This window comes from Pseudorhodobacter turbinis, from assembly GCF_005234135.1.
Taxonomy (GTDB): domain Bacteria; phylum Pseudomonadota; class Alphaproteobacteria; order Rhodobacterales; family Rhodobacteraceae; genus Pseudorhodobacter; species Pseudorhodobacter turbinis.
In genome coordinates this window covers 802,080-859,544 of the sequence record NZ_CP039964.1, presented here as the reverse complement: position 1 = coordinate 859,544, position 57,465 = coordinate 802,080, and the positions used below count along the sequence as shown (strand labels likewise).

Genomic DNA, 57,465 nt, shown 5'->3' with positions numbered 1-57,465 from the left:
GAATGATGTTAATCTCATCAGGTCCACGCCGCCGCATTTTTGCATCTTTGCCATAGATATCAAACGGATTGCGGGATTCGCCGTCTTTGGCACCCATCATGAAAGAGCCGAGCGGCAGGGTAATCATTTCGGGGCAGAGATCGCATTCGCGAAACTGTTCCAACGGTATCACCGTTTGCCCATTTGTGAGTTTATAGTAAATTGTGTCGTCGGCCGCCTTAGCAACCACGGAAAGGAAAAAAGAAACCGCAAAGAACAAGCAAAGGACGATCACAATCCTACTTTGTTCAAGATATATACTCAATAGTTCTATCTTAGCCTTTGGCATCTGAAATCAAGTCACTATTATAGCAAATCTTAGGCACATTATCTGTAACGCTGGGGATATTGAGATCAAAATATTGAGCCATTCCACAACTTCATTCTCCTATTAGTAATCCGAACGAAGCTAGCAATCTTTTCGAAGTTGCACAACCTAGGTGTTTAGTCCCGGCATCTGGTGGATCGGATTTAAGATGAATCTTTCTGGCTCGGATGTCCAGATTTTGCAGATGTATTCGTAAGGTGTGAGGCCACCGAGGGTCTTGAGTCTGCGCGCGAAGTTGTAGGCTGCCATGAAGTCCGCCAAATGGGTGCGCAGTTGGTCGTGGTCATCGTAGTGGAAACGCTTGACCGTCGCGTCTTTGATCGTGCGGTTCATGCGCTCCACCTGACCGTTGGTCCACGGATGGTTTGGCTTGGTAAGGCGATGTTCGATACCGTTGGCCTCACAGATCATGTCGAAGCGCATTGGCCTTGAATATGCGGTGTTGCGATTGCGCGGTTGCTCAGCGAACTGGATGCCGTTGTCGGTCAAAATGGTGTGGACGTGATAAGGCACGGCTTCGAGCATGAGCTGTAAGAACTCCCAGGCGGTCTTCCTGTCTGCCTTCTCGACGAGTTGGGTCACGGCAAACTTGCTTGTTCGGTCAATGCCCACAAAGAGATAAAGCTTGCCCTCCGCCGTCTGAACCTCGGCGATGTCTATGTGGAAGAAACCGATAGGATAGCGCTTGAACTTCTGACGCTTTGGCTTGTCACCCTCCACATCAGGCAGCCGAGAGATGCCATGACGCTGGAGGCAGCGATGCAGCGCCGAACGCGTCAGATGCGGGATCGTTGGTTGAAGAGTATAAAGACAATCGTCCAGCGGCAACAAGGTGTGCCGTCTGAATGCGACGATGGTGGCCTCCTCAGCTTCGGTCAAGACCGTTGACCGAGGCTCTTTCGGTCCAGTCTTAAGGTCTTCAACAGTCTGGCGTTTGCGCCACTTCGCTACAGTTTTGGGGTTGATGCCCAGCTCCTTGCTCAGCTCCGCGAGCGAAGCTTGCGATCGCTGTATTGCAGCTCTGACGGCGTGCGTGGTCGTGGCGCTCCCGTGACGAACTTGTCCCATAATGCTTCCTTCCATTCCTGAGAAAGGATCGCACCATCAAACCATGGGATCAAACACCTAGGATCCAGACTCATCAATAGTCAGCCCATTGATCAATAACGAGCTTTCCTGAGCGCTGGCTGTTTGAGCCACGGCCTGCGATAGCGAGATAAAACAACATCCCAAAGCCAGTGAAAAGCCTGACCTCAAAAAAAAACGAAACAACTGTTTCGTAGGTCTTATCACAAAAAATCCACCATGTAGTGAGATCAACATTTATGCCATATTTGTAATCAGGCATCATTGGGTGTCAACCATGAAAACACTTGGTAATCTCCTCGTTTTAAAGGGCTTCGACAGATAGAACGACATGTTGTCAAACACATAGGCGGTGCTCCCCGTCAGTTTTGCCATCAAGCCCGCCCGCCCGCCGCCAAGGGAGTGCCGGTTAAGGTGATCGTTGCTTCCGGATTGGCCTGCTGCACTTGGTAATAGAACTCGGCAGCCAGTTCACCTGCGCGGACAAGTACCTTGAGCCGGTCGTCCAGCCGGTGAGCGCATCGCCCATCCGGTAGAACCGGATGACGTTCTTCGCAGGCTGGCGTTTTCGAGATAGGTCTGCATGGCTCAGAGCATGCGTAATTGGGCTACCCTCTGTTCTGAGGGAGCTATTGTCAAATCTGGTGTCCACGGATTTTTCATGCGGCGGCCTGATCCTGGTTTGATGGCTTGATGCCGTTTACGAAATCGACGCCTTGTATGACGTCGGCGAGATAGGCAAAGCCGCGCAGCTTGCGCCAGCTTTTCTCGGCGCTTTGACCGAGCTTGAACATCATATGCAACATGCCGTCTCTGCTGAGGCAGCCCTTGGTACGTTTTGTTCGGTGCCGGATTGTGGCGAAGGCGCTTTCGATCGGGTTCGATGTGCGGATGCTCTGCCAATGTTGGGCGGGGAAGTCATAAAAAGCCAACAGCTCGTCACGATCCCGCATCAGGCATTCGGTGGCCTTTGGGTATTTTGCGTCGAAAGTTTCAATGAATAAATCGAATGATGCATGCGCATCCTCACGGGTTTCCGCCTGCCAAATGTCATGTAGCATCTTTCGGGCCTTGGGCTGGGTCCGCTTGGGCAGGTAGTTCAGCACATTGGCGGACTTGTGAACCCAGCAGCGTTGCTGACGGGTGCATGGGTGGGTCTCCTCCAAGGCGACCCAGAAGCCCATTGCGCCGTCGCCGATGGCGAGTTTCGGGGTGGAAAGCCCACGACTTTTCAGGCCGAGAAGCACTTCGCGCCAGCTCTAGGTGCTTTCCCTTACGCCATCTTCAATGGCGAGGAAATGCTTCTCACCACGGGCGTTGACGCCGATTACAACGAGTACGCAGAGCCGATCATCTGTCCCGCGCAAACCGTTGCGCCGGAGGCGCACCTTTGGTGCGACAGATGCCGTCTGCCCAGATGTAGACCCATTCATCGCGGCTCAGATCGGCTTTACGCCAGTCATTGTATTCCTCTGCCCATTGCCCCTTCAGGCGGGAGATCGTCTTCGCGGAAAAGCCGGTAGCCTCAGGGCCAAGGAGTACTTTGAGCGCGGCGTCCATTTCGCCCGAAGAAATCCCCTTCAAGTACAACCAGGGCAACGCCGCCTCGATGGACCTGGCTTTGCGCACGTAGGGCGGAACAAGTGCAGAGCGGAACGTGACCGGTTTGCCGTCCTTGGCCCGGACCTTTGGCACTTTGACGGTCACGGGACCGATCCCGGTTTGTACGGCCCGTTCCGGATGATACCCACTGCCGACCACGGCGGCGCGTCCGTCCGCTGTGCGTCGTTCGGAAAACTCGGCGAGAAAGGCGTCACGTTCGGCTTCAATAGCAGCCTGCAGCAATTCCCGAGCGCCTTTGCGCAAGAGATCTGTCAGCGGGTCAGTGATCGTATCTCGACCGGTGAAATTGATGATGGTAGTGTCGTCCATGGTGGTGCGTCCTCGAATGGTTGGCTGGATGTGTTGCAACACCAATCCAACCAGATGCACCGCCGTCATTCAAATCACCCGGACACCAGATTCACTCATAGGGTAATCGCCCCCTTTTTAACGGGGTGCATCTGTAGAACTTACGCGGCCATTTTCAGTTTCATAGCGGGTGTGATGCCGCCGATGCCCATGTTCGGGCGGTCGTTGTTATATGTCCAGAGCCATTGTGTGGCCTGATCCTGAGCCTCCTCGATGCTTTCGATGATGTATTGATCCAGCCATTCATGCCGAACCGTCCGGTTGTAGCGCTCGACATAGGCGTTCTGCTGGGGCTGTCCGGGTTGGATGTGCTGGATCGTAACACTATGTTTCTCAGCCCATTTTCTCAGTGTTTCGCTGATATATTCCGGCCCATTGTCGACCCTGATCGTGCCCGGTTTTCCGCGCCATTCGATAATGCGATCAAGGCTGCGGATGACCCGTTCGGCAGGGAGCGAGAAATCAACCTCGATCCCCAGCCCTTCGCGGTTGAAGTCGTCCAACACATTCAAAAGCCGAAAAGCCCTGCCGTCGCCGAGGCGATCCGCCATGAAGTCCATGGACCAGGTCACATTCGGTCTGTTCGGGACCGCCAGAACGTCAGGCTTCTCCCGTTTCAGCCGCTTGCGCGGCTTGATGCGCAGGTTCAGTTCCAGCTCACAGTAGATCCGGTAGACCCGCTTGTGGTTCCACGGATGCCCCTTCACGTTGCGCAAATGCAGGAAACACAGGCCAAATCCCCAAGTCTTGCGCGCATCCGTCAGCCCTGTCAGCAGATCGGCGATCACCTCGTTCTCGTCTTTCAGCTTCGGGCTGTAACGATAGCAGGTCTCGCTGACCTCGAAGGCCCGGCACGCCAGCGCGATGCTGACGCCCCGTCGCTCTACCGCCGTTTCGGCCATCTCGCGGCGCTGAGATGGCCCCGTTACTTTTTTCCGAGGGCTTCCTTCAATAAGTCCGCCTGCATGCTCAGATCTGCATACATCCGCTTCAGCCTGCGGTTCTCTTCCTCCATGGCTTTCATCTGGCTGACCATGGATGCATCCATGCCACCATACTTCGCACGCCATTTGTAAAACGACGCATTGCTCATGCCATGTTCACGGCAAAGCTCGGCCACCGGCACACCACCTTCGGCTTGGCGCAGGATCGCAAGGATCTGGGGTTCGCTATATCTGGTCATTTTCATTCAAAATCTCCTCGTTCATCTTGCCGAGAAAATTCTACTTCCGCAGCCCCTTACTTTCGGGGGGGATTACCGGCAGACTCGCCAAAACCGGCACCTTATCCAGTTCAGCGCGGACTCACCCAGATCATGCGGTCAGCAGCTACGAAGGAAAATAAAATAGACAGCATGCAAGCATGGGCGGGGCAAAGTGCCGGAATGGCTCAAGCAAAATCAGCAACACAAATCACTCAGGACATTTGGCGATCCGCAAAATCTCTTTGAACTGTGATGGCTCAGTTTCAACACTTTAAGCAGTCTTGTTGCATTTGAATGAGTGCCAAAAACCGCCGTTTTTGGCACAGCCCTAAGGTCCGGTGTGCGGGACATTCACTCTAACGCAGCACCCGCGCGAACCGCCATTCTGCTTTCGACGCGCATGGCTTCCGTCTTAAGAAGTTATTGTTTCCATCAAAGTCGAGTGCTGCCTGCAAAGAACGCGGTGGAAAACTGTGTCGTCATCCAAGGCTCGTGCCAATACGATCGCTCCCTGTATGCCGGACACTGCTTCTTCAGCGAGCTGCCTTGCAAGATCAGGGGAAACATTCCCGACTTCGAGGCAATGAGACAGCGCTGAAATCCACCGCGCAAAGTATTTCCTCGTCGTAATGGCAAACGCAGCACCGGAGGCGTTCAGTCCCAGACAACCAACAAGGCATACCCGCCTGCCGGATCGGAAATAGGCTGTTACGTCATCGATCATGGACGAGATCGCCTCTGCGGGATCTTGGACCTGCTCCAATGGCAAGAAGATCTTTTCGGTGAACCAATGGTCGATGTCGGCAAGGACGGCCTCCATCATTTCTTCCTTCCCGCCTGGAAAGAAGTTGTAGAGGCTGCCTTTGCCGAGGCCGGTTGCCTTCGTCAGCGTGGCCAAGCTAGCGCCCTCGAAACCATACTCGCGAAAAGTCTCCGCCAACGCTGGCACCGCGCTGACGCGATCAGTGAGGACGCGTTTGGAACTCACAGGCCCAGATCGCTCAATGAGGCATGGCCATCCGGGCGCCGCCCAATAGGCCAGTGAAACAGACGCTCCGCCTCGGTGATCGGCATTTCGTTAATGCTGGCATGGCGGTTCGACATTAATCCGTTATCAGCAAAAAGCCAGTTTTCGTTTCCGTATGCACGAAACCACTGCCCGCTGTCATCACGATATTCGTAGGCATAGCGAACTGCAATACGGTTGCCGGTGAACGCCCACAGTTCCTTAATGAGACGGTATTCGTGCTCTTTATTCCACTTGCGCTCCAAAAATGCTTGAGCCTCTTGTCGGTTAGTTGCGAACTCGGCTCGGTTACGCCAGTGCGTATCGACAGTGTATGCGAGAGCGACCTTGGCCGCATTGCGCGTGTTCCAGCCATCTTCGGCTAAGCGAACCTTCTCGACCGCCGTTTCATAGCTGAAGGGGGGCATCGGGGGACGGGACATGTCATTTCCTTTTACAGTGTAAGTGATGCTGGCAAAAACCAGGTCGTGAGGACTTGCAAAAAGAGCGGTTAGGAATGTTCGAAGCTGCCAGCAATTTTTTCGCTGAAGGCCTAAATGTTTTACCGTTCAGTACAACTCTTTACCAATCGGTACAACTGGATTCCTTAGCTGTCAACCGGTACTTTCAGGCGTTTTCCGAATGACGATATTGTGGGGATCACCGACGGGCAGCTAAGGGCTCACTGCTGACATTGACCACGTTAGTCCTATCCTTCCAAAAACAAGCGTTTGCTGCGCCGTCCCAAGATACGTTATGCGGACGAAGCCGTCTTTGACGTCGTTCGCCCTTTAGGCTACATGGGAAAAACTTCAAGGAGCATAACATTGACCGAAACAGGCCGTATCTCGCCGCAAGAGGTTTCACCCGAGACCTACAAAGCTATCGCTGCCGTAGACCAGAATCTCTACGGGTCGTCTCTTGGCAAGCCCTTGATCGAATTAGTTAAGGTTCGCGTTTCGCAGATCTGGTCTTGCCACGGTTTAGTTCCGGTCTCTTTCGAGCAATGCTTGCTATGAAGGAGATTAAGAATGGCAACGAGATACACAGACGAGTTTCGGCGTGATGCAGTGCGCATTGCGGTTACAAGCGGCCTAACACGACCCCAAGTTGCATCAGATTTGGGCGTGGGTCTTTCGACTTTGAACAAGTGGGTTCAGAAGCATCAGCATGACGATCTGATGTCGGGTCCTCACGAGGACGTCGAAAAGGAGAATGCACGCCTTCGCAAGGAAGTCCGGCTGCTGCGCGAGGAGAGGGAAGTGTTAAAAAAGGCGGCAATCTTCTTTGCGGGCCAAAGCCGATGAGGTTTGCTTTCGTCGATGCCTGGAAAGAAGTTTGGCCTGTGAAATTTCTCTGCCGTATCATGCAGGTCACATCGCGGGGGTTTCGTGCATGGCGAAGCCGCCCAATGAGCCGCAGGCAGCGCGATGATATGGTGATCCTGGCCCATATCCGTGAACAACACCGTCTCAGCCTGCAAACCTATGGCCGCCCCCGTATGACCGAAGAGCTGCAGGAGTTGGGACTGCAGGTCGGGCACCGACGCGTAGGTCGTTTGATGCGTGAGAACGATATCAAGATCATCAGATCCCAGAAATACAAGGCTACGACTGACAGCAACCACACGTTCAACATTGCGCCCAATCTACTGGATCAGAATTTCTCTGCGGATGGTCCAAACCAAAAATGGGCGGGTGACATATCCTATATTTGGACGAGTGAAGGCTGGCTCTATCTGGCCGTCATCCTTGATCTGTATTCTCGGCGCGTCATTGGTTGGGCTGTCAGCAACCGGATGAAACGCGACTTGGCGATCCGAGCGCTGGATATGGCAGTGGCCCTACGGCAACCACCGAAGGGCTGTATTCATCATACGGATCGCGGATCGCAATACTGTTCACATGACTATCAGAAGCGTCTTTCGGAGCATGGCTTCAAAGTATCGATGAGCGGAAAAGGAAATTGCTACGATAATTCCATGGTGGAAACGTTCTTCAAATCCATCAAGGCAGAGCTGATCTGGCGGAACCGCTGGGAAACCAGACGCCAAGCCGAGGGGGCGATATTCCAATATATCAATGGGTTCTATAATCCACGGCGGCGGCATTCGTCGTTAGGTGGCAAAAGCCCCTTGGCCTTCGAACGAAAGGCTGCCTAAATGAGTTGAGAGGCCGGAACGTAAGCGTGACAAGACCAATCAACGGATGCGCTTTTTGCCTCGATATGCATAGCCAAGCAGCGATCAGGGCGGGTGTATCAGAACGTAAGCTCATCCTGCTCAATGGCTGGGATGAAGCCGCGATCTGGTCGGAGCGAGAGCGGGCGGCACTCGGCTGGGCTGATGCCGTTACAAAGATCGGTGAAAGTCGTGCCGCTGATACGGCCTATGATCCTTTGGTTGATCTCTTCGACCAGAAAGAGATTGCAGATTTGACTATGCTGATTGGCCTGATGAACCTCTGGAACCGCCTCGCGATTGCCATGCGCTATCAGATTCGGCCTGAAGCTAGCTAGGAACGAAACGCTTAAGCGCGCGAAGGCTCGACGCGGTCATTCGTGCGCTTGTTCTACCGCTCCAAAGAGGAGGGTTTTTGGAGCCGGAATTGCGTGAGGGCAGGGATGAGACACTCCCCGCCCTCGGTTTTTCAGCTACCGGGTGTAGCCGCCGATCCCGCAAGGATACCTCCATCAACCGTGAGTTCTGCTCCGGTCATGTAGGCGGCATCATCAGAGGCCAACAGGACAGCAATCGCGGCGACTTCTTCCGGCTCTCCAAAACGCCGCATAGGCGTATCAGCAACCATCGCAGCCTCACGTTCCGCCCGATCAGGACCAGTGCCGAGCATTGGCTCCCACATCGGGGTCATGATCGCCGCTGGGTGGATTGAATTGCAGCGGATATTCAGACTCTGGCCCGCGCAATACAGCGCCACGCTTTTTGTATGATTTCGTATCGCGGCTTTGGATGACGCATAGGCCACGGCCATTGGTATCCCGACAAGCCCCGAGCGCGACGAAATATTGATGATAGAGCCAGCGCCCTTTTCGCGCATGGCGCGAATTGCATAGCGACAACCGAGAAATGTGCCGTCAAGGTTTACGGCGTGGACAGCGTGCCAGTCTGCAAGCTGTGCATTTTCAGGGTCGTGGGCGGGTGGTGGGCCGTCGAACGGACCTTCCAGACCTGTGACGCCCGCGTTATTCACAACCACATCAAGGGTTGGAAATTTTTCCGCGATAGCAGTCCAGTCTGCCTCTGAAGCAACGTCGAGGCGAGCGAAGGTCGCGCCGATTTCATCAGCGGTCGCTTGACCACCTTCAACATTGATATCGGTGACAATGACTTCTGCACCTTCATTCACGAATGCACGGGCAATGGCCGCGCCAATACCGCGTGCGGCACCGGTCACGAGGGCGGTTTTTCCAGTTAGTTTAGGCATAGGGTTTCCTTTGGGGAATTGAAGACGGATTTCGAGCGCCGTTCACCTGAAGCGGTGCGCTCGTCAAAGGCGGTTAGCCGGATTACCGGTGGCGCTTGTCCATCGTCATTCACTCCCAAATTGGTATCTACACTATATTTGTCGCTGATCGAACATTCAAGAAGGGCCGGAAGTTGCCATTCAAAAGAGTTCCAAAAACGACCGTTTGTTGAACGGTTCGCTAAAACCGACATTGGCGCACTTGCGGCGAAGGTCTGCAATCCTGAAGGTTTTTCGATGCGGGCCGCAGCATGACGTTGGCTGCCATGAGGTGGCGGCCCGCGTTGACAAACCTCGGAAGGAGGAAGCCGCGGGGGTCTGGGATCAGCCTATGGGGAAAGACCTCTGACGGTCGGGGCTGTGTCCGCAGCTGGCGTGAGGCTGGAAGGAGCCTGGACCCATTTTGCAACTGGGTCCAGGCGCATGGCCTGCGGATTTATCGACACTTGAAGGTTCGCAGGGCGTATCGGTCTACAGACCGGCGCGCTTTGCAAATGGCTTCCTGGCCGGAACTGCGGGGAGATCCGAGGTTTCATCAATGCGGTGATCGGGCGTTTCGTCATGCTGCCTGCTCCCTCGGTGGCGCGCGGGAACAGGGTTTCTGGCCGCGCCGGAAGATCTCAATGATGCGCATGGGGCCGCCGCAGCATGGGCAGGGTTCGCGCAGGGTGAGTGGCACGGTCTCGGTCTCCTGCTGCACGGCCTCGTGTTCAGGGCGCGGTGCCCCGAGCAGGGTGCGGATCTTCGCAATATTGGCCTTGCGGGTCGCGTTGGCCAGCAACCCATAGTGCCGGATGCGGTGGAAGCCATCGGGCAGGACATGGATCAGGAAGCGGCGTATGAACTCGGGGGTGGTCAACCGCATTACCTTTTGTCTGTCACCAGACTTGATGCGGTAATCGTTCCATCGGAAGGCGACCGTCTCTGCATCGGCGCTGACCAGACGGGTGTTGGAGATCGCCACCCTGTGGGTGTATCGGCTCAAATAGGCCAGCACCGCGTCAGGCCCGCCGAAGGGCGGTTTGGCATAGACGACCCATTCGGATTTGCGGAACGGCGCGAGCCAACGGGCAAAAGCATCGGCACCCGCCAGCCCGGTGAGATCGCCGAAGAAGGCCAACTCACCTGCGTGATGCAGAGCCATCAGTCCCTCCAGAAACAGGCGCCGGAACAGCCGGGAGAGCACCCGCACATGGAGAAAGAACCCCGGCCTGCAGGAGACCCACCGGGTACCGTCCGGCGACAGGCCACCGCCGGGAACGATCATGTGGACATGAGGGTGATGGGTCAGTGCTGAACCCCAAGTATGCAGCACACTGGTCATGCCAACCCGCGCGCCCAAGCGCTTCGGATCTGCGGCGATGGTTATCACCGTTTCGGCCGACGCCCTCAACAGCAAGCCATAGACCGCCTTCTTGTTCCAGTAGGCGATCTGCGCGATCTCGGTTGGCAGAGTGAAGACGACGTGGAAGTATTCGACCGGCAGCAGATCCTCGGCCCGTGCGGCCATCCAGTCCCGCGCCGCCGGACCCTGGCATTTGGGGCAGTGTCGGTTCTTGCAGGAATTGTAGGCGATATGGTGGTGGCCGCATTTGGCGCAGCCAGCCACATGCCCGCCGAGCGCCTCGGTCCGGCAGGCTTCAATCGCCGACATCACCTTGAGCTGGCTGAGGCTGATATGCCCGGCATTGGCCTGTCGCCACGCAGGGCCATGGGCACGGAAGATGTCAGCGATTTCCAGCTTTGGCCGGTTCACCGGCCACGATCACTACTCCAACCCTCGTCGAAGGGTTTCATCCTGCAATAGTTTCATATGCTCAAAGGGGCTCACGGTGCTTTGGATCGTCTTTGTCGCCACATGGGTGTAGCGCGCCGTGGTGGTCAGCTTGGCATGCCCGAGCAACACCTGGATCACCCGCACGTCCGTGTTCGCCTCCAGCAGATGCGTGGCGAAGCTGTGTCGCAATGTGTGCAGGGTCGCCAGTTTATTAATCCCTGCCATGTGTTTGGCTGAGGTGAAGGCCCGATTCAACTGGCGTGGCGAGAGCGGACTGATCTTCGGTTTGCCCGGAAATAGCCACCCCTCAGGGCGGGACTCGCGCCAATACTCCCGCAGCAGGTCCAGCAGGCTGGGCGACAGCATGGCCTTGCGATCGCGCCCGCCCTTGCCGTCATCGACATGGATCAGCATCCGATCGCTATCGATATCCTTGACCTTGAGGTTGCAGACCTCGGCGGCCCGTAATCCTGCACCATAGCTGATCCCAAGCGCTGCGCGATACTTGAGCCCCGGGCCAGGCACAGCGGCCATCAGGTCAGCCACCTCCTCGACGCTCAGGACAATTGGCAGTTTCCGGGGTTTGCGGTGGAACTGCATGAACCGCTTCATCTCTTCGCGACCGCAGGTGAAGCCGAAGAAGAACCGGAGCGAGATGATCCTGACGTTGTAGGTGCTTGCAGATACTCCGTCGTTGGTCATCTGTAACTGATACGCGCGCAGGTCTTTAGGGGTGGCTGTGTCAGGTGGCCGTCCGAGAAAGGCGGCAAAGTGCTTCACGTTCCGGATGTGGGCCTTCTGGGCCTTCTCGCCGAGGCCACGAATTTGCATGTCCTCAATCATGCGCTGACGCAGCGCGGTGGTCTTTTCCTCCTTCATGGGAACCTCCTGTCTGACGGTGGGAAAGACCCAGATCGTCAGCCCAGAAAGGCCAATCACAAAGTAAAATGCTGAAATGATCCTGAACGCCGCGACTGGGCGCCAATGCCGCGGAGCGGCTTAGTCCATCCGCCCCCTTGGCTGCGAGCAGGCCGAAGTTGCTTCGGCGCGAATCTGTGTCCATTTCAGCAAACCTCTCAGTGCGATTACGGCTGCACCACGCCAGAGCGGTGCCGGAGTTGTGGTCAGATCACCAGCGGCAGTTTTTCAACCACCATTCGCAGGATAGTTGGCGGCGTTGGTTTACTATAGTTACGCTCATGCGTGTCTTTGCCTTCGTGACCAATGAGGTCCCTAACCATCTTATCACTTACGCCGGGCAAATGTTCCAGTGCGCCTTGGACGTAGTGGCGCAAGCTATGAAACGACAGGCCCGAACCTTCTTCTCCAACGGTTTTGTCGACGATCTGACGCATCCGCCGACCAAGCTTGCGGCCATGTTTGCCGGTGGCACCTTCGTCGTCCAATATCTGGTTCAGAAGGTCTGTAAGACAAGGCTTTCGTCTTCCCGGATGCGGGTGAACCCGACCGCACGGATGTCGGATATGGCACCGTCCTTGTCCAGCCACTCTCTCACGGATGCAAGCATGCGTTGCAGGGGGTGGACCAGCAAATACTTTTTCCATTTTGGAGGTTCCCTTGCGGATTGTTGACAATACCTCAACCCTTCTCGGGTTTGACTTAAAACGGGAACTTGTAGGCACAACAAAGCTACGCGCAGCTGCTGCCCATTTTTCGATTTATGCGTTTGACGCTGCGTTGTTGCAGAACTCTGACCGATGGGGATTCACATCGTGAATCCTTCGTGGCCGGAGTTTTGCAACAACGCCGTTTTGCAGCAGGATAGCGGTTATTCCGTTTTTTGAAGGAAGGGAGAGTAAGGTTTTTTGAAGGAAGGGAGAGTAAGGTTTTTTGATTTTTTGGGTTTTTGAAAGCAAGAGAAAATGCGGATTTTTCTAATTGTTCAGTTTTGGAATTTTCAAAGGTATTATTTTGCACCGCTTTCAGGTCATAGTTTTTGATACTCTTTTTCAACCCACTGTTTATCCACACAAAAGACGCACTCCGATCCTTTTAGCACCGCCCTAAAGACCCTTTATGCCCTATATTGATGGCCAGACGGCTGGATTAATTCCCGGCCCCAAACACATCAATTTAAACCGTCCGGGCCTGTGCCGGAACGGGCAGGAGACCTCGGCCGATGGCACGGGACCGGACAAGATATGCATACGACAAGGGCGTGCCAGCAGCGCGGCCTGTCGGTATGTTGTCCGGCCTCGCGCCGTCTCGTCCAGATCCACCGACTACGACACAGCTGCGTATCCTGGCCTGCCTTCAAACCGTGGCCATTCTTCTGGAAAGCAATGATGCCTACCTGCCTATATTCTTGCGCCTGGAACGAGAGCTGGAGGCAGAGGCCGCGAAGCAAGAAATCATTGCACGCGCACGGACGTATCTTCCAAATCAAGTTTAAGCCGCTGTTTCGAAGTGCAAACAACAGGCCGGTTTCGACAAGTCATTTCAGATGATCAGGCACAGTAAGCATTACCTCCTGCGCGACCTGCAGGCGATCAGAGAGGCTCATGCCATCACCATAGGTCTCACGGCCGCGACGCCCTTTTAGCGAATGTCCCATCAGCTCGCCGCGGTCATCCGTTTGATAGCCCGCACGCTTCATGCGGCTTTCCCAGCTGTGGCGCGTGCCGCCAATTGTAACCCCTTGTGGCAATAATTCATGCTTGCGCATATATTTGTTAACGGCAGCACTGTAACTGCTCCCGTTTCTGTATCGTGGAAAACCCTCCGGGTGTCGTTTGGCCGCCGCCAGAGCAACCCCGACCAGTGGGATCTCCCGATGTGACGAGAGGTTTTTGACTTCGCGCCGCTCGTCAGGATCTTCCGAGGCTTCATGCGCAATCAAGAGATGCGGGATCGGATCGTCCAGTCGGATCGCCGAGGCGGGCAGGTTATAGATCTCGTTCTGACGGCAGCCCGTTTCGACAGAAATCAACAGAATGTCTCGCGCTTCATCATTCAGGCCATCCAGAGCGCCTGGCGCAAACCACTTGTCTGTGATCCAGGCGACGGGCACTTCGCGTTTCTGCGACGGTTGCGCGTGCCGGTCTTTGATCGAGACACCGGCATAGGGGCGCGGCGGATCCTCATGGTCGAGATCATCATAAAACCTCGACAGCATGCCGGACATATAGTTGAAGTCCTTGTTCGCGGTGTCCGCTGATTGCCCTTCCTTTGCAATACGGGCTTGCCACCATTTCTTATGCTTGCGGGCCTCGGCTGAACCGACGGATGCGACCGCGATGTCTCCGCCAATGGCGGAAATCAAATTATTGACAGCGCGTTGACGAGGTGACCGCCACAAACGCATCTGTTCTTTGTTCTTGTAGCGATTGTCATGTTCGGCAAGCGTTTCAACATGCTCTATCAAACCGGAAAGCAAAAGCCGCGGTTCTTCAACCGTGCCCAGAACAGCAGAGGCGACTACCTCATCCGGTGTCCCATCCGCGCGCTGCGCCGACTCGACACGCTCCAGAATCTCCTCCAAAGGGGCGGTTTCGAGTTTGTCGACCGAAAGAAACTGAAACCCGCGCATCGCTGCCAGTTGCTGCGCGGCACGAAACCTCTCAGCCGCATCCCCGTTGCGCCCGGCAAGGCGGGCTTCCCAGCCCTCGATATAGGCATTCCAGACACCGGCTGACTTTTGCATGGCAACACTATAGGAGTCGGTCTTGAGGCTCTCCCAAATCTCGGAACGAGGCTCAACAACCGCATACCGTTTGGGAACGCGCCGCTTTAAATACCAGGTCTTTCCGCGCAGGATTGGTTTCGACATGCCCAGTCCCCCAAAACATTTCGCCATGTGTAGCAAAATGTGGTGCAGAAAGGGTAGCAAAACAAGAGGCGGTCAATTCCCTTTGCGGGTCTGCAAGGCATAATGTGTTGTTTTTAATGGGAAATAAAAAAATAACGAGTCGAATTTAGTGGCGGAGAGACAGGGATTCGAACCCTGGGAACCCGTGAAGGCTCAACGGTTTTCGAGACCGCCCCGTTCGACCACTCCGGCACCTCTCCGCGGCGGGGATCGTCGGGCGGGATTTAGCTTGCCATGCGATGGGTTGCAAGCCTGTTTCTATGTGTAAACTCGATCGGATGTGATTTTTCTTGGATGGGTGGGCTTGCGATCTAAGTTTTGGGTTTTACTGCGTTCGGGCAAGGCCACTGAAAGATGGCGGCGCATGTGTTCGATTGGGGGAGCACCGAGGTTTTGTAATCCGGAGGCCTGATGACGCCTATTGTTGGTTGCTGTTTGCTGGACGGGTTGGCAATGAATTGCGGAGGCGCTAGGTATAAAGTCTCCTAACTTTGCGGACATAAACCATGCGTAGCGCTTCCCATTTTCTTTGTTGTGTCGCGGTGGCGTGCTGCTTTGGTGTGGCCCCCGTAGGGCAGGGCATGGCAGGCCCCTTACATCCGGTGCAGCAGACTGCCGACTCGATGACCGATCTGATGGATGTGTTGCAGATCGATGCAGTGCTGGATGTGATGCGGCTTGAAGGTTTGCGCTATGGTAGCGAGATGGAGGCAGACCTTTTTCCGGGGAAGGGCGGGGCGGCTTGGCAGCAGGGCGTCGCGCTGATCTATGATTTGCCGACAATGCGGACACGGTTCGAGATTGCCTTTGCGGCGCAGTTCGCGACGGGCGAAGAAGATATTCCGGCCATCATCGCCTTCTTTGGCACCGATCTGGGGCAGCGCATCCTGACGTTGGAGGTGGACGCCAGAACGTCGCTGATGGATGAGGCGGTGGAAGATGCGGCTGCGGCGCAGGTTGACGAGATGATGGCAGAGGCCGCGCCGCGGTTTGGCGTCTTGCAACAGTTCGCGGATGTTAACGAGCTGATCGACATGAATGTATCAGGTGCAATGAACTCCAACCTTGCCTTCTTTATGGGGATGGCCGAGGTGGGCGGCTTTGCGCGGGATATGAGCCAGCAAGAGATGCTGATGGATGTCTGGTCACAAGAACCCGACATCCGGGCCCAGACCGAAAGCTGGATTTACCCTTATCTCGTGCTCGCCTATGGCGCGCTCTCGGAGGCGGATATGGCGAAATACCTTGCCTTTTCGCAAAGCCCTGCGGGGCGGAAGCTCAATCTGGCATTGTTCGGGGCGTTCGATCAGGTTTTCGCGTCTATTTCGCATGATTTGGGGCGGGCGGCAGCCAGTCGGATGATTGGCGAGGATATTTAGGGTTTGGCGCGATAATGCCGCCTGAGGCACCTTGAGAAGGCTTGACTTTGGATGAGGCATTCGGGATAAGCGCACATCGGGGGCAAATGGCGACATTTGGCCCGGTTTATTATTGTCACGCCCGTTCAGGGCGCGCCGTCCGAAGGTAACTATGAACGCCGGATCTAGCCGGGGCCGCAGGACGCGAAGAAATGTAAAGGAAAGACCCATGTTCGCGGTCCTCAAGACAGGCGGCAAGCAATATAAAGTTCAGGCGGGGGATATCCTTCGTGTGGAAAAGCTTGACTGCGTTGCTGGTGATACAATCCAGTTCAATGAAATTCTGATGGTTGGTGGCGAAAAGCTGACTGTTGGCGCACCGCTGGTAGCGGGTGCTGGCGTTCAGGCCGAAGTGATCGAACAGATCAAAGGCCCCAAGGTCATCCACTATGTAAAGCGTCGCCGTAAGCACTCTAGCCAGCGGACCAAAGGCCATCGCCAGCACCTGACTTTGCTGCGCGTGACCGAAGTTCTGGCAACCGGCGCTGACAAGTCGGACGTTAAGGCAGCAACCGGCACAGCCGATGCACGCCGCGCAGCCCATAATGCTGATGCCGCTCCGGCAGCTAAGGCCCCTGCAAAGGCGAAAGCTGCTGCAAAGCCAAAAACAGCGAAACCAAAAGCGGCGAAAGCTGCTTCAAGCGAGGAGTAATCCCCCATGGCACATAAAAAAGCTGGTGGTTCATCCCGTAACGGCCGCGACTCAGCTGGTCGCCGCTTGGGCGTGAAACTGTTTGGTGGCCAAGTGGCTATTCCGGGCAATATCATCATCCGTCAACGTGGAACCAAGATGTTCCCGGGTGAGGGTGTTGGCATGGGCGTGGATCACACGATCTTTGCCAAGGTCGAGGGTCACGTCACCTTCAAGAAAGGCCTCAAGGGCCGCACCTTTGTTTCTGTGCTTCCAGCTGCGGAAGCAGCCGAGTAAGCCAACCGTTACAAAGACATGTAACAAGGGGATCGGCTGCAAGGCCGGTCCCCTTCGCATTTCTGGAGGGGGATGCGAAGCTGTATGGTCCGTGCCTTTCATTTTGGCGCGGGTTCCCTAAACAAGTCGGGGAAACGACCCCGATGTGCTTTCGGAGGAGGGCGCGATGATCTTGCAAACTATTGAAGTCAGGGACGAGATTGCGGCAGCGCGGTTCGTTCTGCGGCCAGCCCGTGTGTCGGATGCGGGGCTTTTGGCCCTTCATGCCGGTGATATGCGGGTTGCGGCGAACACCAGCTCTATTGCGCATCCGTTGCCGCCCGGCGCGACCGAGGCGTTTATCGCCCGCGCCATGACCTCTGACACCACTGAGCGTGTTTGGGTTATGGATGGCACGATCCAGGGCTTGCCCGAGGTATTTGGCGTGATTTCGCTAAAGCAGATGGACCGGGACCAATCCGAAATCGGCTATTGGGTCGCTCCGGCGTTTTGGAACACCGGCTACGCCTCTGAGGCGGTTCAGGCGCTGATGAATACCAACCCGTTGGGCAATAAGGCGGTCTTTGCGCAGGTCTTTCAGGATAACCCCGGGTCGGCGCGGGTGCTGACCAATTGCGGTTTTGATTATCTTGGCGATGCTGAAAGCTTTAGCGTGGCGCGCAATGCGCGGGTACAGACTTGGACTTATCTGCGCAAGATGGGTTGAGGGCATCGCTGTGACTTGAGATATGCGGCGGGTTCCTGTATCGGCTTGGTTTGAACCAATCCAGAAGGCCCGCCCCATGAAATTCCTTGATCTGTGCAAAGTCTACATCCGCTCCGGTGGCGGCGGATCGGGGTGTGTTTCGTTCCGGCGCGAGAAGTTTATCGAATTCGGCGGGCCGGATGGCGGCGACGGCGGCAATGGCGGCTCTGTCTGGGTGGAGGCCGTGGATGGGCTGAACACGCTGATCGACTTCCGCTATCAGCAGCACTTCTTTGCCAAGTCGGGCCAGCCCGGCATGGGCAGCCAACGCACTGGCAAAACCGGTCAGGATATCGTGCTGAAGGTTCCCGTTGGCACCGAGATTCTGGATGAGGATGAGGAAACCGTTCTCGCCGACCTAACCGACGTGGGCCAGCGTGTGCAGCTTGCCAAAGGTGGCAATGGCGGCTGGGGGAATTTGCAGTTCAAATCCTCGACCAACCGCGCACCAAGCAAGGCCAACCCCGGCCAAGAAGGGGTGGAGCGCACGATTTGGCTGCGCTTGAAACTGATCGCGGATTCCGGTCTTGTCGGCTTGCCGAATGCTGGGAAATCCACGTTTCTGTCAAGCGTCTCCAATGCGCGGCCAAAGATTGCTGATTATCCTTTCACCACGCTGGTGCCCAATCTGGGTGTTGTCGGCATCGACGGGCATGAATTTGTGATGGCCGATATTCCGGGCCTGATCGAGGGGGCATCTGAAGGCCGTGGCCTTGGTGTGCAATTCCTGGCGCATGTGGAACGCTGTTCGGTCTTGTTGCATCTGGTCGATGGCACCTCGGAAAATGTGGCCGAAGATTACCAAACCATCGTGACCGAGCTGGAAGCCTATGCCGAGGAGCTGGGCGACAAGCCCCGCATCACCGCCCTGACCAAGATCGACGCCTTGGACGAAGAAACCCAAGCCGAGCGGCTGGCGGAATTGCGGGCTGTTGCAGGCGATGTCTTTGCAATCTCGGGGGTGTCTAATGAGGGCCTTACCGAAGTTTTGCGCAGTATTTACGCCCAGATTGTTGCGGGGCGTGTTGTCGAAACGGATGACGCACCTTGGCAGCCATAATAGCACCCGAAATCGGGCAGGCGAAGCGTCTGGTTATCAAGATCGGGTCTGCGCTGTTGGTGGACCGGGCCAAGGGGCTTCGGCGCGATTGGCTGGCGGGGCTGGCGCTGGATGTCGCGGCGGCCAAGGCGGGGGGGGCGGATGTTATTCTGGTCTCCTCGGGGTCGATTGCCTTGGGGCGTACGGTTCTGGGCCTGCCCTTTGCCGAACTGGCGTTGGAGCAATCACAGGCAGCGGCAGCCGTCGGGCAGATCCGGCTGGCGCGCGCCTATGAAGAGGTTCTGGCCCCGCACGGGATCACCACGGGGCAGGTCTTGGTCACGCTGGAAGATACCGAGGATCGCCGCCGCTATTTGAACAGCCGCGCTACGTTGGAAACCCTTTTGGGCTTGGGCGTGGTGCCGATTGTGAACGAAAACGATACGGTCGCCACCGATGAAATCCGCTTTGGCGATAATGACCGGTTGGCCGCGCAGATTGCGGTGACGGTGGGCGCGGATCAGTTGATCTTGCTGTCGGATGTTGACGGATTTTATTCGGCCAACCCCAAAGAGGACCCTTCCGCCATCCGCTTTGACGTCATCGACCATATTACTCCTGCGATTGAAGCGATGGCGGGCGATCCTATTTCCGGCCTGTCAAAAGGCGGGATGAAAACCAAACTGCTGGCTGCCAAAACGGCGATTGCGGGTGGTTGCGCGATGGCGATCATGGAAGGCTCTGCCATTCGGCCCTTGCAGGCGTTGATGGAAGGGGCGGCGCGGACTTGGTTTGTGCCGCAAGCCAACCCGCAGCAAGCGCGCAAACGCTGGATAAATGCAATGAAACCGCGCGGCGATGTGCATATTGATGCGGGGGCGGTGGCCGCGCTGATGGCGGGAAAATCACTGCTGCCTGCGGGGGTGACAATGGTCACGGGCACCTTCGGGCGCGGGGATCCGGTTGCAATTCTGGCCCCCGACGGTGCTGCCATGGGCAAGGGGTTGATGCGCTACACGGCGGCAGAGTCGCGGGCGATTGCGGGCCATAAATCGGGAGAGATCGAAGCGATCCTAGGCTCCGTTGGCCGGGCCGCTTTGATCCACCGCGATGATATGGTTATCTGAAACGCAAGCCGGGCTAGCGTTTCAGCCCGATGTTCAAACTTGCCAGCACCCATTGTGTCACCTCTGACAGCATTGCCTGATTGGCGGTGTTGAACCCCTCAACAAGGGCGAGCGTCTCGGTTGAGGCGACATTCGCGCTGCTGGTGAAGCTGCGCGATGACAGGACACGGGCGTCATCCTCGCGCACCAGTCGGGCGGTCAGGCGCAGGCGGATCGTGGCGGCCTTGCCATCTGCGGTGGTTTCGGCCTGAAAATCCGTCAGCTCCGACAGCAGCGCGTAATCCCCCGATGCGCCCAGCGGCCGACGCCCGACAAAGCGGAAGGCGTTGCTATCTTCAAGGCTGCGGACCATCAGGGTTTGCAGCATCGTCGGGGTTTCCTCGGTCCATTTGGCCTCGGGCAGATAGGCGGCTTGCAGCGGATGCGGACGGATCAAAATGCGGTCGGTTGCCAAGGCGCCGGGGGCGGTTGGCAGCTCCACCACAACTTGGCGTGCGGATGTGCTGCGGGCTTGGGGCGGGCTGGCGGGGGCGTTCAGGTCATAGGCGTCAAGCGGCGTGGCCGCCCCGCTGAGCACCGAAATGGCAGAGCATCCCGGCAGCAAGGCCACGGTGCAAAGAGCAAGCAGGAGGGGGCGCAGGGTCATGGGCGGGCCTCTTTCAGATTAGCGTTTGTAAACAGGGGTATCGCCCCCAAGGAAGAAGCGCGTAGGGTCACGCTGGATTTGTCTGGTCAGCCGGTCGAGGTTGCTGATCAGTTCGCGGGTTTCGCGTGCCAGCCGCGTGAACTGGGGCAGGGCGGTCGTCGTAAAATCACGGATTGGCGTGTCTGAGGAGGCAACCAGCTTGGAGACCCTCTCAAAGGTTTCGCGCGCGGCATTAGAGGCGGCTGTCAGATCTGATGTGACCTGCGGGATCGCATCCGAGACCCCTGCAATCGCCTTATCAAGCCCGTCGATTGTGCGGCGCAAATCGGCGGTGATCGTGGCGATATCCTCATTGATAATACGGTCGGCACCGTCAAAGGTTTTCTCGGCGGCGACCAAGGTGCGTTCGCCAACCTCCAGCGCCGAATTGATCGCATCCAGCGTGGTATTGGCGCGGGTAAAGCTGTCGGTGACGGCGGTAAGCGAGACACTGGCATCATCCATCAGCCCGTCAACCTTGCCACTGGCCGAGGTGAGCGCGGTGCCGACATCGGTCATCACCTGATTGGCGGTCGCGGTTGCGGTGCGGATATCTGCCACCATTGCGGGCAGATCGGATTGGGCGGCGCGGGCAATCGGGGCAAGGGCGGCGCGGGCCTCGGCCACCAGCTCGGCGCCGTCCTTGGTCACCAGATCATCAAAGCTGATAGAGGCCTGATCCATCAATTCCAGCGTGGTGTTCAATTGCACGATCATCTCGTCGGTGGCTTTGATGGTGGCTTCTGCCTCAATCAGGCGGGTGGTTGCTATTTCGCCGGTACGCTTGAATTCGGCCATCATTGCGCGCGCATCCTCGCCCACGGTTGCAATCTGGGCGCGGGTTTCGGCCAAGCCGTCAGAAAGCTCTTTGGTGATACGGGTCAGATCCTCGGTGATATAGGTCTGCGCTGCGGCCATCGTTTTGGTGGTCTCATTCAACGTGTTTTCTGCTGTTGAAACGGTGGTCTTGGAACCCTCGGCCAGCTCGGCGATAGAGATCAGCGTGGTATCAGCGGTATCGAACAGCTTTTCGGCCTTGGACGTTAGCCCTTCGAGCATGACGTTGAAGTTTGAAATCTCGATCGCGAAGCCGGAAACCGCACTGGCCACGATCGAAAAATCATCCAGGGACTGGGCAAATTCATCCGAGGCCAGTTCAAGATTGGCAAGGATATTATCGACCCGCCCGACGTTCTCTTCGGTGATCAGGCCGCTGATATCGCGGACCAGACCCAAAACCTCAGAGACCAACTCGGGTGCATCTTCGGACAGGCTTTGCAGCAAGGAGCGGCCCGGTTCAATTTGCGGGACGTCCAGATCGGATGTATCGCGCAGCAGCGGCTCTGCAGGCTCCCCTGCGCTGATCCCGACATAGGAAACTCCGGTGACGCCCTGACTTTCGATGGTGGCAACCGAGCCGGTGCGCACGGGCGTATTTTGCGCCACCTCCAGCCGTGCGACAATGGTGCCGTCCCCGTCGGGCGACAGTTTTACATCCACCACCTGACCAACCGGCAGTCCCGCAAACCGCACATCCGACGCCCGCGCCAAGCCCGAGACAGAGGTGAACTTTACATCGTAATAGGCGAATTGGCGGTCAAGCTCTACCCGCGCGAACCAAAGGGCAAAAGCAAGCATGCCCACAAACCCAAGGATCGTGAACAAGCCGATCAAAACGTAATTTGCTCTGGTTTCCATGGTTTAGCGGTCTTTCTTTGCAGGTATGGCATCACTTGCCGCGCGGGCGCGGGGGCCGTGGAAATATTCATGCACCCATGGATGTTCTACATCCAGCATCTCTCGCATGGTGCCGGTCACCAGCACCTTCTTTTCGGCCAATACGGCAATACGGTCGCAGGTGGCGTGCAGTGTATCAAGGTCATGGGTCACAAGAAACACCGTCAACCCCATGGTCTGGGAAAGCTGGCGGATCAGGATATCAAATTCGGACGCGCCGATGGGGTCCAGCCCCGCCGTTGGTTCATCCAGAAACAAGATTTCCGGGTCAAGCGCCAGCGCGCGGGCAAGGCCTGCCCGTTTGCGCATCCCGCCCGACAGTTCGGACGGGAATTTATCGCCTGCATTGAAGGGCAGGCCGGAAAGTGCGATTTTAAGGTCGGCCATCTGGCGGCGCAAATCTGGGTCCAACCCTTTGACGGCGCGCATCGGCACCTCGACATTTTCGCGCACGTTGAGCGAGGAAAACAGCGCGCCATCCTGAAACATCACCCCCCAGCGACGCTCCAACGCTTGGCGGTCATCCTCGGAGGCGGTGCGGACATTGGTGCCCAGCACGTCAATCTCTCCGGCTTTGGGGATTTGCAGGCCCGCGATGGTGCGCAGCAAGACGGATTTGCCGGTCCCCGATCCGCCGACCACGCCCAGCACCTCACCTCGGTAGACATCCAGATCCAGATCGTCATGCACCACATGGCTGCCGAATTGGTTGCGCACCCCACGCACCCGGATCACGGTTTCTTTGGGCGTATCCGTCATACCCCCACCTGTGCGAAAAATACCGAAAACACCGCGTCGATCACGATCACGGCAAAAATAGCGGTCACAACGGAATCGGATGTTTTCTGCCCCAAGCTTTCCGCATTGCTGCCAACCTGCATCCCTGCATGGCAGCCCACAACCCCGATGATCAGTGCGAAGAACGGGGCTTTGATCATGCCCACGGCCAGATGCCAAATGCCGGTATTCTCAATCAGCCGGGTCTGGAACATCCCCGGTGAGATCCCCAGATCAATCCATGACATCAAGGCGCCCCCGATCAAGCCCGAAAGATTGGCAATCAACCCCAAGATCGGCAGCATGAACAGCAAGGCCAATATGCGCGGCACAAAAAGCGCTGTCGCCGGATCAATGCCCAGCGTGCGCATCGCGTCAATTTCCTCGCGCATTTTCATCGAACCGATTGCGGCGGTAAAGGCCGATGCCGTCCGGCCCGCGACGATAATCGCCGTCAACAAAATCCCCAACTCGCGCAACACCGACACCGCGATCAAGTCGACGACAAAGACCTCGGCCCCGAATTGGCGTAATTGGGTAGAGCCTTGGAACGCCAGCACAACCCCGATCAAGAAGGACATCAGCGCCACAATCGGCACAGCCTTAACGCCGACCTCTTGGCAATGATGGACGAGGGCGGTCATGCGAAATTCGCTTGGGTGGCGCAGGGTGCGTGCCAAGCGGTGCAGGAAAATGCCGAAATAGGCCAGCAGCTCGGTCGCGAAGCCGGCAGCCTTTGCAACGGCGCGGCCCACGTCCTCTATCCGGTCGACCAGTGTTTTTGGCTTCAGGCTTTGGCTGTCGGGTTTTGGCATCGCCTTGCGCACGGTGGCCAGAAGCGAGGCGGTATCATCATTGGTGCCGGTCAGGGTGAAAGGATGTGTGCTGGCCGTTTCGGCCGTCACAATCGCCCAAGCCGCACTTGTATCCAGCCGTGTCACGCCCGAAATATCCAGCGCAACCGGCCCCTGCGCCACGGCCTCTGTCAACGCGTGGTTGAGGGAGGTCAGACCCGCCAAGGAGAACGCGCCGCGCAAGGTGATATGCGTGGTGCCGTCCTGCCGGGCCGTCTCAATCTGATGTGTTGGCGAAATTTCGGTCACAAGGGGGCGTTACCTGATGTTTTCACTTTTGCTATCATACCCTTATTTTCGGGGCCATTCCCTTTGTCCCTATGATTGCCAGAGGTGGAAATAAAGTCTATCTCGGTGGCATAAATACATTGGGGGCGGGCATGAATACGCAAAATTCGACGGATATGATGGATGCGATTGGCCGCGCGGCCCGTGCCGCCGCCGCCGAGCTGGCTTTTGCAAGTGCCGAGCGCAAACATGCCGCCCTGATTGGTGCGGCGGATGCGGTTTGGGCGGCGCGGGACGAGATTATCGCGGCCAATGCCAAGGATATGGAGTTCGGGCGCGAAAAGGGTCTGTCGCCTGCGATGCTCGACCGTCTGGCGCTGGATGAAGATCGCATTCGCGGCATCATGGACAGCCTGCGCAGCGTGGCCGAACAGCCCGACCCTGTTGGTCAGGTCATCACCGAATGGGACCGCCCGACGGGGCTGCATATCCAGCGGGTGCGCACACCTTTGGGGGTTGTCGGGGTGATCTACGAATCGCGGCCGAATGTGACGGCGGATGCGGGGGCTTTGTGCCTCAAGGCCGGCAATGCGGTGATTTTGCGCGGCGGGTCTGAAAGCTTTCATTCCTCAACTGCGATCCATGCCTGCATGGTCAAAGGCGCTGTGCAAGCGGGGCTGCCTGCGGCCGCGATCCAGCTGATCCCGACGCGTGATCGTGACATGGTGGCGCAAATGTTGCGCGCGGTGGAGTATATTGATGTGATCGTGCCGCGCGGGGGCAAGGGCCTTGTCGGCTTGGTGCAGCGTGAGGCGCGGGTGCCGGTTTTCGCGCATCTCGAAGGGATCTGCCATATCTATGCCGATGCCGATGCCGATCTGGAAAAGGCGCGGCGCGTGGTGGTGAATGCCAAAACGCGGCGCACAGGGATTTGCGGTGCGGCGGAATGCCTGCTGATCGATCGCGGGTTCTGGGCCAAACACGGCGCGGTTCTGGTGCAAGACCTGCTGGATGCAGGCGTTGAGGTGCGCGGTGAGGGCGAGATCGCCGAGGTGAAAGGCGTGGTAAAAGCCGCGCCAGAGGACTTCGGGCAGGAGTTTCTGGATATGATCATCGCCGCACGTTTGGTCGACGGTGTTGACGGCGCGATTGCCCATATCCGCGAATTCGGCTCCAACCATACCGAGGCGATCCTGACCGAGAATGACGCCACCGCGGCCCGCTTTTTCCAACGGCTCGACAGTGCGATCCTGATGCGCAACGCCTCGACGCAATTCGCGGATGGGGGGGAGTTCGGCATGGGCGGCGAGATCGGCATCGCAACCGGCAAAATGCATGCCCGCGGGCCGGTTGGTGCCGAACAGCTCACCAGCTTTAAATATCTGGTCACCGGCGATGGCACCTGCCGGACCTGAAAAACGGGGGCATGTTTGCGCATGCCCCCATTAGGGGCCTAAAAACCCACTTCGCTGGCGCCCTTCAGGTGAAGGATCTCACGTGCTTCATCAGGGGTTGCGACCTCTAGGCCCAGCCCTTCGATGATCTGGCGCACGGCCTTGACCTGTTGGGCGTTGCTGGTGGCCAGCTTGCCCGGCCCGGCCCAAAGCGAATCCTCCAGCCCCACACGCACATGGCCCCCCATCGACGCAGACATCGCCGCCGCATTCAACTGGTTGCGACCCGCGCCCAGAACCGACCAGCGGTAGCTGTCGCCAAAGAGCCGGTCTGCTGTGCGTTTCATATGCATCATATCATCGGGATGCGCGCCAATTCCGCCCATCAAGCCAAAGACTGTCTGTATAAACAGCGGCCCTTTGACCAATCCCTCATCCACGAAATGCTTGAGGTTATAAAGATGCGCGGTGTCATAGCATTCAAACTCAAACCGCGTGCCATTGGCCCCCAGCGTGGTCAGGATATGCTCGATATCGGCAAAGGTGTTGTGGAACAAAATGCCCTTGTCGCTAAGGTATTTCTGTTCCCATTCGTGTTTCAGATCATTGCCGAACCGCTTGAGCATCGGAAAGAGGCCAAAATTCATCGACCCCATGTTTAGCGAGGCCAACTCCGGCTTCCATGTGGCGGCGGGGGCGACGCGTTCCTGAATGGACATGGTGGGGGCGCCGCCGGTGGTGATATTGACCACACAATCAGAGCGTTGCTTGATGACCTGCAGGAAGGGACGAAAACCCTCGGGGGTTTGGTCGGGGCGGCCATCTTTGGGGTCGCGGGCATGCAGGTGGACTACCGCCGCACCCGCCTCGGCGGCACCGATGGCGGCTTCGGCGATCTCGCTGGCGCTGACGGGCAGATGTGGTGACATCGACGGCGTGTGGATCGCACCTGTGACGGCACAGGTGATGATGACTTTGTTCTTGGTACTCATGGCGGATTCTCTCTCCCTAAATTCCGTTATTCTTTTAGAAACTGCGCCAGCGCGGCCAGTTTCGCATCGCGGGCCCTTGTGCGTTCGGGCACCTCTTCGGGCGGCGGCATTGCGGCGGCAACACGTTCGGCGGCGGTGTCGGTAAAGGCCTCGCCGCGTGCGGCGCTATCGCTTAGCCGCGCCATTGTGGGGCCGTAGCGGTCCAGATAATCGATCACCCCGCCCGGCGCGTTGAGGTTAATCGTGGCCATTGGCCCAAGCAACGTCCAACGGCGGCCAAGCCCGTGGCAGATGGTATCGTCAAGACCTTCCGGCGTGACGATGCCCTGTTCAATCAGCGACAAGGATTCTGCCAGCAGCACCGCCTGCAAACGGTTCAGAACAAAGCCGTCGATCTCACGGCTAAGCCGGACGGGTACCTGTGCGACGGCATGCATCAAGGCCTCGGCGCGGTCCATGGCCTCGGGGGCGGTGTCCTCGCTGGGGCAAAGTTCGACCACCGGCACGACATGGGGCGGGTTGACGGGATGGGCGACCAGAATACGGTGACTGCCCGCCAGCCCCTTGGCAAAGCTGGAGGCGACAAGCGCCGAACTGGACGAGGCAAGAATCGCATCGGGCGGGGCCAGCCGGTCAAGATCGGCATAGATCTGACGTTTGATCTCAAGCTTTTCGGGGCCGTTTTCCTGAACCCATTCGACGCCTTCAACCGCGGATGCCATATCGTCGCAGATGGTGACATTGGCGAGTGCTGCCGGATCATCGCCGCTGAGGGTGCATGTCTGGGCCAATGTGTCTGGCAATTGCGCGCGCACTTCGGGGGACGGATCCCACAGGCGCACTTGGCAACCGGCACGCGCGAAAACCACGGCCCATGCACGGCCAATCAGGCCACTTCCGATTACGGCAACGGTTCTTGTCATGTAACGTCCTTTTCTTCAGTCGTTTTCATTGGGGTTCAATGTGTTCTCGGCATGCCAGCCAAGAACGGTGCGTTTTAGATCATTGGCGGCATCCCTGATATCGCGCACGATAGCATTGCGCAGCGCCTCGGCATTGCCTTCGCGCAGCGCCTCGAGTGCCGCGCGGTGGCTGTCCATCGAGCTGTCAAAATGGTACGGTCTAATGACGGCAAGCCGTATCAAGGGGCCGATCCGAACCCACATCGCCTCAATCAAGGATAGCAGCACGGGGCGACCGGCGGCCCCGTAGATAAGCGAGTGAAACCGCCAGTTGTTTTCAAGATACATATCGACGTCATCTGTTTCGGCGGCGCGCTGCATCAGATCGAATGCATTGTTGATAAGCCGCATCTGCGGCGGGTTGCCCTCACTGATCGCCAGTGCGGCTGCAAAGCCTTCCAGATTGATGCGGATATCGCGAATATCGAGCAGCTCTGCATCTGTGGGGATGGGCACACGCAAAACGCGGTTGCCGCCGAACACCTCCAGCGCGCCATCGCTTTGGAGTTGCCGCAGGGCTTCGCGAACGGGGGTGACACTTGTGCCCAACACAAAGGCGGCTTTGCGAAGGCTGATTTCCTCTCCCGGGCGGAAATAGCCGCTCATCAAGGCTTCGCGAAGGGCGCCGTAGATCAGTGATTGCGCCGTCGCCCCTTCCTTGAGCGCCAGTGGACGCATCCGGGACCAGCCATCGGTTGCAAGGCCTTTCGGTGAATGTGGGGCTTTTCCAGTCAAACTGTGATCTCATTTTTAAGAATAGGTAATTGTGTAGATGGTTTCGGCCTTCTGTCAACGTATATATGGCCAAAAAATTGTATTGACTGAAAGTTGCTTCAAGAACTAACGTAAACCGTGATCACGGTTCGCCCGTGTTCGATCGATCAATGGGGGGCAGTCATCGATTGCTCAGGAGAGGAAAAAATATGCGTAACTTTACTTTTGCTGTCGCAACAACTGCGGCATTCGGGCTGATGGCAAGCGCGGCTTTCGCGCAGGCAACCCGGACATTTGATGTAAGCCTGTCGGTGGGGCCGAAATCGCATTATGCAATAGGCATTCATAAATTCGGCGAAGAGCTGGAGCGTCTGTCCGAAGGCCGTATGACGATCCGCCCGCATTACGACAACGCATTGGGCGCCGAGCGTGAAGTGGTGGAAGGCATTGGTTTTGGCCTTATCGACATGGGGATCACCTCTACGGGTCCGATGGGGGGCTTTGTCGATGACTATATGCTCTTTGATCTGCCTTATATTTTCACCAGCCCTGAACATGCCCATGCCTTTTTGGACAGCGAGCATGGTGATGCATTGGCACAAAAGCTGGAAGAGGCTGCCGGTGTCAAAACCCTTGGCTGGATGGAAAACGGCTTTCGCCACAATACCAACAATGTCCGCCCGCTGCATACGCCGGATGATCTGGAAGGTATCCGCCACCGTACGCAAGAAAGCCGTGTGCAGGTTGATACATGGACTGCTTTGGGGGCAAACGCCTCTCCGATGGCGTGGACTGAGGTGTTCACAGCGCTGCAGCAGGGCGTCATGGACAGTCAGGAAAACCCGATCCCTGCGATTTACGATGTCAAATTCTATGAGGTTCAAAAGTATCTGAACCTGACAGGCCATGTTTATTCGCCGGGGCCTCTCATGATCGGTGCGCAACTTTTCAATTCGCTGTCCGATGCCGATCAGGCAATCATCATGGAAGCGGCCACGATTGCCGTGCCGGTTCAGCGCGCGGCATCGCAGCGCCTGGAATCCGAACTGGTTGTCGAGCTGGAAAAGCTGGGGATGACGGTCACTCGGCCTGATCTGGCCGCCTTCCGTGAACGGGTTGCGCCGGTGATCGCGGAATGGAAACCGGTTGTTGGCGCAGAGCTGGTGGATAGCGCGATCAACTTCAAGCCGTAATCAGGGCGGGTCCGGCAGCGTGTCCGGGCCCGACACACCAAGGAATTAAGGGGGGATGCCGATGCAGATCGTTCTGCGAAATGTGGTCCGCGGCATTGACCGCATAAACTGGCTGTGCGGATGGCTTTTGGCGCTGTTGTTGCTGGTGATGACTGTGCTGATCAGCTGGCAGGTTTTTGCGCGCTATGTGATGGGGAATTCCCTGACATTCTCGGAAGAGGTCGCGCGGTTTTCCATGGTCTGGATGACAATGCTGGGTGCGGGCTATGCTTATCGCTACGGCTCGCTGATCTCGGTAGAGCTGCTGGCCGATATCGGGGGGCGGCGGTTTTCCAAATTCTTGCGCTTGGGCGTCGCGGTGATCTCTTGCATCTTTGCTTGGGTCTTGCTGACCCAAGGCATCAATATCGCAGAGCGGGTTGCCGGTCAGACCGCGCCCAGCACGCGGGTTTCCATGGCCTGGCTTTACGGTGCCATGCCTGCGGGCGCGGCGCTGATTATGCTCAATGCTGTGGCGATCCTTCTCGACGCCTTTATTGCCAAGGAGGATTGACCCATGATTGCATTGCTTTTTGGCCTGCTGCTGTTGCTTTTGCTGATCGGTGTTCCGGTGACGTTCTCGCTTGGGCTCGCCGCCATTGCAACGATCTGGCAGGGAGAGATCATGCCGATGCTGATCGTCCCGCAAGAGATGATCCGCTCCATCAACTCTTTTCCGCTGCTGGCGATCCCCTTCTTTATTCTTGCGGGCAACCTGATGCAGCAGGGGGGTATTTCGCACCGTCTGGTTGATTTCTCGCGCACGCTTGTGGGCGGGATGAATGGCGGCTTGGCGATGGTGGCCATTGTGACTTCGGCGTTTTTCGCGGCGATCTCGGGATCTGGGGCGGCGACCACAGCGGCGGTCGGGGCGATCTTGATCCCTGCGATGATCGCGCAGGGGTATAACGGGGCCTATGCGGCGGCCAATCAGGCAGCCTCGGGGGCGCTGGGGGTGATTATTCCGCCCAGTATTCCGCTGATCCTCTATGCGATTTCGGCGAATCAATCGGTAGGCGATATGTTTGCCGCGGGGTTTATGCCCGGTTTCGTCGTGGTTGGCGCGCTGATGGCCTATGCCTATTTCCACGCGCTGAAACACCCGGCATCGCGGGATGAGCCTGCAAGCCTTGGGGATGTATTTCGCGCGGGCCGCAAGGCGATCCTTGCGCTGCTTATGCCCGGCCTTATCCTTGGCGGGATCTACGGCGGCATCGTCACGCCGACCGAGGCGGCTGTCATCGCGGTGGTCTATTCCTTCGTCATCGGCGTGGTGGTCTACCGTGAATTGCCGCTGCGCGAGATCCCGACCATCTTGCGCGATTCCGCCGTCACATCCGCCGTGGTGGTCAGCATCATCGCAACGGCGGGGCTTTACGGGCGCATCATCTTGTCGTTGCAGATCCCGACGATCATTTCGGATTTCGTTGTGGGGGCCATCGACAGCCCCTGGGTGTTCATCATCCTCGCCAATCTCTTGCTGCTTTTCGTCGGCATGTTCCTTGAGGCTGCCGCCGCGATCCTGATCTTCACGCCGATCTTGCTGCCGATCGCCCTTAGCTTCGGGTTCCATCCAGTGCATTTCGGGATCATCATGGTCGTCAACCTTGCCATGGGGATGTTCACGCCCCCCGTCGGATTGAACCTGTTCATCGCATCGCAAATATCGCGCATCTCAATTGCAAGCCTGTCGCGCGCGGTACTGCCCTTTGTTGGCCTTATCATGGTGGTTTTGATGATCATCAGCTTTGTGCCGTGGCTGTCATTGGCGCTGACGGGCCGTTAAGGCCGTAATTCCTAGAAAGGACTGAATAAATGGATCTTTTTCTTGAAGGCTCCCGGGTTATTGTTACAGCCGGTGCAGGGGGCATCGGGCGCGCCATCGTCGAGGCTTTCCTTGCTGCGGGTGCCAAGGTCGCGACCTGCGATATCGATGAAGCGGGGCTGGCCTCTTTGCCGGATGGTGTTTGGCACCGCCGGGTGGATGTTGGCAAATCGGCGGATCTGGCGCAGTTCATCGATGCCGCCGCCGAGGCGCTTGGCGGGGTGGATTGCTTGGTCAACAATGCAGGCATCGCAGGGCCTACAGCGCGGATCGAGGATCTTGATATCGCTACGATAGAGCAATGCATCTCGCTTTGCCTGACCAGCCAATTCGTGACCATCGGTCGCGCCGTTTCGCATTTGCGCCAAAGCAAAAATCCGTCGATCGTCAATATATCCTCGCTTGCGGGGCGTCTGGGGTTCAAGCTGCGCAGCCCCTATGCAGCGGCGAAATGGGGGGTAGTTGGCCTGACCAAATCCATGGCGATTGAGCTGGGCCCCGACAAGGTGCGCGTCAACGCCATCCTTCCCGGCATAGTCGCGGGAGAACGTCAGTGCAAAGTTCTGGGCGCGCGGGCAGAGGCACGGGGGATCTCGTTCGAGCAGGCCGAGGCCGAGGCTTTCTCTTTCACCTCCATTCAGGATTATGTGACGCCAGAGCAGATCGCCGATCAGGTGGTTTTCCTTGCCAGCCCACGCAGCAAGACAGTTTCGGGGCAGGCGATCTCGGTCTGTGGTGATACAGGGATGCTGGGGTAATTCCAGCAGACCTTCGCGCGGGGTCGCGAGTGTATCGTTAAGATCCGGGGAATAAAGCCACGACGGCCAAAACAGGCGAAACCGGCAGTCTTTTGCCACCTAGAAGCGAAAGATTGCCATTTGAAAAATGATGCCCATTGCACCTTTCCACGATTGGCCCTTATTAGCGCTATCAACTTGGCGCTCGTTGGGGGTTTTTCGTGGAAAAAACAGATAAGTTTCGGGGTCTTGCCTCGCGGGGTGGGGTGATCGGCCGGCGGCATTTTCTGGCAGGTTTATCGACCTCTGTGGCCGCATCCGCACTTTTCACAGCAAATACAGTCTTTGCCCAGGAATCGCAGGCCGTGGAAGGTCCGGAGTTCAGCTTTGACAGCCTGACAGAGCGCATGCGCCTACGCAGCAAAGAACCCTACCGCAAGCCCAAACCGGTCGAGGGATTCGTCGCCGATCTGGATTATGACGGCTATCAGATGATTCGATATCGCCGTGACCAGACCCGTTGGGAAGGCGAGGGTCAGATCTTTGGCCTGCAAGCCTTTCACCTTGGTTGGCTGTTCGAAGAGCCGGTCGCGATCCATGAGGTTGTCGACGGCCGTGAAGTCACGCTGGGCTTTACCACGGCGGATTTTGAATACGGCAAGGGGATCACACAAGATATCCCCGAAAATGCTCCGATGCCCGGTGTTGCGGGCTTCCGGCTTTTGTCGCCCCTCAACCGTGTGGACCGTTTTGACGAATTGATCGCCTTTCTGGGGGCCAGCTATTTCCGCGCCCTCGGTAGCGCCAATGTCTACGGGCTGAGCGCGCGCGGGCTGGCGGTGAACACCGGCCATTCCGATGGTGAGGAATTTCCGCGTTTCTCCGAGTTCTGGCTGGAACGTCCCGCGCCGGGATCGGATGCTGTTGTTATCTATGCCGCGCTAACCAGCCCATCGGTGACTGGCGCCTACCGCTTTGTGGTCCGCCCGGGGGATACCACGGTGGTTGATGTCACCGCGCGGCTGTTCTTGCGCAAGGATATCGCGCAGCTTGGCATTGCGCCGATCACCTCGATGTTTCTGTTTGGCGGCAGTGATCCCGACGAGCAGGATGATTTCCGTGCCGCGGTTCATGACAGCGAGGCGCTGATCCTGAATACCCGCAGCGATGAGACCTTCTACCGCCCGTTGAACAACCCGCCGCGTCTGTCAAACTCATACCTTGGCGCGCAAAACCCAGGCTCGTTCGGGTTGGTGCAGCGCAGCCGTCGCTTTGACGATTACCTCGATGCCGAGGCACATTACGAAAAGCGGCCCTCCTTGATGGTAGAGCCGCTTGGCGATTGGGGAGGCGGCACCGTGCGTCTGGTGGAGATCCCCTCGCAGCTTGAGGGCAACGACAATATCGTGGCCTTCTGGGTGCCCGATGGCGAGATGCGGGCAGGGCGCGAGTTGGAAGTGTCCTACCGTTTGCATTGGGGCATGAATCCGCCCGGCGACGCGCATCCGGACCGCGCCCGCATTCTGCGCACCCGCGTGGGTGAGGGCGGCGTCGCGGGTGTCGAGGAAAAGAACGGTCGGCGGAAATTCGTCGTTGATTTCGCGGGCGGTCTTTTGCGGGAACTATCCGGCGATGCCGACGTTATCCCCCAAGTAAGTGCCATCAACGGAAATGTGACCCAAGTGGTGTTGAGCCAGATCAGCGGTACGCAAACATGGCGTTTGGTTGTGGAAGTCGAATCTGCGGCAGGGGCTGTGGTCGAGCTCAAGGCCAGCTTGTCGGGCTATGGACGCGTTTTGTCCGAGACATGGCTTTATCAGTGGATGAAAAAATGAACGTAGACCTGAAAACCGATTGCGAAGACCCCCTCCCTGAAACCGTTCAGGCATGGGCGCCACCTGTGGCCCCCTTGGCAATGCCGCGGCAGGTGCTTGAGCAGCCCAGAAGAAGGGGCTTGATCGACCAGCTTGCGATGATCCTTTTCCCGCGTGAGCATATCTAAAGGGGCTGATGATTGTCATTTCGACTTTCCCCCGCGCACCGGACAATCGCCCTGAGAATAGGGGCGATGGCCTTTGCCGTATTGGCGGCTTTGACCGCGACGGTCCTGCTGGTTGAGGCCGCCATACAGGACGGGCTGGACCTATGGGATATCGCGCGGGCGACCTTGATTTTGGTGACGACCGCTTGGTTGGCATGGGGGGCCGCCCTTGCCTTGGTCGGGTTGCCGGGCCGCCGACATATCCCCACGGCGGTAGAAATCACAGCGCCGTGCCCCAAGACCGTCGTCTTGATGCCGATTTATAACGAGGACCCAACCGCCACTTTCGCGCGGATCGCCGCGATGCACCGTTCTATCATTGCGGCGGGTTTGACGCTTGATATCGCCATCCTGTCCGACACCCAAGACCCCACAGCCGCCGCGCAAGAGCGCATCGCCTTCGCACGGCTTTTGGCAGAAACCGATGGTCGCATATTTTACCGCCGCCGGACGGATAATCGGGGTCGCAAGGCCGGCAATATCGAGGAATTCATTCGCGGGTCCGGCGGCGCTTATGAGTTCGCGGTGATCCTCGATGCGGATAGCTTGATGGAGGGGGAAACCCTGCGCATCCTGATCGCGCGGATGCAGGCCGATCCGGATCTTGGCCTGCTCCAGACCTTGCCGCAGATCATTGGCGCGCGGTCGTTTTTCGGGCGGTCGATGCAGTTTTCCTCGGGGTTTCACAGCCCGGTTTTCACGCGCGGACTGGCGCGATTGCAAGGCGTTGCCGGCCCGTTTTGGGGCCATAATGCCATCGTGCGGGTGCGTGCCTTTGCAGCCAGTTGCGCCATGCCGGAGCTGACCGGCCCGCCGCCCTTTGGTGGTCATATCCTAAGCCATGACTATGTCGAGGCGGCGCTTTTGGCGCGCGCGGGCTGGAAGGTTCAGGTCGATGAGACCATCGGCGGATCGTTTGAGGGCGGGCCGGAGAATATTATTTCTTATGCCAAGCGAGATCGCCGTTGGTGTCAGGGCAACCTGCAACATATCCGCCTGTTGTTCGCGCCGGGCATGAAGGGCTGGAGCAGGTTTGTCTTTTTGCAGGGCATCTTTGCCTATTTGGTCTCAGTGCTTTGGGCCGCGTTTCTGGTCGCCTCTATCCTTGCGACCATGATGGCACCGGAGCCGGATTATTTCCCGCAACCGCATCAGCTTTTCCCCGTGTTTCCCAGTGATCGTACCAAGCAGATCACGGCGCTTGCGGTCGGTATTGGCGGGCTTTTGATTGTGCCAAAGCTTTCGGTTCTGATCGGGGCAATCTTTTCGGGCCGTGCGGAAGGGTTTGGGGGCGCGCGTCGCGCCGCGCTATCCGTGATGTCCGAAATTTTGCTAAGCTCGCTGCTGGCGCCCTTGATGCTGATGTATCAAACCCGCGCCGTGGCACAGGTTTTTGCCCGCAGGGACGGGGGCTGGCCCGCAAGTTCCCGCGCCGAGGGGGTGCTTCCGCTGGCGTCCTCCTTGCGGGATGGGGCGTGGATTACGGTAACCGGTGGTGTCAGCCTTATCATCGTGGCTGTGCTGGCCCCGAAGCTGAGCCTTTGGCTGTTGCCGGTTTGCGTGCCGATGCTCTTCGCCCCGTTTTTGATCGCCTGGACATCGCGAACTTTGACCCACTCGCTTTTCACGGTCCCGCAAGAGCGCCAATCCCCTGCAATCGTAACCGCCTATGAAGCGCAGCTTGCGCGCTGGACGGCTGATGTGCACAGCCTATCCCAAGAAAACGGGGCCGACCTAAATGTCACAGCCTAACACCGTGGTCCCTCGCCCCCGAGATCCGCGTATTGATGCCTTTCGCGGGCTGGCCTTGATCATGATTTTCATCGATCATGTGCCTGGCAATCCTTTTGAGTATTTCACCATCCGCAATATCGGTTTTTCCGACGCGGCCGAGGCATTCTTTGTCATGTCAGGCGTGGCCGCAGGGCTAGCCTATAGCGGGCGTTTCTTGCCGCAAAATATCGCGCGAAACGGGATTTGGTATGGGGTAGCGCCGATCTGGCACCGGGCCTGGGTGCTCTATCTGGTGCAGATATTTCTGACCGTCTGGGCGATCGCGATCTATTCCGGTGGGGCATTGTTTTTTGACATTCCCGCGTTGATCACCCAGATCAACCTGCGGCAGGTTTACGAGAACACGCAGGCCGCCTTGATCGGCATTCCGGCCCTGACGCATCAGCTTGGCTATGTCAATATCTTGCCGGCCTATATGGTGCTTTTGGCGGTCACGCCCTTTGCGATTATGCTGGGGCTGCGGCAGCCGTGGCTTTTGGCAGCGGCATCTGTGCTTATGTGGTTTAGTGCGGGGTTATGGCGGCTCAACCTGCCCAATTTCCCCAATCCGGGCGGGTGGTTCTTTAACCCGCTTGCGTGGCAGCTGGTCTTTACCTGCGGGCTGCTGATCGGCCTGTCATTGGGTCGCAAGGAAAGGTTTGTGCCCAGATCACGGCTGTTGTTCGGGCTATGCCTCGGGTTCTTGCTGCTGGTTTTTGCATGGCGTCATGTGCCGGGCGTGGGCTCTTTTCTGAACCATCAGATGGCGCGTTTGGGGGCTGCAGGCGTGCCTTTCCACCTTGTGTCACATGACAAGACCTTTCTTGCGTTGCCGCGTTTGTTGCACTGTCTGGCGCTGGTCTATGTGCTGTCTTGTTCCGCTTGGGTGTTTCGGGCGACGGCCAGTGGGGGCGGCGCACCCTTGCGGCTGCTGGGGCGCAACGGGCTGTTGGTCTTTGCATCAGGTACGCTTTTGGCGCTGGTGTTCAATGTGATCCTTGCGGGGGCGGGGGGGGCGATGCCCTATCCGGTTGTGCTTCCGCCTATGGGGATTTTCATGATGCTGGCAGTTGCGTGGATATTCGAAGCAGTTAGTTCCAAAAAACCGCGCACTGCTTATGCCGCAGCCCCTTGAGGCGCTTGTATTGCGAATAGGAACGCCGCGCCCTTATTCGGGGCGCGGCGTTTTTTTTGGCGAAGGCTGCTGGTCAATCCAGCCCGCGGGCCATGGTCTTGGGTGTCACAAACTTCTTTTGCAACGCCCAGACAAAGATGGCCGCAGCAAGCCCGATCCCATCAGTAATCCACCCACCTTCGATCATGCCCATCGCAGCCAGCAAAAGCACAATCCGCAAGGGGGTTGAAAGCGTGCCAAAGTACCAGCCCTGAACCGCGCTGGACAACAAGAAGATGCCAAAGCCTGCGGAAATCACCACATGCGCGATCTCGCCGCCGGTGCCTTGCATCAGCAACGCAGGCGAGGTGAAGAACATAAACGGCACCACAAAGGCCGCCAGCCCCATCTTGAAGCTTTCAACGGATGTCTTCATCGGGTCGGATTGCGCGATGGCGGCCCCTGCATAGGCAGCAAGCGCAACCGGCGGGGTGATGGCCGACATCACGGCAAAGTAGAAGATGAAGAAGTGGGCTGTCAGTGGCTCAATCCCCATTTGGATCAACCCGGGCGCGATCACCGAGGCCGCAACGGCATAGGCCGCCGTGGTGGGCATGCCCATCCCAAGGATGATCGACACGATCATCGCAAAGAACAGCGCGACCACCTGATTTTGATCCGCCAACCCCAGCAGCAGCGAGGAAAACCGCGTGCCGATACCTGTCAGCGCAATGACGCCCACGATGATCCCTGCGGCGGCACAAACGGCGACCAGTTGCAGGCTCATCTTGGTGGCGATCTCAAAGGCATAAAGGATAGACCGCGTGCCCATCTTATAGGGCGTCAACCAGCTGACCACTGCGGCCGAGGCCATGGCGAGCGTGCCTGCGCGAATGACCGAATAGTTCAGGAACAGCGCCGTGATCAGGATGATGATCGGCAAGAACAGATAGACCTGTTTTGCCAGCTTCTTGAACTGCGGCAGCTCTTCACGCGGAAGGCCTTTCATCCCGAACTTCTGGGCGTAGATATCTACATTGAAGAATACACTGGCGAAATACAAAAGCGCAGGGATGATCGCGGCAATTACAATCTCGGAATAGGCAATGCCGGTAATCTCGGACATGATGAAGGCACCGGCCCCCATGATGGGCGGCAAGATCTGCCCGCCTGATGATGCCGCTGCCTCTACCGCCGCCGCCGTTTGGGGTTTGTAGCCGACGCGTTTCATCAAGGGGATCGTCAGCGACCCTGTGGCCACCACATTGCCCGCCGAGGTGCCGTTGATCATGCCCATTAGGCCCGATCCGAACACTGCCACTTTGGCCGGCCCGCCGCGCTGGCCGCCCGCTGCGGCAAAGGCGAAGTTCACGAAATACTCCCCCACGCGCGAGGCTTGCAGGAAGGCTGCAAAGACCACAAAGAGGATGATGTAGGTAGAGGAAATCGCGGTTGTTGGCCCCAAAATCCCTTGATCGGTATAGATGTAGGTAAAGAAGCGCGACATCGAATAGCCACGGTGCTGCAAGATGCCGGGCAACCACGGGCCGATGAAGCTGTACAAAATGAACACAGCGGCAATCAATACCAGCGCAAGCCCGGCAAGGCGGCGCGTGGCCTCAAGGATCAGGATAACACCGGCAAGGGCGGCCAGCATGTCGGCGTCCTTTGCAAGCCCCGTGCCGGCGCGCAGCCGCAGGAAAGGCGCGTGATAGATGATGTAAAGTGCGACCGTGACCGCCGCCAAGGCAAGGAACACATCGGAAAGGTCAATGCGGCTGCGGTCGCGCCCCGGCACGACCCAGCCCATGACCATGAGCCAAATTGTGCCTGCAACCAGCGGATAGCCAAAAGACCAGACACCGTCAGTCTTGCCCGAGGCTTGGCTGATGCCAGCATCGGTTAAATAAAAGGAAACCACCGTCAGGAAGGCCACCGCAATGGCCACGGCACCCGGCGCCAGCAGTAGCATATAACGGCTTTGTGCCATCTGTTGTCGGGGCGTTTCTTCCCCAGTTTTGAAAAGACTGGAGGAAAACAGGGCGAAGGCAAGCGCCAGCCCGCCGCCGACATGGATAAGCCGGTAGACCCATGGCTCCAACGGGTAAAAATTCATCACCGCCACATGGAACATGGTGTAAAGCACGCAGAGGCCTGCAATCACCAAATGTGTGGTCCCAATCGGAATACGCTGATTGCCTGTATAGATCTCGGCGTCAACGCCGTCGGCAATGAGTGCAGGACCGGCGTCATCCTTTTCGGTGGCGGTCATCTTTTCCCTCCCCAGGAAACCATGGTTGAAATAGATATGCGCAGCGGGCCAAAGCGGCGCTGCAAAGGCGGTGGGCCCGAGCTTAGCCCGGACCCTTTGCGCTTACTTCAGATTGTCTGGAACAGTCAGACCTTTTTCCTCAAGGTACTTCACAGCACCGGGGTGGAAGGTCATGAAGGTGTTCTTGTCCCAGTTTTCCAGCAAGGTTTCCCGTGCGGCCGAATGGATTTGTACCATGCGGTCGGGGTTATCCATCGCCAGTTTGGTGATCTCATAGGCGAGGCTGTCTGGCATATCCTTATGCGCAATGGCAAAGTTCCACAGCGCGACGGTGTTCTGGTCATAGTCGTGACCCGCATAGGTATTGGCGGGAATGGTCAGAGGTGCCATCGCGGGATAGGCTTCAAGGATCTTTGGCAATTCTTCATCGTTGAAGCCGAACATGACCACGTCCTGCTGTGCTGCCAGCTCCGCAAAGGCAGAGATTGGCACACCGGCAGCAAAGGCGAAGGCATCGATCAAACCATCGCCCAACTGTCCGCCGGCATCCGAGGCGCCTGCGTTTGAAATGGTCGCCTCTACGCCAAGTGTTTCAAGGAACAGCGGCCAATAGGTGCCCGGTGTGCCGCCTGCAGGCCCTGCAGAGACGCGCTTGCCCGCCAGATCAGAGACGCTGGTGATGCCGCTGGATTTCAGCGCGATCACCTGAAACGGCGTTTGATACATCGGGAACAGCGCGCGGACGGATTTATGCTCCAACCCCGGGGCCAGTTCCGAGCGCCCGTTCCAGGCCTCATAGGCCGGACCCATTGTCACAAGCCCCATAAGGTGGTCGCCGGTTTCCACCAAGGTCACGTTCTGGACCGGGCCACCGGTGACTTCGCCAGTTGCCGCAAGGCCGACTGTTTCGTTCAGATATGAGGCAAAGCCGTTACCATAGATGAAGTAGGTTCCGCCCTGGCTTGCCGTGCCGATGGTCATGGAGTTCGGCCAACCGGTCTTGTCGACCTCTTGTGCCTGAACGCCGGAAAAGGCAAAAGACGCCGCTACGGCCAAAGCCGTTAGTTTCGTGAATTTCATGAGTTCCTCCCAAGGAATATATGGCTCCAGCGACAATCGCGGCTGATGAACAGCCGTTGATAAACGCATGGATTATTAGGGCAGAGGGCGGGGGACCGGTTCAACCACTCTCGTATAATTGTTGGGCGAAATATGATGGCTTTGGTAAGATTTGTGTGAAAATCGTAACATCCTCGGGCTGGAGTGTGTGGAGATCCGCCCGTTTTGGCGCAGGCCCTAGCCCTCGGCGGGGGGGCTGGCCGCGAATTGTGTTTTGTCGATTCCGTATTTCTGCATTTTTTCCCATAGGGTTTTGCGCGAAAGCCCCAGCGTTTCATAGACGGGGCGCAGATGGCCGTGATGTGCGGTAAGGGCGGCCTCTATCTCTCGCCGTTCAAAATCTGCGACCTTATCGGAGAGTTTCTCGGCGCTGCGGGCCTGTGTATCGCCGTGATCAAAGCCAAGGCCAAGGGCGAAACGATCCGCGAGGTTGCGCAGTTCGCGCACATTTCCCGGCCAAGCCCGAGAGGCTAGGGCGGAGATGAAGGCAGGCGGCACGGTGGGGGGCTCGACACGGTGGCGGGCCGCGGCCTCGGTCAGCAGACGCAGGAACAGCAGGGGGATATCCTCTCGGCGCTCCTCCAGTGAGGGGATGCGCAGGGTGACAACATTGAGCCGGTAAAGCAAATCCGCCCGAAAACGACCTGCCGCCACCTCTGCCTCCAGTGCCACGCGGCTGGTGGTCATGAAGCGTACGTCCAATGCGTAATCCTCGTTAGAGCCGAGGCGCGTGATCACCCGGCCCTCAATCGCGCGCAGCAGTTTGCCTTGCACAGCCATCGGCATGGAGGCGATGTCATCCAGCACAATCGTGCCGCCGCGCGCATGCTCAAAGCGGCCATAACGCGGGCGCATCGCACCGGGAAAGGCACCTGCCTCATGGCCGAAAAGCTCGCTTTCGATCAGATCCGCGGGCAGGCTGGCGCAATCAATGGTCACAAACGGGCGTTGCGCGCGGGGCGACAGGTCATGCAACGCGCGTGCTGCCACCTCCTTGCCCGAGCCGGTCTCCCCAACGATCAGCACATCGGTTTCCGATGGACCCAGCGTGCGCACGCGGCGGCGCAGATCGATCATCGCATTGGCACGCCCGACCAGCCGCGTCTCCAGATCGTCAATCTGCCCTGCAACGGCGCGCAGCGTACGGTTTTCAAGGACAAGCCTGCGGACATCCAGCGCCCGGCTGATGATCTTTATTAACTGCTCTATTGCAAAGGGCTTTTGCACGAAATCATGTGCCCCCTCATGCATGGCGCGCACCGCCAGTTGCACATCGCCGTGGCCGGTCATCAAGATCACCGGAATATCGCGGTCAATGGCATGGATGCGGTTCATCAGGCTAAGCCCGTCAATCCCCGGCATGCGAATATCGGTCAACACAATGCCGGGAAAGCCGTAGCTGACAAGTTCCGGTACGCGGTCGGCAAGCGCGAAATCGCGGGTGTCAAAGCCTGCCAAATCCAGCGCCTGCACAACCGAGGCGCGCAGATCAGGCTCATCATCAACAATGAACACCCGCCCCCACATCAGGCAGCCCCTCCGGTTTCACTGGCGCGTAGCTCGATCACAAACACTGCCCCCCCTCCTTCGGCAGGCTCTACCCGCAGGATGCCGCCAAAGTCCTTGATAATATTGTAGCTGATGGACAGGCCCAGACCCAGACCTTTCCCCACGCCTTTGGTGGAAAAGAACGGGTCGAATATACGCTCGGTCAGGCCGGGGGGGACGCCGTCACCATGGTCGCGGATGTGCAGATATACGCCGGTACCGACGCTTTGCGCCGAGATATGGATACGGCGGTCCTGTGCAGTTTCCGCCGCATCGGCGGCATTGGTCAAAAGGTTGACAAGCACCTGTTGCAACCTGACCGGTCCGGCCACTACCAGCGGCAAGTTGTCGGGAAGGGAGACCTCCAGCGTCACCTCTGCACTGCGCAAGCGCAATTGCGCGATTTCACTGGCGGCCTCAACCGCCTCCGCGACCGAGACATGCCCCAGCTTTTGCCCCGGCGCGCGCGCAAAGCTGTGCAAACGTCTGGAGATCGAGGTCATCCTGTCAATCAGCGACAGGATCCGGTCCAGATTGCCGCGCGCCTCGTCATGGCGGCCGCGTTCGATCAAGACGTTGGCATTATCGGCATAGGTGCGTGCGGCCCCCAGCGGCTGGTTGAACTCATGACTTAACGCCGCCGACATTTGCCCCAAGGCGGCAAGCTTGGCTGCCTGTACCAGATCGGCCTGCGCTTGGCGCAGGTTCTTTTCGGCCAAACGCCGCTCGTTCACCTCGGCTCCGAGCTGCTCATTGACGGTGGCAAGTTCGCTCGTGCGTTCCTTCACGCGGGCCTCTAGCTGATTACGGGCGGTTTGTTGCAGGGTAATGCGTTCTTGCAAGCGGGCGCGGTGCTGCAAAACCGCGGCCAATGCCGTCATACCAAGCCCGAGCGTCAGCATCATCATCACCGCGACCAGCAGCGCCTGCCGCTTGGCCGGGGCGGCGTCCAGCATCACGCGAATGGTCCAATCCGCCTCGGTCATATAGTGGATCAGCGCAAGATAGCTGTGCCCGTCCTGAACCGTCAAAAGGGTTTGCCCCGCCACCTCTTGTCGCGCCTTCAACGGGAAACCCGAAAGCGGCACCGCCCCGTAGCGGCGGCTTTTTATAAGCGCCAGTTGTTCGGCACGGGTCAGCTGCGCTAAGGCCGTATAACGCCATTCATCGCGCGACGAGAAAAAGATGATCCCGTCTGCATCTGTCACGATCAGCGCATCATCCGATCCGATCCAGTCCTGCTCTACCGAGTCGAGGTCGATCTTGATCACCAACACCCCGGCAACCGCACCTTCCGCTATGACCGGCGCGCCAAAATAATACCCGCGTTTGCCCGAGGTGGTCCCAAGCGCGAAATACCGGCCCAAACCGCCCTTGATGGCTTCGGTGAAATAGGGGCGAAACCCGAAATCCCCGCCGACAAAAGAGATCTCACTGTCAAAGTTGGAGGCGGCACGGGTCACGCCGCTTGCATCCATGAAATAGATGTCAGAGGCTCCTAGAAGCTGCTGTGTGGATTTGAGGTAGGCATTGGTTCGCGCCACAACGCCAGCATCCTTTGGCGATTGTGCAATGGATTTGATCAATGCGTGTTCGGCAAGAAACTGTGGCAGATGTTCAAACCGTTCCATCTTGCCGCGCAGCGATGTCGTCGCAAGCTGCAGCGTGTTGTCCCCCCGCCGTGCGGTTTCTTGCAAGGCACCGCGCAGCGCAAGGCTATAGGCGAAATATCCCGCCGCAAGAATGACAAGTGCGGCCAAGGTGATAAATCCAAGCAGGGAGGGCCGTCTTGAGAAAGGTGATGTCACGTCGCCCGGCCTTTCTGCTTGGTGTATCAACAGGCACGAACGGAACCAAAGCCGCCTGTTGTCCCAATGTATTATCCCGACCGGGGGCAGAAATTCCAGCAGATGTTGTTTATGGTGAGATATCCTTTACCTGTTGGGGTTTAGGGTTAACGTAACAATGGTATCAAAAGGAAGGGTTCTATCCTGTCACTGCTTACGCGTATTCAGTCGTGGTTTCGTCACGTCCGGCCGGTGGTTTCACAGGCACAGGGGGCGCAGGCAGTGCCGGGGCGGGTGGATCACATTATCATTCTGGATGGCACGCTGTCGTCCTTGGATGCCGGATATGAGACTAATGCAGGATTGCTGTTCAAGCTTCTGGCTGAAAAGGGCCTCGGTGCCGACCGTAGGCTGTATTATGAGCCGGGCGTGCAATGGGTGGAATGGGGGCATCTTGCCGATGTCGCGCGGGGGCGCGGGATCAACCGGCAGATCCGGCGCGCTTATGGGGTTTTGGCAAGCCATTACCGGCCGGGGGATCGCGTCTATCTGCTTGGCTATTCGCGCGGGGCCTATGCGGTGCGGTCTTTGGCGGGGGCGATCGATCAGGTTGGTTTGCTCAAACCTGAACATGCCACCCAGCGCAACGTAAGACAGGCCTACCGTCACTATCAGCTTGATCCCGGCAGCCCTGCCGCCAAGGCCTTTGCCCGCCAGTTCTGCCATGAGGCGGTGCCGATTGAAATGGTAGGCGTTTGGGATACGGTCAAGGCACTGGGCGTTCGCCTGCCATTCCTATGGATGCTGACCGAGCATGAGCATGCCTTCCACAACCATGCGCTTGGTCATTCCATCAAACACGGGTTTCAGGCGCTTGCACTGCATGAAACTCGTGTGGTGTTTACCCCAGTGTTATGGACGTGCCCGCCCAATTGGTCCGGCAATATCGAGCAGATGTGGTTTCGGGGCAGCCATGCCGATATAGGCGGCCAGATCGGCAGCTTTCCGGCTGCGCGCCCATTGTCGAATATTCCGCTGGTCTGGATGCTTGAACGGATGGAGGCTTGTGGCATTGCGCTGCCCGAAGGCTGGAAGAACCGCTATCCTTGTGATGCGGCCGCGCCCTCGGTTGGCACTTGGCGTGGTTTCGGGGCGCTGTTTTTATTGCGAAGGCGGCGGGTCGTCGGGGCCGATCCGTCAGAGAGTATTCACCCGACAGCACTGTCGCAGCAATCGCGCTGGGGTTGGCGGCCCAAGATCGTGCGCGGGCATTTGCGCCAGCCCTAGCGATCAAGAATGATGCAGGTGGTGGTGCCGCTGGCATAAAGCTTGCCATCCTCGGCGCCCTTGACCGTCGCATGGGCGGTTGCGGTGCTGCGCCCTGAATGATCCAGAATACCCTCGGCAATCACCTCCATTCCAAGCGGCAGTGCCCTTGTGATATTTACCTTGTATTCCAATGTCGTATACCATTTTCCCTTTGGCACGGATGTCATCACCGCACAGCCAAAAGCACTGTCGAGCAAGGTCCCATACCAGCCGCCATGCACGGCACCGACGGGGTTGGTGTGCTCAAACGCTGGAGTGGCACGGAAGGTGACGCGGCCGGGGGCAACGCTTGCCAGTTGGGCATTCATCAAAGTCGCAATCGCGGCATGGGGAAGGCGGCCCTCAAGCGTGGCTTGCAAAAACTCCAGCCCCGACATTGAAAAAAGTGTCTCGCGGCTGGGAATGTCGGCAAGCGATTTCGGGGTGAAGAGGGTCACGGCATCTGTCCTGCTATTGCGCCGACCAAATATTGGGTTTGGCGGTCGAAATCTCGGGGGTGAGGGGGCTCGCAGCAAGGAAACGGCGGCCTCAGGGGGCCGCCGTTAAATGTCTTAGCGATCGTTGACTTGCTTGTAGTCGCGATAGGATTCGCCGACATAAAGCTGGCGCGGACGGCCGATTTTCTGCTCTTCATCGGCAATCATTTCCCGCCACTGCGCGATCCAACCAACAGTGCGCGACAGCGCAAAGATCGGCGTGAACATCGCGGTCGGGAAGCCCATCGCATCAAGAATGATGCCGGAATAGAAGTCGACGTTCGGATAGAGTTTTTTGGAGATAAAGTAGTCATCCTCCAGCGCGATCCGTTCCAACTCTTTGGCAACTTGCAAGGTCGGGTTGTTGTGGATGCCCATCAACTCCAACACTTCGTCGGCGCTTTCCTTCATCACGGTCGCACGCGGGTCAAAGTTTTTATAGACGCGGTGACCAAAGCCCATCAGGCGGAAAGGATCATCCTTGTCCTTGGCGCGGGCGATAAATTCAGGAATACGGTCAACCGTGCCGATCTCGCGGAGCATTTCCAGACAAGCTTGGTTCGCACCACCATGTGCCGGCCCCCAAAGACAGGCAATCCCGGCCGCGATACAGGCAAAGGGGTTGGCCCCCGAAGAGCCTGCCAGACGGACGGTGCTTGTCGATGCGTTCTGCTCATGGTCGGCATGCAGCATCATGATCCGGTCCATAGCTTTGGAGAGGATCGGGTCCACAGCATAATCCTCGGCCGGAACGGCAAAGCACATGTGCAGGAAGTTGCTGGAGTAATCCAAGGAATTCTTGGGGAATACAAAAGGTTGCCCGATTGAATACTTATACGCCATCGCCGCGATCGTGGGCAATTTTGCGATCATGCGGATGGCTGCAACCTCACGCTGCCACGGGTCGTTGATATCAAGGCTATCATGATAGAATGCCGACATCGCGCCGACAACGCCAACCATTGTTGCCATCGGGTGGCTGTCACGGCGGAACCCGCGGAAGAAGTTGTTCATCTGCTCATGAACCATGGTGTGTCTGGTGACACGGCCCTCAAAGTCTTCCATCTGCGCCTTGTCGGGCAATTCGCCAAACAGCAACAGATAGCAGACCTCAAGGAAATGCGAATCCTTCGCCAGCTGTTCAATCGGATAGCCGCGATACAGCAGCTCCCCTTTGTCGCCATCAATATAGGTGATCGCGCTTTTACAAGCTGCGGTGGACGTGAAGCCCGGGTCATAGGTGAAGACATCCGCCTGACCATAAAGTTTTGCGATATCAACCACATCCGGCCCGAGGGTGGGCGAATACATTGGAAGATCAAAGGTTTTCTCGCCAATCTTTAGCTGTGCCGTACCTGTCTTTTCCGCCATATTTATCCCTCTTTTTTCGGTTGAGGTGGGACAGAATCTATCCCGACCTTTGCTATATAGTCTTTTGGGGGCGCATTTCCCGGAGCGGAACCGACAAGCCTGATCAGGCAGCGTCTTCCAGTCGGGCAATGGTTTCCTCGCGGCCCAATACCAACATCATGTCGTAAACGCTGGGGGTTGCGGTGCGGCCAGCCAGCGCGGCGCGCAACGGTGCTGCCAATTTTCCAAAACCTATACCATGTTCAGCGGCGGCTTCGGTTAAAATTGGCTCCAGTGTTTCTTTGGACCAGCTACCATTTTGCAATCGCGGCGTCAATGTTCTCAGTATACCACGGGATACTGCATCAAGGTTCTTTGCGGCGACCTCATTCGGCTGAACCGGGCGAGAATTCAGGGCAAACTCAGCCTTTTCAATAAGATCGGGAAACTTCTTTGCACGATCTTTAAGGCAGTACATTGCACGAGACAGCCTGTTGCGTTGGGTTTCTGACAACGGGGGAAGCTTTGCGGCCTCAAGATAACCCTCCAGCTCATGCAGCAGCGCAGCATCCTCACTGGCGGCGATATGCTGTCCACATAGGTTTTCAAGCTTCTTGAAGTCGAGGCGTGCGGGCGCGCGACCGATTCCCTCAAGGTTGAACCATTCTTTTGCCTGTTCGGTGGTAAAAAACTCGTCATCCCCATGTGCCCAGCCCAGACGGGTCAGGTAATTGCGCATCCCCGCCGCCGGATAGCCCATCGCCTGATATTCCTCGACCCCGGTCGCGCCGTGGCGTTTCGACAACTTCTTGCCATCGGGGCCAAAAATCAGCGGAATATGCGCCCAGACCGGGATCTCCCAGCCCATCGCCTCATAGACCATGGTTTGCCGTGCGGCGTTGTTGAGGTGGTCATCGCCGCGGATCACATGGGTGATGCCCATATCATGATCGTCGACAACCACGGCCAGCATATAGGTCGGCGTCCCGTCAGAGCGCAGGACAATCATATCGTCCAGAAGGTCGTTGCGGAAGGTCACACGCCCTTGCACGGCATCCTCGATCACGGTTTCGCCGGTTTGCGGTGCCTTCATGCGGATCACATAGGGCGCATCGGGATGGGTTGCCGGGTCTGCATCGCGCCAAGGGCTGCGGTAAAGGGTGGAGCGTTTCTCCGCGCTTGCCGCCTGCCGGAAGGCCTCGATTTCTTCTTGTGTGGCAAAACACTTATAGGCAGCACCCAGTGCCAGCATTTCATGGGCAACCGCGGCGTGCCGGTCTTTTTGCTCGAACTGGCTAACCGCTTCGCCATCCCAATCGAGGCCGAGCCATGTCATCCCGCGCAGAATCGCTGCTGTCGCTTCGGGGGTGGAGCGTTCGCGGTCGGTATCCTCAATGCGCAACAGGAACTTGCCGCCATGGCCGCGCGCAAAAAGCCAGTTAAAAAGCGCTGTCCGTGCCGTTCCGATATGCATATAGCCGGTGGGCGAGGGGGCGATACGGGTGACAACGGGACGTTCAGCAGACATTGGCATTAACCTTTCAGAAACCATAATCGATATAGGCTTGTCCAACGTTTAGGCAATCGCGGAGGTAGAGACAAGGTGGACAGGCTGCGCGCGCTGGTCCTTATGCCGGTCATGGCGCTCGCGCATGCGCGTGGCGTATTGTTCGTTTGGGTGCCGGTTTTCATCGGCGTCGGCGTCGGCATTTGGTTTGCGTTGCCGCAAGAGCCGGTTTTATGGCATTACGCCTGCCTTGTGGCGGCGGTTTTGCTGGGGGCTTTGTGCCACCGTCGTGGGCCAGAGCTGGCGCAACCTTTTGTTATCGTGATAATCTGTGTCATCTTGGGGATGTTGGCCGCAGGCGCGCGGGCGCATCTGGTCAAGGCCCCTGTCCTTGGGTTTCGCTATTATGGCGCGGTGGAGGGGCGGATTGTCTCTATTGACCGCTCTCAATCGGATATGCTGCGATTAACCTTGGACCGTGTCGTGCTGGAGCGAACCCCGCCAAGCCGCACGCCGGAACGGGTGCGGGTCTCATTGCACGGGCTGCAAGGCTTTGTCGCGTTGGAGCCGGGGCAGACCGTGATCGCCACCGCGCATCTTTCGGCCCCCGAGGGGCCGGTGGAGCCGGGTGCATTTGATTTTCGACGCATGGCCTATTTTGATCGGCTGGGCGCTGTTGGCTATACCCGCGTACCGGTTTTGCTGTTGGAGCCGCCTGCGCCCGGCGCGCAATGGATTAACCGTTTTCGCGCCAAATTGCGCGCGGGCGTTGAGGCCGAGTTGCCCGGCGATCCCGGCGCTTTTGCCGCCGCTTTGGTGACGGGGGACCGCGCTGGAATGAGCCGGCAGGCGCAAGAAAACCTGCGTTCGGCCAATCTTTCGCATTTGCTGGCCATTTCGGGGCTGCATATGGCGCTGCTGACGGGATTTATTTTTGCCACGCTGCGCTATGGGTTGGCCTTGGTGCCTCCCTTGGCGCTGCGTGTGCAATCCAAGAAGGTCGCGGCTGGCTTGGCACTTTTGGCGGGGGCTGCTTATCTTGCGCTTTCGGGCGGGAATGTCGCGACAGAGCGGGCCTTTGTTATGGTGGCCGTTATGTTGGGCGCGGCGCTGTTTGACCGGCGCGCGCTCTCGATGCGGTCAGTGGCGCTTGCGGCCTGTGTGTTGCTGTTGGCGCAGCCAGAAACATTGTTGGAGCCGGGGTTCCAGATGTCATTCGCGGCGACGGTTGCGCTGATTGCGGGCTATTCGGCGCTGCGCGGGCAGGGGCGGCATTTGCCGTTTTGGGTGGCTCCCTTGGCCACGGTGGTCTTTACCTCGCTTTTGGCCGGACTTGCGACTGCGCCGGTCGCGGCGGCGCATTTCAACCGCGTCGCGGGCTATGGGCTTGCTGCGAATGTGCTGGCCGTGCCGGTGATGGGCTTTGCGGTGATGCCCGCCGCTGTGCTTGCCGGCATTTTGGCGCCTCTTGGGCTGGAAGGGCCTGCGCTTTGGATTATGGGTAAGGGGACGGCCTGGATTTTGTCCGTGGCCGAAATGGTTGCAGGCTGGGATGGAGCCGTGCGGGCCGTGCCAAGCCCGTCTTGGCAAGTTTTGCCGATCATGGCCTTTGGTGCGCTTTGGCTGGTGCTTTGGCGCGGGCGGACGCGGTTTCTGGGCGTGGTCCCAATGGCTTTGGCTTTTGCCGTTTGGTCGCAAAGCGAACGGCCGCCGCTGCTGATAAGCGCCGATGGCGGGTTGGTTGGCCTGAACGCTGCGGGGGGACGTGTGCTTTCTGCGCCCAAAGGAGCAGGGTTTACGGCGCGGCAATGGTTGGAAAATGATGGCGACCTTGTGGAGCAGGAACAGGCCGCGATGCGCGAGGGGTTTGATGGCGAGCCAAGGCTGCGGCGGTTTTCCTTTGGCGGCTGGCGCATGGCACAGATCAAAGGCAAAGGCGCGGAAACACGGGTGGAAGAGGCCTGTCTGGTTGCGGATCTTGTTATCGTTGCCCGTAAAGTGACGGCTTCCATACCGCAAGACTGCCAAGTTATAGATGCGACAAAGCTGCGCGCAACAGGCCCGCTGGCACTTTGGGCGCAGCCCGATGGCGGCCTGCGCGCGGTGCCAACCAAGACACAAAGCCGTCTATGGACGGGCTTCAAGCGGGCCGAGCAGTTTAAGATTTACATGCCGCCCCATACAGATCAGTAGCTGCGGATCAACCCGACCAGCCGACCTTGCACTTTGACCTGATGATCGGGCAGAACACGGGTTTCATAGGCAGGATTGGCAGCCTCCAATGCAATCATGGACCCGCGACGGCGGAACCGTTTGAGCGTGGCCTCTGCATCATCCACCAGTGCCACGACGATATCGCCATTTTCGGCAGTGGTCTGTTCTTGGATCACAACGATATCGCCATCATTGATGCCTGCCTCAATCATTGAATCGCCTTTTACTTCCAAGGCGTAATGCTGTCCCTTGCCCGAAACCATGGAGCCTGGAACGGCAACATGATGCGAGATCTCTTGAATAGCCTCAATAGGCACACCGGCAGCGATCCGGCCCATAACGGGCAGCTCGATCGCATGGATGGTATCGACATTCATCGCCCCTTTAGGTTGCTCGGGGCGGTCGCCCTCGATCACGCGGGGGGAGAAGCCGGGCCGTTCCATCGCTTCAGGCAGCTTGACGATTTCAATTGCGCGGGCACGGTGGGCAAGACGGCGGATGAAACCGCGTTCCTCCAGTGCCGTGATCAGACGATGAATTCCGGACTTGGACCGTAAGTCAAGCGCCACCTTCATTTCGTCGAAAGAGGGGGGAACCCCTTCGGCTTCCATACGTATCCGAATGAAATCCAACAGTTCCAATTGCTTGCGCGTTAACATATGCCATCCTTGTGCGAAAGGTTCCTTTCCCGTTCTGCCCATGTTCTTGCTTTGTGTCAAGCGTTTTGCTTAGATCGCGAGGTATTCGACCATTTCGCCAATCGCGCGCGGGCCATCCCCGATGGGGCGCAGCAAAAGGGCGTTCGCGGCGGATAATACCGTCAACAGCGCGGAATCCTGATTGTCCAAGCTGCGGATCTCAGGGCCTTGCGGGCCGTGCTGCACCTCTGCCCGCATATAATGGGCACGGTTGCCGTTGGCGTCCAAGGGCGCAGTTAATCTGGCGTGTTGCAAAATCGGTGTGGGTGCGGGCATGCCTTGCATCGCGCGGATCATAGGCATCATGAACAAATGCCCGCAAACCACTGAAGATATCGGATTACCCGGAAGGCCGAGCATTGGGGTGCCGTTGAGCATTCCGGCCATAAGCGGCTTGCCCGGACGCATCGCGATTTTGTAAAACGCGCGCTTCATCCCCAGATCGGCGGCGACCTTGCCAACCAGATCGTGATCTCCGACTGACGCACCGCCAATGGTCACGATCAGATCGGCGTCTTGGGCTAGGGCGAACACAGCGTGAAGGCTGGCCTCGGTATCGCGGGCGATTGGCAGCATGCGGGTGATCGCACCGGCATGCTGCGCCATCGCCGCCAAGGCAAAGCTGTTGGAGGCGATGATCTGATCGGGGCGGGGCGTCTCTCCGGGCATCACCAGCTCATCTCCGGTGGCGATGATGGCGACGACGGGGCGGCGCGTCACGCAGACCGCGGCCACATTCATTGAGGCCAGAAGCGCCAGATCGGTGGCGCGCAGCAGACGGGCAGACAGGCTGTCACCCGCTTTGAAATCAGCGCCTTGGGGGCGGATGTTGCGGCCGGTGCCAAGGTCGGAACCCAAGGTGATGCGGTCGCCGTCACGTGTTACATTTTCCTGGATCACCACTTGATCGGCACCCGCAGGAACCGGCGCGCCAGTGAAGATGCGCAGCGCTTGGCCGTTCGTCAGCGTGCCTGCCCATGCATGGCCGGCGCTGGCCTCCCCCACCACATCAAATTGCGCAGCGGGGAGGGCGGGGCCGCGAATGGCATAGCCGTCCATCGCGGATGCGGCAAAGGGCGGCTGATCGCGGCGCGCGGTGGCGGGCTGAACCATGTAGCGCCCCGCCGCTTGGGCCAATGGCAGGGTTTCAGCCTCCAGCGGCCGCACCAGACCCAGCGACAGGGCCAGCGCCTCATCAACCGAGATCACTTTGCAGCCTCATAGCGGCCGGATTTGCCGCCCTCTTTCAGGATCAGCTTGGTAGAGGTGATTTCCATGGCCTTATCAACAGCTTTCACCATGTCATAGACGGTAAGTGCGGCAATGGATGCGGCCGTAAGGGCCTCCATCTCTACGCCCGTTTGGCCGCCGGTTTTTACGGTGGCCTCAATGATGATGCCGGGCAAATCGGGGTCGGGCGTAAGATCGATCGTAACCTTGGTCAGCGGCAGCGGATGACACAGCGGGATCAGATCGGATGTCTTTTTCGCCGCCATAATCCCGGCCAGACGCGCCACACCCAAGACATCGCCTTTGGAGGCGCGGCCATCGGTGATCATCGCATAGGTTTCCGGTGCCATCTTGATCGCGCTGCGGGCGATTGCGATGCGCGATGTCACGGGTTTTTCGGAAACATCGACCATATGGGCGTGGCCAGAGGCATCGAAATGCGAAAGCCCGGACATTACATCCTCCCCGGTGCCGTGTAGGGGTGGGCCAAGAGCGCGCGGGTCGCGGCCTCCACGTCATCCTGACGCATCAGGCTTTCACCGATCAAGAAGCAGCGCGCGCCAAAGCGGGCGACGTCGGCAAGATCCGCGGGGGTGTAAAGGCCGGATTCAGAGATGATCATCCGGTCCACAGGCACCCGCCGGGCAAGGTCCCGCGTGGTTTGCAGATCAAGGTCAAAGCTGTGCAGATTGCGGTTGTTGATGCCGAAAAGTTTGGATTTCAACAGTTCTGCGCGTTCCAGCTCTGCGGCGTCATGCACCTCGATCAAGGCATCCATGCCCAGCTCAAAGGCGGCGGCTTCCAGCTCTTGTGCCTGTGCATCCGACACCGAGGCCATGATGATCAAAATGCAATCGGCCGAAAGCGCGCGCGCCTCCACGACCTGATAGGGATCATACATGAAATCCTTGCGCAGACAGGGCAGCTTGGTCGCGTCATGGGCGGCGGTCAAAAAGGCATCGGCCCCTTGGAAAGAGGGCGTATCGGTCAGGACCGAAAGGCAGGTGGCACCGCCCGCCTCATAGGCGCAGGCAAGGGCCTCGGGGTCAAAATCCTCGCGGATCAACCCTTTGGAGGGACTGGCCTTTTTAATCTCGGCGATCAAACCATAACCGTTCTGGGAGGCCGCCATCAGCGCCTTCATAAAGCCGCGGGGGGCGGGGGCGGCATTGGCGCGGGCTTGGACCTCGGCAAGGGGAAGGGCGGCTTTGCGCGTGGCAACCTCCTCCAGCTTGTAGGTTTTGATCCGTTCTAAAATCGTGCTCATATCAGGGGCGTCTTTCGGTTCAAGGGACGGCAGAGGTGATGCGGGCAATGGCTTTCAGCCGCGCGAGGGCGGCCCCGCTGTCGATGCTTTCGCGGGCCATTTCAACCCCTGCTTTAAGGTCGGTCGCCTTGCCCGCCACGACCAATGCCGCCGCAGAGTTGAGCACGACCGCATCGCGGTAGGCGCCGGTTTCGCCGTTCAACAACGCCAAAAGTGCCTTGGCATTTTGCGCAGGGCTTCCGCCCATAATCGCTTCAAACGGATGGGTGGGCAGGCCAGCATCTTCGGCATGAACCACGAATTCTGTGATGCCACCGTCTTTCAGCGCTGCCACGTGTGAAGGTTCTGCGATGGACAGCTCATCCGTGCCGTCGCCGCCATGCACCAACCAAGCAGAGGTAGAGCCAAGCGATTGCAACACCTCGGCCATTGGCCGCAACAGCCCGGCATCATAGGCACCTGTCAGCTGCATTTTCACACCGGCAGGGTTGGTCAGCGGGCCGAGGATGTTGAACAGCGTGCGTGTCCCCAGCTCTAACCGTACAGGGGCCACATGGCGGGTGGCGGGGTGGTGCATCGGGGCCATCATAAAGCCGATACCTGCCTCCGAAAGGCAGGTTTCAACGACATCCGGGCCGACCATCACGTTCAGGCCCAGTTCTGTCATCGCATCGGCGGCGCCGGATTTTGACGAAAGGTTCCGGTTGCCGTGTTTCGCGACTACAACGCCCGCGCCCGCCACAACAAAGGCCGTCGCGGTAGAGATATTCAGCGTGCCTTTGCCATCCCCGCCGGTGCCAACAATATCCATCGCCCCCGCAGGGGCCGTCACCGGATTGCACTTGGCGCGCATCACAAAAGCGGCGGCGGCGATCTCATCGACGGTTTCGCCGCGTGTGCGCAGGGCCATCAGAAAGCCGCCCATCTGCGCGGGTGTAGCATCGCCCTCAAACAGGGCGGTAAAGGCGGTTTCGGCCTCGGCCCGGGTTAAGGGGCGGTCACAGGCGGCGTTGATCAGGGGTTTGAGGCGTTCACTCATGCGGGGACCTTCGCCTGTTCCAGAAAATTGCGCAACAATTGGTGGCCATGTTCCGACGCGATGCTTTCAGGGTGGAATTGTACGCCCTCGATGGGCAGGGTTTTATGGCGCAGGCCCATGATGGTCCCGTCCTCAAGCCATGCTGTTACATCCAGACAATCGGGCAGGCTGTCACGGTCCACGATCAGCGAATGATAGCGTGTGGCGTTAAAGGGGCTTGGCAGGCCTGCAAAGACGCCCGCATCATTGTGATGCATCGCCCCCATCTTACCATGCACAATATCATGGCAGCGCACGACCTTGCCGCCGAATGCCTCACCAATGGTTTGATGGCCAAGACAGACGCCCAAGAGGGGAATACCCGCCTTTGCTGCGGCATGGGTGATTGGCAAACAAATCCCGGCCTGCGCAGGTGCCTTTGGCCCGGGCGATAGCACTATCATTTCCGGGCCAAGGTCCAGTGCTGCCTGCACATCCATCGCATCATTGCGCACAACTTTTACATCGGCACCCAATTCGCCCAGATAATGCACCAGGTTATAGGTGAAGCTGTCATAATTATCGATCAGTAGCAGCATAGCAGTCACAACCGTTTCTTTTGGTGTGCTTCTGGCTTTTGTATCGGGGTGATACCGGCACAAATATCCGGTTTCTCCGGTATATCCCTGCAAGCCAGCCCAAATGACCGAAGCTCTATGGCCTCTTATCGCCGATCCGGCGAGCGGTGTAAACTGTGGGAAAGGCCACCCCATTAACCGCGATTCGCCAAGTGCCAACGGCTGTCAGGTGCAGGTATTGCCCGTCTGTCCGTTTCTTACGGGCCCGTGGGGTAGCATATGCGGAAATGTCTATTTTAAATGGATGAGCGGGGCTTGCAATTGCTTTGACCTATTGAGCCGCTGTTGACCTTTTTTGCGCATGTCAGGGGTGTGCGTTGCTGCGGAGAACTAATTTTCCGGCCTATTGATCTGCGTGTCGGTTTGGGGGTGAACCTGCCACCATCTCGCGGTATAGGTGGCCAAAGCGCATAGTTACGAAAAGGGAAACGTTCTCTTTGCGGATTTGGGCGTTGTGTTGCGAAGGCAGGAGGAAGACGGGTGAGCCGTGGTTTTTTCATAGGGGCTGGTTGCGGTGTCGTGGTTGCGGGGCTTGGCCTTGTCGCGGTATCGCAGTTCACGGATTTTCTGCCTGCGCCGCAGGATACAGAACAGATGCTGACGATTGAGGCGGATGCACCGAAACCCGCCGTGGTATTGCCCGTGGTCCCTGAAGCCCCTGCACAAGAGGTTGCAGGTAGCGATGTTACACCAGTGCCGACCCCAAACCCCATCGCACCAGAGGTGGAAAGCAACGCCCCGTCCTTGCCCGATGCGCAGGTGGGGATGGATGCGCCATCAGCGCCGACCGTCGACGGCGCGGCCCCAAATGTGGCAGCAGACGCGGCAACCTTGGCCCAAAGCCGCACGGATGACGCGGCTCCAACATCGGATGTCCCCCCTGAACCTGTAGCGGAGGCGACGAATTCCGCTGTCGCGGCAGAGCCAATGCAACCGGCCGAGCCGGAAATGGTGCCAACATCGCAAGAGGCCGCAGCCCCTACGCCGGTGGTGCGCCCCTCGACGGGGTTTGGTGGTGATGTTGCAGGTGTGAAAATAGGGCGCTTGCCCACCGTCGGGGATGATGATCAGGTCGCTGCGGTTCCCGAGATCACCGCCGCTGAGGTGAATGCGCTACCAGCTGTGGAGCGTTTTGCGGCCAGTTTCGAAAACCCTTCCCAAAAGCCGCTGTTTTCCATCTTGCTGCGTGATACCGGCGGGGCCGACGTTGACCGTGAGGCATTGGCCGCACTGCCTTTCCCCGTTTCCTTTGTGATCGATCCAACTTTGCCGGATGCCGCAAGTGCCGCACAGATTTACCGTGCCAATGGCAAAGAAGTGCTGATGCTTGGCGCAGGGATCCCAGAGGGGGCGACAGCCTCTGATCTGGCGGTCAGCATGGAGACGACGACGGCGGCATTGCCCGAGGCGGTTGGCATCGTCGATCTGGAACAAGGCGGCTTTCAAGGGGATCGCATCCTTGCCACCCAAGTGCTTGCATTGGTGCGTGACCATGGGCTTGGCGTGATTTCTTGGGACAGGGGGCTGAATGCCGCCAGCCAGATTGCACAGCGTGAGGGGATGCGCAGCGCTGTTATCTTCCGCAGCCTTGATGGCGAGAACGAGGGCGCGCCGAAAATTCGTCGTTACCTTGACCGTGCGGCTTTTAAGGCCGCCCAAGACGGGCGTGTGGTTGTTGCTGGTAAAACGCGGCCCGAAACCATTGCCGCCCTTTTGGAATGGGCCGAAGAGGGGCGGGCCTCCATGGTCACCATCGCGCCGTCTTCGGCTGTTATGATGGCGCGCTAGGGCGAAGGGGGCAAAGGCCCCCTTTTTTCAAGCAAGAAGGTTAGCGGTTACCGCCCGAGAATAGGCCTGCATCCTCAGCCGCTTTGCGCAAGGCGTTGGATTTATTGACGGTTTCCTCATATTCGGATTGCGGGTCGCTGTCATAGACAACGCCGCCACCGGCCTGAATATAAAGCTGCT

53 protein-coding genes, 1 tRNA gene and 1 pseudogene (2 of these 55 running past the window's edge) are annotated in these 57,465 nt (G+C 58.2%); 20 read left to right on the top strand and 35 right to left on the bottom strand.

Translation table 11 applies throughout. From position 1 onward, the window contains the following. The 7 genes and pseudogenes from EOK75_RS04020 to EOK75_RS03990 form a co-directional block, all read right to left on the bottom strand. Positions 1–304 carry the beginning of a formylglycine-generating enzyme family protein gene (locus EOK75_RS04020; protein ID WP_168199140.1) on the bottom strand. Its footprint begins 704 nt before the window's first position, so the window shows 304 of its 1,008 coding nt (coding positions 1–304); it begins with the start codon at positions 302–304; the stop codon falls past the left edge of the window. A 171-nt stretch (positions 305–475) separates the two neighbouring features. Next, positions 476–1,435, bottom strand: a complete 960-nt coding sequence (locus EOK75_RS04015) for an IS481 family transposase (protein ID WP_137192686.1) — start codon at positions 1,433–1,435, stop codon at positions 476–478. Between the two features lie 73 nt (positions 1,436–1,508). Beyond that, positions 1,509–1,718: a hypothetical protein gene (locus EOK75_RS04010; protein ID WP_137192685.1), complete on the bottom strand. Its 210-nt coding sequence runs from the start codon at positions 1,716–1,718 to the stop codon at positions 1,509–1,511. A gap of 394 nt (positions 1,719–2,112) precedes the next feature. Further along, a pseudogene (locus EOK75_RS04005) lies at positions 2,113–3,385 on the bottom strand (IS256 family transposase). A 140-nt stretch (positions 3,386–3,525) separates the two neighbouring features. Further along, positions 3,526–4,613, bottom strand: a protein-coding gene (locus EOK75_RS04000) for an IS3 family transposase (RefSeq protein WP_137192138.1) whose coding sequence is annotated in 2 segments (ribosomal slippage) — positions 3,526–4,352 and positions 4,352–4,613 — 1,089 coding nt in all. Because the reading frame shifts where the segments join, the coding sequence is not laid out codon by codon here. Between the two features lie 427 nt (positions 4,614–5,040). Beyond that, positions 5,041–5,577 carry a TetR/AcrR family transcriptional regulator gene (locus EOK75_RS03995; protein ID WP_276612531.1) on the bottom strand — a complete coding sequence of 179 codons (537 nt, stop codon included), beginning with the start codon at positions 5,575–5,577 and terminating at the stop codon, positions 5,041–5,043. 35 nt (positions 5,578–5,612) lie between these two features. Continuing rightward, the gene (locus EOK75_RS03990; protein ID WP_137192683.1) at positions 5,613–6,077 is read right to left on the bottom strand and encodes a nuclear transport factor 2 family protein; all 465 of its coding nucleotides are present in this window, start codon (positions 6,075–6,077) and stop codon (positions 5,613–5,615) included. A 588-nt stretch (positions 6,078–6,665) separates the two neighbouring features. Here EOK75_RS03990 and EOK75_RS03985 point away from each other — a divergent pair. Together EOK75_RS03985 and EOK75_RS03980 are read left to right on the top strand one after the other, a co-directional pair. Beyond that, a protein-coding gene (locus EOK75_RS03985; protein WP_137192223.1) for an IS3 family transposase occupies positions 6,666–7,795 on the top strand; the annotation gives its coding sequence in 2 pieces (ribosomal slippage) (positions 6,666–6,912 and positions 6,912–7,795; 1,131 coding nt in all). Positions 7,796–7,821: 26 nt separating this feature from the next. Beyond that, complete coding sequence (locus tag EOK75_RS03980) at positions 7,822–8,151, top strand: carboxymuconolactone decarboxylase family protein (RefSeq protein ID WP_205965478.1); 330 nt, start codon at positions 7,822–7,824, stop codon at positions 8,149–8,151. 131 nt (positions 8,152–8,282) lie between these two features. Here the strand turns inward: EOK75_RS03980 and EOK75_RS03975 are convergent, their stop codons facing one another. From EOK75_RS03975 to EOK75_RS03940, 7 genes are all read right to left on the bottom strand, one after another. Then, positions 8,283–9,077, bottom strand: a complete 795-nt coding sequence (locus EOK75_RS03975; RefSeq protein WP_137192681.1) for a glucose 1-dehydrogenase — start codon at positions 9,075–9,077, stop codon at positions 8,283–8,285. A gap of 598 nt (positions 9,078–9,675) precedes the next feature. Continuing rightward, positions 9,676–10,872: an IS91 family transposase gene (locus tag EOK75_RS03965; RefSeq protein WP_137192679.1), complete on the bottom strand. Its 1,197-nt coding sequence runs from the start codon at positions 10,870–10,872 to the stop codon at positions 9,676–9,678. Between the two features lie 12 nt (positions 10,873–10,884). After that, positions 10,885–11,772 (bottom strand): tyrosine-type recombinase/integrase, encoded by an 888-nt coding sequence (locus tag EOK75_RS03960; RefSeq protein ID WP_137192357.1) that lies wholly within the window; start codon positions 11,770–11,772, stop codon positions 10,885–10,887. 245 nt (positions 11,773–12,017) lie between these two features. Continuing rightward, positions 12,018–12,299 (bottom strand): site-specific integrase, encoded by a 282-nt coding sequence (locus EOK75_RS03955; RefSeq protein ID WP_205965477.1) that lies wholly within the window; start codon positions 12,297–12,299, stop codon positions 12,018–12,020. Between the two features lie 8 nt (positions 12,300–12,307). Further along, on the bottom strand, positions 12,308–12,445 hold the full coding sequence (locus tag EOK75_RS21025; protein WP_205965476.1) for a hypothetical protein: 138 nt from the start codon (positions 12,443–12,445) through the stop codon (positions 12,308–12,310). Between the two features lie 903 nt (positions 12,446–13,348). Further along, on the bottom strand, positions 13,349–14,683 hold the full coding sequence (locus tag EOK75_RS03945; RefSeq protein WP_137192677.1) for a DUF6538 domain-containing protein: 1,335 nt from the start codon (positions 14,681–14,683) through the stop codon (positions 13,349–13,351). Between the two features lie 149 nt (positions 14,684–14,832). Beyond that, a tRNA-Ser gene (locus tag EOK75_RS03940) sits at positions 14,833–14,922 on the bottom strand. A gap of 306 nt (positions 14,923–15,228) precedes the next feature. Here EOK75_RS03940 and EOK75_RS03935 point away from each other — a divergent pair. From EOK75_RS03935 to proB, 6 genes are all read left to right on the top strand, one after another. Continuing rightward, complete coding sequence (locus tag EOK75_RS03935) at positions 15,229–16,101, top strand: DUF2059 domain-containing protein (protein ID WP_137192676.1); 873 nt, start codon at positions 15,229–15,231, stop codon at positions 16,099–16,101. 208 nt (positions 16,102–16,309) lie between these two features. After that, positions 16,310–16,792 carry a 50S ribosomal protein L21 gene (gene rplU / locus EOK75_RS03930; RefSeq protein ID WP_137192675.1) on the top strand — a complete coding sequence of 161 codons (483 nt, stop codon included), beginning with the start codon at positions 16,310–16,312 and terminating at the stop codon, positions 16,790–16,792. 6 nt (positions 16,793–16,798) lie between these two features. Next, a complete protein-coding gene (gene rpmA, locus EOK75_RS03925) occupies positions 16,799–17,068 on the top strand; it encodes a 50S ribosomal protein L27 (RefSeq protein ID WP_137192674.1) in 270 nt (89 codons plus the stop codon). A gap of 166 nt (positions 17,069–17,234) precedes the next feature. After that, positions 17,235–17,774, top strand: a complete 540-nt coding sequence (locus EOK75_RS03920) for a GNAT family N-acetyltransferase (protein ID WP_137192673.1) — start codon at positions 17,235–17,237, stop codon at positions 17,772–17,774. Positions 17,775–17,850: 76 nt separating this feature from the next. Then, positions 17,851–18,873 carry a GTPase ObgE gene (gene obgE / locus EOK75_RS03915; protein ID WP_137192672.1) on the top strand — a complete coding sequence of 341 codons (1,023 nt, stop codon included), beginning with the start codon at positions 17,851–17,853 and terminating at the stop codon, positions 18,871–18,873. After that, on the top strand, positions 18,861–19,979 hold the full coding sequence (gene proB / locus EOK75_RS03910) for a glutamate 5-kinase (RefSeq protein ID WP_168199139.1): 1,119 nt from the start codon (positions 18,861–18,863) through the stop codon (positions 19,977–19,979). Before obgE ends, proB begins: the two co-directional genes overlap by 13 nt. A gap of 13 nt (positions 19,980–19,992) precedes the next feature. Here proB and EOK75_RS03905 read toward each other — a convergent pair whose 3' ends face one another. The 4 genes from EOK75_RS03905 to EOK75_RS03890 are packed head-to-tail and all read right to left on the bottom strand — an operon-like array spanning position 19,993 to position 24,281. Further along, complete coding sequence (locus EOK75_RS03905) at positions 19,993–20,625, bottom strand: ABC-type transport auxiliary lipoprotein family protein (protein ID WP_137192671.1); 633 nt, start codon at positions 20,623–20,625, stop codon at positions 19,993–19,995. Positions 20,626–20,643: 18 nt separating this feature from the next. Next, positions 20,644–22,362 carry an MlaD family protein gene (locus tag EOK75_RS03900; protein ID WP_137192670.1) on the bottom strand — a complete coding sequence of 573 codons (1,719 nt, stop codon included), beginning with the start codon at positions 22,360–22,362 and terminating at the stop codon, positions 20,644–20,646. Positions 22,363–22,365: 3 nt separating this feature from the next. Further along, the gene (locus EOK75_RS03895) at positions 22,366–23,160 is read right to left on the bottom strand and encodes an ABC transporter ATP-binding protein (protein WP_137192669.1); all 795 of its coding nucleotides are present in this window, start codon (positions 23,158–23,160) and stop codon (positions 22,366–22,368) included. After that, positions 23,157–24,281 (bottom strand): ABC transporter permease, encoded by a 1,125-nt coding sequence (locus EOK75_RS03890; RefSeq protein ID WP_137192668.1) that lies wholly within the window; start codon positions 24,279–24,281, stop codon positions 23,157–23,159. The genes EOK75_RS03895 and EOK75_RS03890 overlap by 4 nt, the downstream gene beginning before the upstream one ends. A 131-nt stretch (positions 24,282–24,412) precedes the next feature. On the opposite strand from EOK75_RS03890, the gene EOK75_RS03885 reads away from it, so the two are divergent. Beyond that, entirely contained in the window at positions 24,413–25,675 is a 1,263-nt protein-coding gene (locus EOK75_RS03885) for a glutamate-5-semialdehyde dehydrogenase (protein WP_137192667.1), read from the top strand. Between the two features lie 38 nt (positions 25,676–25,713). On the opposite strand, the gene kce is transcribed toward EOK75_RS03885, so the two are convergent. From kce to EOK75_RS03870, 3 genes are read right to left on the bottom strand one after another with little or no spacing between them, the layout of a single operon-like run. Continuing rightward, positions 25,714–26,646, bottom strand: coding sequence for a 3,5-dioxohexanoate:acetyl-CoA acetone transferase (gene kce, locus EOK75_RS03880; RefSeq protein WP_137192666.1), 933 nt, complete (start codon positions 26,644–26,646; stop codon positions 25,714–25,716). Between the two features lie 26 nt (positions 26,647–26,672). Continuing rightward, positions 26,673–27,569: a 3-hydroxyacyl-CoA dehydrogenase NAD-binding domain-containing protein gene (locus EOK75_RS03875; protein WP_137192665.1), complete on the bottom strand. Its 897-nt coding sequence runs from the start codon at positions 27,567–27,569 to the stop codon at positions 26,673–26,675. Positions 27,570–27,584: 15 nt separating this feature from the next. Further along, positions 27,585–28,343, bottom strand: coding sequence for a GntR family transcriptional regulator (locus EOK75_RS03870; RefSeq protein WP_240794015.1), 759 nt, complete (start codon positions 28,341–28,343; stop codon positions 27,585–27,587). Positions 28,344–28,531: 188 nt separating this feature from the next. Between EOK75_RS03870 and EOK75_RS03865 the strand changes: the two genes are divergently transcribed. From EOK75_RS03865 to EOK75_RS03835, 8 genes are all read left to right on the top strand, one after another. Continuing rightward, a complete protein-coding gene (locus tag EOK75_RS03865; RefSeq protein ID WP_137192663.1) occupies positions 28,532–29,515 on the top strand; it encodes a DctP family TRAP transporter solute-binding subunit in 984 nt (327 codons plus the stop codon). A gap of 61 nt (positions 29,516–29,576) precedes the next feature. Next, positions 29,577–30,068, top strand: coding sequence for a TRAP transporter small permease (locus EOK75_RS03860; RefSeq protein ID WP_137192662.1), 492 nt, complete (start codon positions 29,577–29,579; stop codon positions 30,066–30,068). A gap of 3 nt (positions 30,069–30,071) precedes the next feature. Then, positions 30,072–31,340 carry a TRAP transporter large permease gene (locus tag EOK75_RS03855; protein WP_137192661.1) on the top strand — a complete coding sequence of 423 codons (1,269 nt, stop codon included), beginning with the start codon at positions 30,072–30,074 and terminating at the stop codon, positions 31,338–31,340. Between the two features lie 29 nt (positions 31,341–31,369). Further along, positions 31,370–32,137, top strand: coding sequence for an SDR family oxidoreductase (locus tag EOK75_RS03850; RefSeq protein WP_137192660.1), 768 nt, complete (start codon positions 31,370–31,372; stop codon positions 32,135–32,137). A gap of 200 nt (positions 32,138–32,337) precedes the next feature. Further along, positions 32,338–33,951 (top strand): OpgD/OpgG family glucan biosynthesis protein, encoded by a 1,614-nt coding sequence (locus EOK75_RS03845; protein WP_240794014.1) that lies wholly within the window; start codon positions 32,338–32,340, stop codon positions 33,949–33,951. Continuing rightward, positions 33,948–34,118 (top strand): hypothetical protein, encoded by a 171-nt coding sequence (locus tag EOK75_RS20735; protein WP_168199138.1) that lies wholly within the window; start codon positions 33,948–33,950, stop codon positions 34,116–34,118. The genes EOK75_RS03845 and EOK75_RS20735 overlap by 4 nt, the downstream gene beginning before the upstream one ends. 12 nt (positions 34,119–34,130) lie before the next feature. Next, positions 34,131–35,909, top strand: coding sequence for a glucans biosynthesis glucosyltransferase MdoH (mdoH, locus tag EOK75_RS03840; RefSeq protein ID WP_276612517.1), 1,779 nt, complete (start codon positions 34,131–34,133; stop codon positions 35,907–35,909). Further along, positions 35,896–37,065, top strand: coding sequence for an OpgC family protein (locus tag EOK75_RS03835; RefSeq protein ID WP_137192659.1), 1,170 nt, complete (start codon positions 35,896–35,898; stop codon positions 37,063–37,065). Before mdoH ends, EOK75_RS03835 begins: the two co-directional genes overlap by 14 nt. Before the next feature lie 73 nt (positions 37,066–37,138). Here EOK75_RS03835 and EOK75_RS03830 read toward each other — a convergent pair whose 3' ends face one another. The 4 genes from EOK75_RS03830 to EOK75_RS03815 all read right to left on the bottom strand — a co-directional run bounded on the left by EOK75_RS03830 (position 37,139) and on the right by EOK75_RS03815 (position 43,791). Then, positions 37,139–39,316 (bottom strand): TRAP transporter permease, encoded by a 2,178-nt coding sequence (locus EOK75_RS03830; protein ID WP_137192658.1) that lies wholly within the window; start codon positions 39,314–39,316, stop codon positions 37,139–37,141. A 102-nt stretch (positions 39,317–39,418) separates the two neighbouring features. Continuing rightward, positions 39,419–40,396 carry a TAXI family TRAP transporter solute-binding subunit gene (locus tag EOK75_RS03825; protein WP_137192657.1) on the bottom strand — a complete coding sequence of 326 codons (978 nt, stop codon included), beginning with the start codon at positions 40,394–40,396 and terminating at the stop codon, positions 39,419–39,421. Positions 40,397–40,612: 216 nt separating this feature from the next. Further along, positions 40,613–41,962: a sigma-54-dependent transcriptional regulator gene (locus tag EOK75_RS03820; protein WP_205965475.1), complete on the bottom strand. Its 1,350-nt coding sequence runs from the start codon at positions 41,960–41,962 to the stop codon at positions 40,613–40,615. Next, positions 41,962–43,791: a sensor histidine kinase gene (locus EOK75_RS03815; protein WP_205965474.1), complete on the bottom strand. Its 1,830-nt coding sequence runs from the start codon at positions 43,789–43,791 to the stop codon at positions 41,962–41,964. The genes EOK75_RS03820 and EOK75_RS03815 overlap by 1 nt, the downstream gene beginning before the upstream one ends. 231 nt (positions 43,792–44,022) lie before the next feature. On the opposite strand from EOK75_RS03815, the gene EOK75_RS03810 reads away from it, so the two are divergent. After that, on the top strand, positions 44,023–45,057 hold the full coding sequence (locus EOK75_RS03810; protein ID WP_240794013.1) for a DUF2235 domain-containing protein: 1,035 nt from the start codon (positions 44,023–44,025) through the stop codon (positions 45,055–45,057). On the opposite strand, the gene EOK75_RS03805 is transcribed toward EOK75_RS03810, so the two are convergent. The 3 genes from EOK75_RS03805 to gltX all read right to left on the bottom strand — a co-directional run bounded on the left by EOK75_RS03805 (position 45,054) and on the right by gltX (position 48,453). Next, positions 45,054–45,536, bottom strand: a complete 483-nt coding sequence (locus EOK75_RS03805; protein WP_240794012.1) for a PaaI family thioesterase — start codon at positions 45,534–45,536, stop codon at positions 45,054–45,056. The genes EOK75_RS03810 and EOK75_RS03805 overlap by 4 nt on opposite strands. Before the next feature lie 114 nt (positions 45,537–45,650). Next, complete coding sequence (locus EOK75_RS03800) at positions 45,651–46,946, bottom strand: citrate synthase (protein ID WP_137192654.1); 1,296 nt, start codon at positions 46,944–46,946, stop codon at positions 45,651–45,653. Positions 46,947–47,049: 103 nt separating this feature from the next. Then, complete coding sequence (gene gltX / locus EOK75_RS03795) at positions 47,050–48,453, bottom strand: glutamate--tRNA ligase (RefSeq protein ID WP_420821917.1); 1,404 nt, start codon at positions 48,451–48,453, stop codon at positions 47,050–47,052. A gap of 75 nt (positions 48,454–48,528) precedes the next feature. Between gltX and EOK75_RS03790 the strand changes: the two genes are divergently transcribed. Further along, a complete protein-coding gene (locus tag EOK75_RS03790) occupies positions 48,529–50,625 on the top strand; it encodes a ComEC/Rec2 family competence protein (protein WP_240794011.1) in 2,097 nt (698 codons plus the stop codon). Here EOK75_RS03790 and lexA read toward each other — a convergent pair. The 6 genes from lexA to EOK75_RS03760 form a co-directional block, all read right to left on the bottom strand. Next, the gene (lexA, locus tag EOK75_RS03785) at positions 50,619–51,305 is read right to left on the bottom strand and encodes a transcriptional repressor LexA (RefSeq protein ID WP_137192652.1); all 687 of its coding nucleotides are present in this window, start codon (positions 51,303–51,305) and stop codon (positions 50,619–50,621) included. The genes EOK75_RS03790 and lexA overlap by 7 nt on opposite strands. A 69-nt stretch (positions 51,306–51,374) precedes the next feature. Next, positions 51,375–52,553: a molybdopterin molybdotransferase MoeA gene (locus EOK75_RS03780; RefSeq protein ID WP_137192651.1), complete on the bottom strand. Its 1,179-nt coding sequence runs from the start codon at positions 52,551–52,553 to the stop codon at positions 51,375–51,377. Continuing rightward, positions 52,550–53,029, bottom strand: coding sequence for a cyclic pyranopterin monophosphate synthase MoaC (moaC, locus tag EOK75_RS03775; RefSeq protein ID WP_137192650.1), 480 nt, complete (start codon positions 53,027–53,029; stop codon positions 52,550–52,552). The genes EOK75_RS03780 and moaC overlap by 4 nt, the downstream gene beginning before the upstream one ends. Beyond that, the gene (gene trpC, locus EOK75_RS03770; protein WP_137192649.1) at positions 53,029–53,841 is read right to left on the bottom strand and encodes an indole-3-glycerol phosphate synthase TrpC; all 813 of its coding nucleotides are present in this window, start codon (positions 53,839–53,841) and stop codon (positions 53,029–53,031) included. Before trpC ends, moaC begins: the two co-directional genes overlap by 1 nt. A 19-nt stretch (positions 53,842–53,860) precedes the next feature. Continuing rightward, the gene (trpD, locus tag EOK75_RS03765) at positions 53,861–54,880 is read right to left on the bottom strand and encodes an anthranilate phosphoribosyltransferase (RefSeq protein ID WP_137192648.1); all 1,020 of its coding nucleotides are present in this window, start codon (positions 54,878–54,880) and stop codon (positions 53,861–53,863) included. Continuing rightward, positions 54,877–55,458, bottom strand: coding sequence for an anthranilate synthase component II (locus tag EOK75_RS03760; protein WP_137194268.1), 582 nt, complete (start codon positions 55,456–55,458; stop codon positions 54,877–54,879). The genes trpD and EOK75_RS03760 overlap by 4 nt, the downstream gene beginning before the upstream one ends. 519 nt (positions 55,459–55,977) lie before the next feature. Here EOK75_RS03760 and EOK75_RS03755 point away from each other — a divergent pair. Continuing rightward, on the top strand, positions 55,978–57,285 hold the full coding sequence (locus tag EOK75_RS03755; RefSeq protein WP_137192647.1) for a divergent polysaccharide deacetylase family protein: 1,308 nt from the start codon (positions 55,978–55,980) through the stop codon (positions 57,283–57,285). 40 nt (positions 57,286–57,325) lie between these two features. On the opposite strand, the gene trpE is transcribed toward EOK75_RS03755, so the two are convergent. Further along, positions 57,326–57,465, bottom strand: partial view of an anthranilate synthase component I gene (trpE, locus tag EOK75_RS03750; RefSeq protein WP_137192646.1) — the 3' end only. 1,369 nt of this gene lie beyond the right edge of the window; the window shows 140 of its 1,509 coding nt (coding positions 1,370–1,509); its start codon lies beyond the right edge, outside the window — the gene reads right to left on this strand; it ends in the stop codon at positions 57,326–57,328.

Excerpts from the sequence above, each read along its gene's own strand:
- EOK75_RS04015 (WP_137192686.1), bottom strand. The coding sequence starts at position 1,435 with ATGGGACAAGTTCGTCACGGGAGCGCCACGACCACGCACGCCGTCAGA.
- EOK75_RS04010 (WP_137192685.1), bottom strand. The coding sequence starts at position 1,718 with ATGATGCCTGATTACAAATATGGCATAAATGTTGATCTCACTACATGG.
- EOK75_RS03990 (WP_137192683.1), bottom strand. The coding sequence starts at position 6,077 with ATGTCCCGTCCCCCGATGCCCCCCTTCAGCTATGAAACGGCGGTCGAG.
- EOK75_RS03975 (WP_137192681.1), bottom strand. The coding sequence starts at position 9,077 with ATGCCTAAACTAACTGGAAAAACCGCCCTCGTGACCGGTGCCGCACGC.
- EOK75_RS03960 (WP_137192357.1), bottom strand. The coding sequence starts at position 11,772 with ATGAAGGAGGAAAAGACCACCGCGCTGCGTCAGCGCATGATTGAGGAC.
- EOK75_RS03945 (WP_137192677.1), bottom strand. The coding sequence starts at position 14,683 with ATGTCGAAACCAATCCTGCGCGGAAAGACCTGGTATTTAAAGCGGCGC.
- EOK75_RS03935 (WP_137192676.1), top strand. The coding sequence starts at position 15,229 with ATGCGTAGCGCTTCCCATTTTCTTTGTTGTGTCGCGGTGGCGTGCTGC.
- rplU (WP_137192675.1), top strand. The coding sequence starts at position 16,310 with ATGTTCGCGGTCCTCAAGACAGGCGGCAAGCAATATAAAGTTCAGGCG.
- rpmA (WP_137192674.1), top strand. The coding sequence starts at position 16,799 with ATGGCACATAAAAAAGCTGGTGGTTCATCCCGTAACGGCCGCGACTCA.
- EOK75_RS03920 (WP_137192673.1), top strand. The coding sequence starts at position 17,235 with ATGATCTTGCAAACTATTGAAGTCAGGGACGAGATTGCGGCAGCGCGG.
- obgE (WP_137192672.1), top strand. The coding sequence starts at position 17,851 with ATGAAATTCCTTGATCTGTGCAAAGTCTACATCCGCTCCGGTGGCGGC.
- EOK75_RS03905 (WP_137192671.1), bottom strand. The coding sequence starts at position 20,625 with ATGACCCTGCGCCCCCTCCTGCTTGCTCTTTGCACCGTGGCCTTGCTG.
- EOK75_RS03900 (WP_137192670.1), bottom strand. The coding sequence starts at position 22,362 with ATGGAAACCAGAGCAAATTACGTTTTGATCGGCTTGTTCACGATCCTT.
- EOK75_RS03895 (WP_137192669.1), bottom strand. The coding sequence starts at position 23,160 with ATGACGGATACGCCCAAAGAAACCGTGATCCGGGTGCGTGGGGTGCGC.
- EOK75_RS03885 (WP_137192667.1), top strand. The coding sequence starts at position 24,413 with ATGAATACGCAAAATTCGACGGATATGATGGATGCGATTGGCCGCGCG.
- kce (WP_137192666.1), bottom strand. The coding sequence starts at position 26,646 with ATGAGTACCAAGAACAAAGTCATCATCACCTGTGCCGTCACAGGTGCG.
- EOK75_RS03875 (WP_137192665.1), bottom strand. The coding sequence starts at position 27,569 with ATGACAAGAACCGTTGCCGTAATCGGAAGTGGCCTGATTGGCCGTGCA.
- EOK75_RS03865 (WP_137192663.1), top strand. The coding sequence starts at position 28,532 with ATGCGTAACTTTACTTTTGCTGTCGCAACAACTGCGGCATTCGGGCTG.
- EOK75_RS03860 (WP_137192662.1), top strand. The coding sequence starts at position 29,577 with ATGCAGATCGTTCTGCGAAATGTGGTCCGCGGCATTGACCGCATAAAC.
- EOK75_RS03855 (WP_137192661.1), top strand. The coding sequence starts at position 30,072 with ATGATTGCATTGCTTTTTGGCCTGCTGCTGTTGCTTTTGCTGATCGGT.
- EOK75_RS03850 (WP_137192660.1), top strand. The coding sequence starts at position 31,370 with ATGGATCTTTTTCTTGAAGGCTCCCGGGTTATTGTTACAGCCGGTGCA.
- EOK75_RS20735 (WP_168199138.1), top strand. The coding sequence starts at position 33,948 with ATGAACGTAGACCTGAAAACCGATTGCGAAGACCCCCTCCCTGAAACC.
- EOK75_RS03835 (WP_137192659.1), top strand. The coding sequence starts at position 35,896 with ATGTCACAGCCTAACACCGTGGTCCCTCGCCCCCGAGATCCGCGTATT.
- EOK75_RS03830 (WP_137192658.1), bottom strand. The coding sequence starts at position 39,316 with ATGACCGCCACCGAAAAGGATGACGCCGGTCCTGCACTCATTGCCGAC.
- EOK75_RS03825 (WP_137192657.1), bottom strand. The coding sequence starts at position 40,396 with ATGAAATTCACGAAACTAACGGCTTTGGCCGTAGCGGCGTCTTTTGCC.
- EOK75_RS03820 (WP_205965475.1), bottom strand. The coding sequence starts at position 41,962 with ATGTGGGGGCGGGTGTTCATTGTTGATGATGAGCCTGATCTGCGCGCC.
- EOK75_RS03800 (WP_137192654.1), bottom strand. The coding sequence starts at position 46,946 with ATGGCGGAAAAGACAGGTACGGCACAGCTAAAGATTGGCGAGAAAACC.
- gltX (WP_420821917.1), bottom strand. The coding sequence starts at position 48,453 with ATGTCTGCTGAACGTCCCGTTGTCACCCGTATCGCCCCCTCGCCCACC.
- lexA (WP_137192652.1), bottom strand. The coding sequence starts at position 51,305 with ATGTTAACGCGCAAGCAATTGGAACTGTTGGATTTCATTCGGATACGT.
- moaC (WP_137192650.1), bottom strand. The coding sequence starts at position 53,029 with ATGTCCGGGCTTTCGCATTTCGATGCCTCTGGCCACGCCCATATGGTC.
- trpC (WP_137192649.1), bottom strand. The coding sequence starts at position 53,841 with ATGAGCACGATTTTAGAACGGATCAAAACCTACAAGCTGGAGGAGGTT.
- trpD (WP_137192648.1), bottom strand. The coding sequence starts at position 54,880 with ATGAGTGAACGCCTCAAACCCCTGATCAACGCCGCCTGTGACCGCCCC.
- EOK75_RS03760 (WP_137194268.1), bottom strand. The coding sequence starts at position 55,458 with ATGCTGCTACTGATCGATAATTATGACAGCTTCACCTATAACCTGGTG.